General features: G+C 54.8%; 53 protein-coding genes. 26 read left to right on the top strand and 27 right to left on the bottom strand.

What is annotated here, in order from left to right; genetic code table 11:
* Positions 1 to 114 precede the first annotated feature (114 nt).
* Positions 115 to 633, bottom strand: a complete 519-nt coding sequence (gene mobB, locus ABLU96_RS12930; RefSeq protein ID WP_032751769.1) for a molybdopterin-guanine dinucleotide biosynthesis protein MobB — start codon at positions 631 to 633, stop codon at positions 115 to 117.
* The gene (gene mobA, locus ABLU96_RS12935; protein ID WP_049084533.1) at positions 630 to 1,211 is read right to left on the bottom strand and encodes a molybdenum cofactor guanylyltransferase MobA; all 582 of its coding nucleotides are present in this window, start codon (positions 1,209 to 1,211) and stop codon (positions 630 to 632) included. The genes mobB and mobA overlap by 4 nt, the downstream gene beginning before the upstream one ends.
* Before the next feature lie 71 nt (positions 1,212 to 1,282).
* Between mobA and ABLU96_RS12940 the strand changes: the two genes are divergently transcribed.
* The 3 genes from ABLU96_RS12940 to dsbA all read left to right on the top strand — a co-directional run bounded on the left by ABLU96_RS12940 (position 1,283) and on the right by dsbA (position 3,265).
* Entirely contained in the window at positions 1,283 to 1,552 is a 270-nt protein-coding gene (locus tag ABLU96_RS12940) for a YihD family protein (protein ID WP_004855810.1), read from the top strand.
* Between the two features lie 75 nt (positions 1,553 to 1,627).
* A complete protein-coding gene (locus ABLU96_RS12945) occupies positions 1,628 to 2,614 on the top strand; it encodes a serine/threonine protein kinase (protein ID WP_032719411.1) in 987 nt (328 codons plus the stop codon).
* A 27-nt stretch (positions 2,615 to 2,641) separates the two neighbouring features.
* Positions 2,642 to 3,265 (top strand): thiol:disulfide interchange protein DsbA, encoded by a 624-nt coding sequence (gene dsbA, locus ABLU96_RS12950; RefSeq protein ID WP_048263210.1) that lies wholly within the window; start codon positions 2,642 to 2,644, stop codon positions 3,263 to 3,265.
* A gap of 49 nt (positions 3,266 to 3,314) precedes the next feature.
* Here dsbA and ABLU96_RS12955 read toward each other — a convergent pair whose 3' ends face one another.
* Complete coding sequence (locus ABLU96_RS12955) at positions 3,315 to 4,214, bottom strand: acyltransferase (RefSeq protein ID WP_048263212.1); 900 nt, start codon at positions 4,212 to 4,214, stop codon at positions 3,315 to 3,317.
* Positions 4,215 to 4,610: 396 nt separating this feature from the next.
* Between ABLU96_RS12955 and polA the strand changes: the two genes are divergently transcribed.
* Complete coding sequence (polA, locus tag ABLU96_RS12960; RefSeq protein ID WP_048263214.1) at positions 4,611 to 7,400, top strand: DNA polymerase I; 2,790 nt, start codon at positions 4,611 to 4,613, stop codon at positions 7,398 to 7,400.
* A gap of 349 nt (positions 7,401 to 7,749) precedes the next feature.
* On the opposite strand, the gene yihA is transcribed toward polA, so the two are convergent.
* Positions 7,750 to 8,382 carry a ribosome biogenesis GTP-binding protein YihA/YsxC gene (gene yihA, locus ABLU96_RS12965; RefSeq protein WP_025106524.1) on the bottom strand — a complete coding sequence of 211 codons (633 nt, stop codon included), beginning with the start codon at positions 8,380 to 8,382 and terminating at the stop codon, positions 7,750 to 7,752.
* A gap of 583 nt (positions 8,383 to 8,965) precedes the next feature.
* On the opposite strand from yihA, the gene yihI reads away from it, so the two are divergent.
* Positions 8,966 to 9,472, top strand: coding sequence for a Der GTPase-activating protein YihI (gene yihI / locus ABLU96_RS12970; RefSeq protein WP_014227367.1), 507 nt, complete (start codon positions 8,966 to 8,968; stop codon positions 9,470 to 9,472).
* A 188-nt stretch (positions 9,473 to 9,660) separates the two neighbouring features.
* A complete protein-coding gene (hemN, locus tag ABLU96_RS12975) occupies positions 9,661 to 11,034 on the top strand; it encodes an oxygen-independent coproporphyrinogen III oxidase (RefSeq protein WP_064358695.1) in 1,374 nt (457 codons plus the stop codon).
* Between the two features lie 36 nt (positions 11,035 to 11,070).
* Here the strand turns inward: hemN and ABLU96_RS12980 are convergent, their stop codons facing one another.
* The 4 genes from ABLU96_RS12980 to glnA form a co-directional block, all read right to left on the bottom strand.
* Positions 11,071 to 11,181, bottom strand: coding sequence for a YshB family small membrane protein (locus tag ABLU96_RS12980; protein ID WP_004855828.1), 111 nt, complete (start codon positions 11,179 to 11,181; stop codon positions 11,071 to 11,073).
* A 111-nt stretch (positions 11,182 to 11,292) separates the two neighbouring features.
* Positions 11,293 to 12,702 carry a nitrogen regulation protein NR(I) gene (gene glnG / locus ABLU96_RS12985; protein WP_004107350.1) on the bottom strand — a complete coding sequence of 470 codons (1,410 nt, stop codon included), beginning with the start codon at positions 12,700 to 12,702 and terminating at the stop codon, positions 11,293 to 11,295.
* Positions 12,703 to 12,710: 8 nt separating this feature from the next.
* Positions 12,711 to 13,760: a nitrogen regulation protein NR(II) gene (gene glnL, locus ABLU96_RS12990; RefSeq protein WP_004127098.1), complete on the bottom strand. Its 1,050-nt coding sequence runs from the start codon at positions 13,758 to 13,760 to the stop codon at positions 12,711 to 12,713.
* Positions 13,761 to 13,948: 188 nt separating this feature from the next.
* Entirely contained in the window at positions 13,949 to 15,358 is a 1,410-nt protein-coding gene (gene glnA, locus ABLU96_RS12995) for a glutamate--ammonia ligase (protein ID WP_004127100.1), read from the bottom strand.
* A gap of 378 nt (positions 15,359 to 15,736) precedes the next feature.
* On the opposite strand from glnA, the gene typA reads away from it, so the two are divergent.
* The 5 genes from typA to fabY all read left to right on the top strand — a co-directional run bounded on the left by typA (position 15,737) and on the right by fabY (position 20,567).
* Positions 15,737 to 17,560, top strand: coding sequence for a ribosome-dependent GTPase TypA (typA, locus tag ABLU96_RS13000; RefSeq protein ID WP_004127103.1), 1,824 nt, complete (start codon positions 15,737 to 15,739; stop codon positions 17,558 to 17,560).
* 133 nt (positions 17,561 to 17,693) lie between these two features.
* Complete coding sequence (yihX, locus tag ABLU96_RS13005; protein WP_004127106.1) at positions 17,694 to 18,293, top strand: glucose-1-phosphatase; 600 nt, start codon at positions 17,694 to 17,696, stop codon at positions 18,291 to 18,293.
* Positions 18,287 to 19,147 (top strand): virulence factor BrkB family protein, encoded by an 861-nt coding sequence (locus ABLU96_RS13010; RefSeq protein WP_004127107.1) that lies wholly within the window; start codon positions 18,287 to 18,289, stop codon positions 19,145 to 19,147. The genes yihX and ABLU96_RS13010 overlap by 7 nt, the downstream gene beginning before the upstream one ends.
* Positions 19,144 to 19,581, top strand: a complete 438-nt coding sequence (gene dtd / locus ABLU96_RS13015) for a D-aminoacyl-tRNA deacylase (RefSeq protein WP_014227372.1) — start codon at positions 19,144 to 19,146, stop codon at positions 19,579 to 19,581. The genes ABLU96_RS13010 and dtd overlap by 4 nt, the downstream gene beginning before the upstream one ends.
* 44 nt (positions 19,582 to 19,625) lie before the next feature.
* Complete coding sequence (gene fabY / locus ABLU96_RS13020) at positions 19,626 to 20,567, top strand: fatty acid biosynthesis protein FabY (protein ID WP_009652900.1); 942 nt, start codon at positions 19,626 to 19,628, stop codon at positions 20,565 to 20,567.
* 17 nt (positions 20,568 to 20,584) lie between these two features.
* On the opposite strand, the gene ABLU96_RS13025 is transcribed toward fabY, so the two are convergent.
* The 5 genes from ABLU96_RS13025 to fdnG all read right to left on the bottom strand — a co-directional run bounded on the left by ABLU96_RS13025 (position 20,585) and on the right by fdnG (position 27,568).
* The gene (locus ABLU96_RS13025) at positions 20,585 to 21,502 is read right to left on the bottom strand and encodes an alpha/beta hydrolase (protein ID WP_064406171.1); all 918 of its coding nucleotides are present in this window, start codon (positions 21,500 to 21,502) and stop codon (positions 20,585 to 20,587) included.
* 196 nt (positions 21,503 to 21,698) lie between these two features.
* Entirely contained in the window at positions 21,699 to 22,628 is a 930-nt protein-coding gene (gene fdhE, locus ABLU96_RS13030) for a formate dehydrogenase accessory protein FdhE (protein ID WP_004132861.1), read from the bottom strand.
* Between the two features lie 342 nt (positions 22,629 to 22,970).
* Positions 22,971 to 23,606, bottom strand: coding sequence for a formate dehydrogenase cytochrome b556 subunit (fdoI, locus tag ABLU96_RS13035; RefSeq protein WP_004107380.1), 636 nt, complete (start codon positions 23,604 to 23,606; stop codon positions 22,971 to 22,973).
* Positions 23,603 to 24,505, bottom strand: a complete 903-nt coding sequence (gene fdxH / locus ABLU96_RS13040; RefSeq protein WP_014227375.1) for a formate dehydrogenase subunit beta — start codon at positions 24,503 to 24,505, stop codon at positions 23,603 to 23,605. The genes fdoI and fdxH overlap by 4 nt, the downstream gene beginning before the upstream one ends.
* 12 nt (positions 24,506 to 24,517) lie before the next feature.
* The gene (gene fdnG / locus ABLU96_RS13045) at positions 24,518 to 27,568 is read right to left on the bottom strand and encodes a formate dehydrogenase-N subunit alpha (RefSeq protein ID WP_014837000.1); all 3,051 of its coding nucleotides are present in this window, start codon (positions 27,566 to 27,568) and stop codon (positions 24,518 to 24,520) included.
* 156 nt (positions 27,569 to 27,724) lie between these two features.
* On the opposite strand from fdnG, the gene fdhD reads away from it, so the two are divergent.
* The 3 genes from fdhD to ABLU96_RS13060 all read left to right on the top strand — a co-directional run bounded on the left by fdhD (position 27,725) and on the right by ABLU96_RS13060 (position 30,559).
* Positions 27,725 to 28,561 (top strand): formate dehydrogenase accessory sulfurtransferase FdhD, encoded by an 837-nt coding sequence (gene fdhD / locus ABLU96_RS13050; RefSeq protein ID WP_025106528.1) that lies wholly within the window; start codon positions 27,725 to 27,727, stop codon positions 28,559 to 28,561.
* Positions 28,562 to 28,689: 128 nt separating this feature from the next.
* Positions 28,690 to 28,902: a YdgH/BhsA/McbA-like domain containing protein gene (locus ABLU96_RS13055; protein WP_004127125.1), complete on the top strand. Its 213-nt coding sequence runs from the start codon at positions 28,690 to 28,692 to the stop codon at positions 28,900 to 28,902.
* Between the two features lie 145 nt (positions 28,903 to 29,047).
* On the top strand, positions 29,048 to 30,559 hold the full coding sequence (locus ABLU96_RS13060) for a glycoside hydrolase 43 family protein (RefSeq protein WP_064406173.1): 1,512 nt from the start codon (positions 29,048 to 29,050) through the stop codon (positions 30,557 to 30,559).
* Between the two features lie 46 nt (positions 30,560 to 30,605).
* Here ABLU96_RS13060 and ABLU96_RS13065 read toward each other — a convergent pair whose 3' ends face one another.
* The 7 genes from ABLU96_RS13065 to ABLU96_RS13095 form a co-directional block, all read right to left on the bottom strand.
* A complete protein-coding gene (locus tag ABLU96_RS13065) occupies positions 30,606 to 31,304 on the bottom strand; it encodes an oligogalacturonate-specific porin KdgM family protein (protein ID WP_064406175.1) in 699 nt (232 codons plus the stop codon).
* 222 nt (positions 31,305 to 31,526) lie between these two features.
* On the bottom strand, positions 31,527 to 32,369 hold the full coding sequence (locus ABLU96_RS13070; RefSeq protein ID WP_014837003.1) for a PTS system mannose/fructose/sorbose family transporter subunit IID: 843 nt from the start codon (positions 32,367 to 32,369) through the stop codon (positions 31,527 to 31,529).
* The gene (locus ABLU96_RS13075) at positions 32,362 to 33,165 is read right to left on the bottom strand and encodes a PTS sugar transporter subunit IIC (protein ID WP_047722776.1); all 804 of its coding nucleotides are present in this window, start codon (positions 33,163 to 33,165) and stop codon (positions 32,362 to 32,364) included. Before ABLU96_RS13075 ends, ABLU96_RS13070 begins: the two co-directional genes overlap by 8 nt.
* A gap of 11 nt (positions 33,166 to 33,176) precedes the next feature.
* Positions 33,177 to 33,674: a PTS sugar transporter subunit IIB gene (locus tag ABLU96_RS13080; RefSeq protein ID WP_064406178.1), complete on the bottom strand. Its 498-nt coding sequence runs from the start codon at positions 33,672 to 33,674 to the stop codon at positions 33,177 to 33,179.
* A 13-nt stretch (positions 33,675 to 33,687) separates the two neighbouring features.
* Positions 33,688 to 34,866, bottom strand: coding sequence for a glycoside hydrolase family 88 protein (locus tag ABLU96_RS13085; RefSeq protein WP_064406181.1), 1,179 nt, complete (start codon positions 34,864 to 34,866; stop codon positions 33,688 to 33,690).
* A complete protein-coding gene (locus tag ABLU96_RS13090) occupies positions 34,863 to 35,345 on the bottom strand; it encodes a PTS fructose transporter subunit IIA (protein WP_014837007.1) in 483 nt (160 codons plus the stop codon). Before ABLU96_RS13090 ends, ABLU96_RS13085 begins: the two co-directional genes overlap by 4 nt.
* A gap of 172 nt (positions 35,346 to 35,517) precedes the next feature.
* Positions 35,518 to 38,121, bottom strand: coding sequence for a sigma 54-interacting transcriptional regulator (locus tag ABLU96_RS13095; RefSeq protein WP_064378070.1), 2,604 nt, complete (start codon positions 38,119 to 38,121; stop codon positions 35,518 to 35,520).
* A gap of 179 nt (positions 38,122 to 38,300) precedes the next feature.
* Between ABLU96_RS13095 and ABLU96_RS13100 the strand changes: the two genes are divergently transcribed.
* The 8 genes from ABLU96_RS13100 (at position 38,301) to ABLU96_RS13135 (ending at position 43,490) form a co-directional block, all read left to right on the top strand.
* Complete coding sequence (locus ABLU96_RS13100; RefSeq protein ID WP_064406183.1) at positions 38,301 to 38,546, top strand: hypothetical protein; 246 nt, start codon at positions 38,301 to 38,303, stop codon at positions 38,544 to 38,546.
* Positions 38,547 to 38,669: 123 nt separating this feature from the next.
* A complete protein-coding gene (locus tag ABLU96_RS13105; protein WP_064378068.1) occupies positions 38,670 to 39,650 on the top strand; it encodes a 6-phosphofructokinase in 981 nt (326 codons plus the stop codon).
* A gap of 11 nt (positions 39,651 to 39,661) precedes the next feature.
* A complete protein-coding gene (locus ABLU96_RS13110; RefSeq protein ID WP_004855885.1) occupies positions 39,662 to 39,976 on the top strand; it encodes a PTS sugar transporter subunit IIB in 315 nt (104 codons plus the stop codon).
* Positions 39,969 to 41,336 carry a PTS sugar transporter subunit IIC gene (locus tag ABLU96_RS13115; protein ID WP_004855887.1) on the top strand — a complete coding sequence of 456 codons (1,368 nt, stop codon included), beginning with the start codon at positions 39,969 to 39,971 and terminating at the stop codon, positions 41,334 to 41,336. Before ABLU96_RS13110 ends, ABLU96_RS13115 begins: the two co-directional genes overlap by 8 nt.
* The gene (locus ABLU96_RS13120; RefSeq protein ID WP_014227379.1) at positions 41,323 to 42,165 is read left to right on the top strand and encodes a class II fructose-bisphosphate aldolase; all 843 of its coding nucleotides are present in this window, start codon (positions 41,323 to 41,325) and stop codon (positions 42,163 to 42,165) included. The genes ABLU96_RS13115 and ABLU96_RS13120 overlap by 14 nt, the downstream gene beginning before the upstream one ends.
* A 57-nt stretch (positions 42,166 to 42,222) precedes the next feature.
* Positions 42,223 to 42,492 (top strand): hypothetical protein, encoded by a 270-nt coding sequence (locus ABLU96_RS13125; protein WP_014227380.1) that lies wholly within the window; start codon positions 42,223 to 42,225, stop codon positions 42,490 to 42,492.
* A 9-nt stretch (positions 42,493 to 42,501) separates the two neighbouring features.
* On the top strand, positions 42,502 to 42,939 hold the full coding sequence (locus ABLU96_RS13130; RefSeq protein WP_014227381.1) for a PTS sugar transporter subunit IIA: 438 nt from the start codon (positions 42,502 to 42,504) through the stop codon (positions 42,937 to 42,939).
* Positions 42,936 to 43,490, top strand: a complete 555-nt coding sequence (locus ABLU96_RS13135; protein WP_025106530.1) for an ATPase AAA — start codon at positions 42,936 to 42,938, stop codon at positions 43,488 to 43,490. Before ABLU96_RS13130 ends, ABLU96_RS13135 begins: the two co-directional genes overlap by 4 nt.
* Positions 43,491 to 43,580: 90 nt before the next feature.
* Here ABLU96_RS13135 and ABLU96_RS13140 read toward each other — a convergent pair whose 3' ends face one another.
* Together ABLU96_RS13140 and ABLU96_RS13145 are read right to left on the bottom strand one after the other, a co-directional pair.
* Entirely contained in the window at positions 43,581 to 43,904 is a 324-nt protein-coding gene (locus tag ABLU96_RS13140) for an AzlD domain-containing protein (RefSeq protein ID WP_009653628.1), read from the bottom strand.
* Entirely contained in the window at positions 43,904 to 44,563 is a 660-nt protein-coding gene (locus ABLU96_RS13145; RefSeq protein ID WP_009653646.1) for an AzlC family ABC transporter permease, read from the bottom strand. The genes ABLU96_RS13140 and ABLU96_RS13145 overlap by 1 nt, the downstream gene beginning before the upstream one ends.
* A gap of 100 nt (positions 44,564 to 44,663) precedes the next feature.
* On the opposite strand from ABLU96_RS13145, the gene ABLU96_RS13150 reads away from it, so the two are divergent.
* Positions 44,664 to 45,212 carry an XRE family transcriptional regulator gene (locus tag ABLU96_RS13150; RefSeq protein ID WP_004855902.1) on the top strand — a complete coding sequence of 183 codons (549 nt, stop codon included), beginning with the start codon at positions 44,664 to 44,666 and terminating at the stop codon, positions 45,210 to 45,212.
* 58 nt (positions 45,213 to 45,270) lie between these two features.
* Here ABLU96_RS13150 and ABLU96_RS13155 read toward each other — a convergent pair whose 3' ends face one another.
* From ABLU96_RS13155 to ABLU96_RS13175, 5 genes are read right to left on the bottom strand one after another with little or no spacing between them, the layout of a single operon-like run.
* A complete protein-coding gene (locus ABLU96_RS13155; RefSeq protein ID WP_032693306.1) occupies positions 45,271 to 46,188 on the bottom strand; it encodes a GNAT family N-acetyltransferase in 918 nt (305 codons plus the stop codon).
* Positions 46,185 to 47,519 (bottom strand): AMP-binding protein, encoded by a 1,335-nt coding sequence (locus ABLU96_RS13160; RefSeq protein ID WP_064406185.1) that lies wholly within the window; start codon positions 47,517 to 47,519, stop codon positions 46,185 to 46,187. Before ABLU96_RS13160 ends, ABLU96_RS13155 begins: the two co-directional genes overlap by 4 nt.
* Before the next feature lie 41 nt (positions 47,520 to 47,560).
* The gene (locus ABLU96_RS13165) at positions 47,561 to 49,969 is read right to left on the bottom strand and encodes an acyl-CoA reductase (protein WP_064406186.1); all 2,409 of its coding nucleotides are present in this window, start codon (positions 49,967 to 49,969) and stop codon (positions 47,561 to 47,563) included.
* 1 nt (position 49,970) lies between these two features.
* Entirely contained in the window at positions 49,971 to 51,098 is a 1,128-nt protein-coding gene (locus ABLU96_RS13170; RefSeq protein ID WP_014837014.1) for an acyl-protein synthase, read from the bottom strand.
* A 36-nt stretch (positions 51,099 to 51,134) separates the two neighbouring features.
* Complete coding sequence (locus tag ABLU96_RS13175) at positions 51,135 to 52,394, bottom strand: MFS transporter (protein WP_049079322.1); 1,260 nt, start codon at positions 52,392 to 52,394, stop codon at positions 51,135 to 51,137.
* Positions 52,395 to 52,928: 534 nt separating this feature from the next.
* Between ABLU96_RS13175 and ABLU96_RS13180 the strand changes: the two genes are divergently transcribed.
* From ABLU96_RS13180 to ABLU96_RS13190, 3 genes are all read left to right on the top strand, one after another.
* Positions 52,929 to 53,924 carry a substrate-binding domain-containing protein gene (locus ABLU96_RS13180; RefSeq protein WP_025106535.1) on the top strand — a complete coding sequence of 332 codons (996 nt, stop codon included), beginning with the start codon at positions 52,929 to 52,931 and terminating at the stop codon, positions 53,922 to 53,924.
* A gap of 114 nt (positions 53,925 to 54,038) precedes the next feature.
* Complete coding sequence (locus ABLU96_RS13185) at positions 54,039 to 56,162, top strand: alpha-galactosidase (RefSeq protein WP_064406189.1); 2,124 nt, start codon at positions 54,039 to 54,041, stop codon at positions 56,160 to 56,162.
* A gap of 41 nt (positions 56,163 to 56,203) precedes the next feature.
* Entirely contained in the window at positions 56,204 to 57,469 is a 1,266-nt protein-coding gene (locus ABLU96_RS13190; RefSeq protein ID WP_064406210.1) for an MFS transporter, read from the top strand.
* Positions 57,470 to 57,493 lie beyond the last annotated feature (24 nt).

Below are 57,493 nucleotides of genomic sequence, written 5' to 3' on the forward strand. Positions count from 1 at the left end.
GCATCAAACAAGTGAAGAGCCCATCCTGACGGATGGGCTTTTTGCGTTTTTGTCGCCTGAAACTATCAGCAGATGCCTTCAGAAGGCGCGATCATGGCTATATCTCTGCAATAACTATCGGTCCTCGTTAAACCCCGTTAACCACTGCATAATAAAAGCGGCTATTTGCGGGACATCATTTAAATCTAACAATGGAAGCGACGTCTCGACCGGCGTATCGCTGGCTATGGCAATCACATCATCGTCATAAGCTAATTCTTCAATACTATGTCCGCTGTTTTGCCGAAAAAGCAGGATTTTGGGCACAGCTTCATGCTTAAAACCCTCAACCAGGACTAAATCTAACGTTGATGCATCCATTCGGCTAACCAACCATTCCAGATCCAGCGGAGGCTCTTCGGGTGTTTCCGTCATTAATGCCCAACGCTGGGAGCTGGCGACAATCGTCTGAGCCGCTCCGGCTTTACGCAGTTCATAGCTGTCTTTACCGGGCTTATCCACGTCCATATCGTGATGAGTATGTTTAATTAGCCCTGGCCGTAAGCCTTCCGCGCGCAGTGCCGGAATCAGCGACTTCAGTAGGGTGGTTTTACCTGTACCGCTCCAGGCTGCGATGGCTAAAAGCGGGATCATGATGGCACCTGCATACGTTGCAAATCGTCGAGAGTATTGACGTTAATAAATGCTGATTTTACATCGCTAAAATCGACGCTATGACCGCCAATTTTGCGCAGAAATACCATTACCCGTCTTTCTCCTGCCGCCAGATACGTTTCCAGTTCGCCGATCGCCTCGCGATTCACCAGAGCAATGGCCGGATGGTCACGTTCACCATCGTGTACCCAAACGGCTGGAGAGGATTTTCTCTGCTGTGTTAAGCGCGTCGCCAGAAATGATGGGATAAATGGCGTATCACAGGGACAAAACAGAAACCACTCGCCCTCAACCTGATGCATTACGGAAAGCATGCCGGCCAACGGCCCGGGAAAGTCGTTCAGAGAGTCGGTAATAATCGGGTAGCCGCTGCTTCGCCAGCAATCAAGATTGCGGTTAGCGCTAATTACCAGCTTTGTAACCTGCGGCTGCAGCGCATCGGCGACATGACGCCACAGGGCTTTACCTTTCAGCAGCTGTAATCCTTTATCTATTCCTCCCATGCGCGAGCCTCTTCCTCCCGCCAGCACGACGCCGGTTATGACCTTGCCCTGCATATTAATATCGCCTCTTTCATTGTGGGATTGTCCCTGCTAACGTATTCCTATCAAGAGTAAGGAGCATTGCTATGAAATGTAAACGTCTGAATGAAGTCATTGAACTCCTCCAGCCAGCCTGGCAGAAAGAACCCGAGCTGAATTTAATGCAATTTTTGCAAAAACTGGCGAAAGAGGCCGGATACACCGGTGAGTTGAACGATCTCTCCGACGATATTCTGATTTATCATCTGAAGATGCGCGACTCGGCAAAAGAAGCCGTTATTCCCGGAATTCAGAAAGATTATGAAGAAGATTTTAAAACCGCGCTGCTACGCGCTCGCGGCGTGATTAAAGAGTAAAAGGTTGTAAGCGCTGCCGCGGAATCGGCAATGAGATGATATCCTGTATCATTCGTACGATTATCGGATGTCAGGATGCACGATAAGGCTTTCACTTTTCAGACGCTTCACCCGGATACCATCATTGATGGCTTATTTGATCTGGGAATGCGGGTGGACTCCGGTCTCACTCCGCTTAATAGCTATGAGAACCGGGTTTACCAGTTTCAGGACGAAGATCGTCGCCGCTATGTGGTGAAGTTCTATCGTCCTGAGCGCTGGTCCGCCCAGCAGATCCTCGAAGAACATCAGTTTTCCCTCCAGCTCGTGCAGGACGAAGTCCCTGTAGCGGCGCCGTTGTCGTTTAACAACAGTACCCTTCATCAGCATCAGGGATTCTTTTTCGCCGTATTCCCAAGCCTGGGTGGACGTCAGTTTGAGGCGGATAACCTCGATCAGATGGAATGGGTTGGGCGCTACCTTGGCCGTCTGCATCAAACTGGACGCAAACAGCGTTTTGTCGCGCGTCCGGAGATAGGGACGAATGAGTATCTTCTTGAGCCACGCCAGGTCTTTGAGCTTTCCCCGCTGATACCTGCAGGTCTGAAAGAGGCTTTTCTCAGCGCTACCGATAAGCTGATTGATGCGGTAATGGCGCAATGGCACGGACGCGCCAATATTTTACGGTTACACGGTGATTGCCATGCGGGAAACATCCTCTGGCGCGATGGGCCACTGTTTGTTGATTTAGATGATTCACGTAATGGACCTGCTATCCAGGATCTGTGGATGTTGTTGAACGGCGATAAAGCCGAACAACGGATGCAGCTTGAGATGATCATTGAAGCGTATGAAGAGTTCAGCGCTTTCAATACCGATGAAATTGCCCTCATCGAACCTTTACGTGCAATGCGGTTAGTTTATTATCTGGCGTGGTTATTAAGGCGCTGGGAAGATCCCGCTTTTCCTAAAAACTTCCCGTGGTTAACCGGGGAAGATTACTGGCGCGGGCAGACAACAACTTTTCTTGAGCAGGTAAAGGTTCTGCAGGAACCGCCTCTTCAGTTAACGCCAATGTATTAATGTGATATATCCAGGAGAGAATTAATCATGAAAAAAATTTGGCTGGCGCTGGCTGGTATGATTCTGGCTTTCAGTGCATCCGCTGCCCAGATCACCGACGGTAAGCAGTATATTACCCTCGATAAGCCCGTTGCCAGTGAGCCGCAGGTGCTCGAGTTTTTCTCGTTCTACTGCCCGCATTGCTATCAGTTTGAAGAAGTTCTTCATGTATCAGATAACGTGAAGAAAAAGCTGCCTGAAGGCGTCAAAATGACGAAATACCACGTTGAGTTCCTGGGACCGTTAGGAAAGGATCTGACTCAGGCGTGGGCCGTTGCGATGGCGCTGGGCGTGGAAGATAAAATCACCGTGCCGATGTTTGAAGCGGTACAGAAAAATCAGACCGTCCAGACCGTGGCCGATATCCGTAAGGTCTTCGTTGACGCCGGCGTTAAAGGTGAAGATTACGATGCAGCCTGGAACAGCTTCGTGGTGAAATCCCTGGTGGCTCAGCAAGAGAAAGCCGCCGCTGATTTCCAGCTGCAGGGCGTGCCGGCTATGTACGTTAACGGTAAATACCAGCTTAACCCGCAGGGTATGGATACCAGCAACATGGACGCATTTGTTGCCCAGTATGCCGATACCGTTAAGCAGCTCGTTGAGAAGAAATAAAAAATAAACGCCGGTTACTGACCGGCGTTTTTCTTTTCTGCGCCCACAATTATTTCTCCGCCTGCTGCATTATTTCCGTTAGCTGCCGATCTTTCTCTTCCCAAAGCCTGTTTAGCCAGCGCTGAAAGCGTCGCTTAAAGTTTTTGTCATTTACATAATCGCCGTGCAGCTCTTCCGTCACAGGTTCAAGACTGACTCTCACCACAATCCGCGTCAATCGGCCGCTCAGCATGTCATAAAACGGCTTTTGGTTGTTTTCCGGATAGCATAACGTGACGTTCAAAAGCTTATCAAACTGCGAGCCGAGCACGCTTAATGCCATGGCAATACCCGCAGCCTTTGGCGATAACAGATTCTGGTAAGGCGAACGGGTCTGCTGTTGCTTTTCTTCCGTGAAACGAGAGCCTTCGACAAAGTTAACAATCGTTGTTGGATGCGCGCGGAATTTCTCGCAGGAGCGGCGAGTGGTTTCAACATCTTTGCCCCGGCGTTCTGGATGACGGAGTAAATAACCTCGGGAATAGCGGCGCATAAAAGGCATATCCAGCGCCCAGCAGGCCAGCCCAATAAACGGCACCCAGGCGAGCTGTTGCTTGAGGAAATATTTATTCATCGGGATATGTTTGCGAAACAGCACGCAAAGCACCACGATATCTGCCCAGCTATGGTGGTTGCTGATGAGCAGATACCAGTTTTTCTTATTCAGGCCATCCAGGCCCTGTACATCCCATTTAAGCCAGGGATTCAGACGCAGCAGCAGGGCCAGCCCTTCACACCAGCAGTACATCATGAAATTGCAAAAAACGGATATCGAGCGCCAGACCGCAGGAATAGGCACAAGAAGTTTAATCAGCCCGGCGACGATGATTGGCACCGAGCAGATTATGGTGACTATGATAGTCAGGGCGATACTCAGCGGGAGCGTTATCGCGGCGAGTAATCTCGACATAGTTAATTTATTCAGAAAGTTAGGCTGACAAAGAACGCGTTTAAACGGCGCAAGAGGCTGATTTTACCAGAAAATAGCGTAAATAACGGGTCTTACCAGAACAGAAAAATTTTCGGATCTTATATCCACATGGAACATTGAGTCGTCATGGTGTTATTAAAGCAAATTATGCGTGTATAACTTAATGATAAATATGAAATAATTTGTTTATGGATGATTTAATTAACGATTGTTTGGCTGTCGTTATAAAAATATTCACAAAGTTATCCACAGGATAGCCCATAACGCGATCGAAAGGATCGCAGAATCTTTTCGACGAAATGCGGGAAAAATTCAGGATTTAATGCCCGTCTGTGGCATCCTTTACCGATAATCTGATAAACAGGCACGGAAATTATGGTTCAGATCCCAGAAAACCCTCTCATCCTCGTTGACGGCTCCTCTTACCTTTATCGGGCATATCACGCGTTCCCCCCGCTGACGAATAGCGCTGGTGAACCGACAGGCGCAATGTATGGCGTGCTGAATATGCTGCGAAGCCTGATCCTGCAGTATCAACCGACCCACGCTGTCGTCGTGTTTGATGCCAAGGGGAAGACTTTCCGTGATGAACTGTTTGAGCACTATAAATCTCATCGCCCGCCGATGCCGGACGATCTGCGTGCGCAGATCGAGCCGCTGCATGCCATGGTAAAAGCGATGGGCCTGCCGCTAATGGCTGTTCCTGGCGTAGAAGCCGATGATGTCATCGGTACCCTGGCGCGTGAAGCTGAAAAGGTCGGGCGTCCGGTACTGATTAGCACCGGCGATAAAGATATGGCCCAGCTGGTTACGCCGGGTATTACGCTGATTAACACCATGACCAACACTATCCTTGGCCCCGATGAAGTGGTGACGAAATACGGCGTACCACCGGAGCTGATCATCGATTTTCTGGCCCTGATGGGAGATTCATCGGACAATATTCCAGGCGTACCTGGCGTGGGAGAAAAGACAGCGCAGGCGTTACTGCAGGGGCTGGGTGGCCTTGATACGTTATACGCTGAGCCTGAAAAAATCGCTGGGCTGACCTTCCGCGGCGCAAAAACGATGGCCGCAAAGCTGGAACAGAATAAAGAGGTGGCGTACCTCTCTTATCAGCTGGCGACGATCAAAACGGACGTTGAGCTGGAGCTGGGCTGTGAAGATTTGCTGGTTGCGCAACCCGTCGCTGATGAACTGCTCACGCTGTTTAAAAAATATGAATTCAAACGCTGGATCACCGATGTAGAGTCCGGCAAGTGGATGCAGGCAAAAGGCGCTAAGCCTGCGGCAAAGGCGGTTGTAGCGGTGGCTGACGTGGCCGATGCGGAGGAGGAAACCGCGACGGCGCTCTCTTCTGAAAATTATGTCACGATCCTTGATGAAGAAACGTTGTTGACCTGGGTTGAGAGCCTGAAGAAAGCGCCGCTTTTTGCCTTTGATACCGAAACTGACAGCCTCGATAACGTATCCGCCAATATGGTCGGCTTATCCTTCGCCATTGAGCCTGGCGTTGCGGCCTATGTACCGGTTGCCCATGATTATCTGGATGCACCGGATCAGATCCCGCGCGACCGTGTCCTTGAGCTGCTGAAACCGCTACTGGAAGATGACAAGGTTCTGAAGGTTGGGCAAAACCTCAAATATGACCGCGGTATCCTGGCTAACTACGGCATTGAACTGCGCGGTATTGCCTTTGATACCATGCTGGAATCCTACATTCTTGACAGCGTGGCGGGCCGCCATGATATGGATAGCCTCTCCGATCGCTGGCTGAAGCACAAAACCATTACCTTTGAAGAGATTGCGGGTAAAGGTAAAAACCAGCTCACCTTCAATCAGATCGCGCTGGAAGAAGCGGGCCGCTACGCGGCGGAAGATGCCGATGTCACGCTGCAGCTGCACCTCAAAATGTGGCCTGAACTTCAGCAAAATGAAGGCCCGCTGAAGGTCTTTAAAAATATTGAAATGCCGCTGGTGCCGGTGCTATCCCGCGTAGAGCGTAACGGGGTGAAGATTGATCCGGCCGTGCTGCATGCGCATTCTCAGGAGATAGCCAAGCGCCTGATTGAACTGGAGAAGAAGGCGTATGATATCGCGGGTGAGGAGTTTAACCTCTCTTCGCCGAAGCAGCTGCAAACCATCCTGTTTGAAAAACAAGGTATTAAGCCGCTGAAGAAAACCCCGGGCGGCGCGCCGTCTACCTCGGAAGAGGTGCTGGAAGAGCTGGCGCTGGACTATCCGCTGCCGAAAGTCATCCTCGAGTATCGTGGTCTGGCAAAACTCAAATCCACCTATACCGATAAGCTGCCGCTGATGATCAGCCCGAAAACGGGCCGGGTTCACACCTCTTATCACCAGGCGGTTACGGCAACGGGACGTTTGTCGTCTACAGACCCGAACCTGCAGAACATTCCGGTGCGCAACGAAGAAGGGCGGCGTATCCGTCAGGCGTTTATTGCTCCGGAAGATTATCTCATTGTCTCTGCTGACTACTCGCAAATTGAACTGCGCATCATGGCGCATCTTTCCCGCGACAAGGGCCTGCTGACCGCGTTTGCGGAAGGGAAGGATATCCACCGCGCGACGGCGGCAGAGGTCTTTGGTTTGCCGCTGGAGAGCGTCAGCAGCGAACAGCGCCGCAGCGCGAAGGCGATCAACTTCGGCCTGATTTACGGCATGAGCGCATTCGGCCTTGCGCGCCAGCTCAATATTCCACGCAAAGAAGCGCAAAAGTATATGGATCTCTACTTTGAGCGCTATCCGGGCGTGCTGGAGTATATGGAGCGCACCCGCACCCAGGCCAAAGAGCAGGGGTATGTTGAAACGCTTGATGGCCGTCGTCTCTACCTGCCGGACATCAAATCCAGCAACGGCGCGCGCCGCGCCGGTGCCGAGCGTGCGGCGATCAATGCGCCGATGCAGGGAACCGCTGCCGACATTATTAAGCGCGCGATGATCGCCGTAGATAGCTGGTTATTAAGCGAAAAACCGCGCGTGCGGATGATTATGCAGGTACACGATGAACTGGTCTTTGAAGTGCATAAAGACGACCTTGAGGCGGTTGCGAAAAAGATCCACGAACTGATGGAAAGCAGCACGACGCTGGCGGTTCCGCTGCTGGTGGAAGTGGGTAGTGGAGAAAACTGGGATCAAGCGCACTAAGTATTCGGTAAGGAAGGTCATTTCTTGTAAGTGAGTAACATAACTTATCGCATTTTGTGATGATCATTTGAATTTGCTATGTAAAGAGTGAAAAAAAACTACAAAAAATGCTTTATCCGTAACCGAAAGAAGAGTAGAGTTAAAGACGTAGGGTACAGAGGTAAGATGTTCTATCTTTCAGACCTTTTACTTCACGTAATCGGATTTGGCTGAATATTTTAGCCGCCCCGGTCATTTATGACCGGGGCGTTTTTTATTGCGCGAAAGAAAATTTTTTGCGTATCGATGCTGATGAGGCGGGCTACCCGGATAGAGCCACACGCGCCGCTATCCGGAGAAGTTAGCGAGATTATTCGCCTTCTTCAGAGGCTTCCTGAGGAGGGATATCGTTATACCAGCTATCCAGCTTCTGCCGTAGTTTATCCACGCCCTGCTTCTTCAGGGAAGAAAACGCTTCGACCTGCACATCTCCGTTAAAGGCGGTGACCGCTTCACGAACCATGGCGATCTGCGCTTTTCGCGCGCCGCTGGCCAGCTTATCGGCTTTGGTTAGCAGCACCAGTACCGGGATATCGCTTTCCACCGCCCATTGGATCATCTGCTGATCGAGATCTTTAAGCGGATGACGAATATCCATCAACACAACCAGTCCTTTCAGACAGAGGCGTTTCTCCAGATATTCACCCAGCGCGCGCTGCCACTTGATTTTCATCTCTTCCGGAACCTGGGCATATCCATAGCCCGGCAGGTCGACCAGGCGCTTGCCTTCAGCGACTTCAAACAGGTTAATAAGCTGCGTACGGCCTGGCGTCTTCGAAGTACGCGCGAGGCTTTTCTGGTTAGTCAGCGTGTTCAGCGCGCTGGATTTCCCGGCGTTAGAGCGGCCAGCAAAGGCCACTTCAATACCGGTATCGGCAGGAAGATGGCGGATATCTGGCGCGCTAGTGACAAAATGCGTCAGTTGATAATTCCAGTTGGTCAAGACGGTCGTCTCCGTTAAATCAGGCTTTGACGGGGATTATACCTGAACAACAGAAAAAGGCTGTTTTTACCGCACCTCATCGCTGTAAGTTAAAACCACAGTCTTTGTGAGACATTGGCTATTGGTTATATGAGAAATTCATGAGAAAAGTCTGATTAAAAATAATACAAAGTTATATAAATCATTGCGTTAAAATGAAAGAAAATTCTGAAACTCGTTTTTTTTCTGTACAGTCGGTTGTAGGTTTCCCGCAAACCAGTAAAGTAGCGGTCAAGGGCGAGGATGCTAACAGGATTATGACTCAGGATGAGGAGTCAGGAAGCGCCAGGAGGCGAGGACTACGGATTGTCAGGATGACAAACGTCTGGAGACGTTTTAAAAGGAAATGGATGTAACAGGGATCGTTGGTAGCTAAAGGAAAGACAGGGTGTGTCGTTAGCTAACATGGAAAGTAGAAGCCCATTAAGGGTTGTCAGTGCGGAAAAAGGCGACAGAGTAATCTGTCGCCTTTTTTCTTTGCTTGCTTTCTGCTAGATTCCGCCTCAATTCTATACTGAAGAAAACGGCCTGAAGATTACACAACATGAAAAAACCGACATCCGTACCTCGCGGCAAAAAAAATCGCAAAACGCGTGAAGAATTGAACCAGGAAGCCCGCGAGCGCAAGCATCAGAAGAAGCATCGTGGCCACGCGGCAGGAAGTCGTGCGACCGGCGGCGACACCGCTTCAGCAGGTAAAAAACAAGGTCAGCAGCAAGATCCCCGAATTGGCAGTAAAAAACCAATCCCGCTGGGCGTAACTGAGAATGCTCCGGCGATTAAGCAGCATAAACCAAAGAGCGAGAAACCTATGCTTTCACCGCAGGCTGAGCTGGATTTGCTGGAGAACGATGAGCGCCTGGACGCGCTGCTGGAACGTCTGGAAGAGGGCGGTACCCTGAATGCTGAAGAGCAAGCCTGGGTTGACGCTAAGCTGGATCGTATTGATGAGCTGATGCAGCAGTTGGGCCTCTCATACGATGATGACGAAGATGAAGAAGAGGAAGAGCGCAAAGAAGATATGATGCGCCTGCTGAAGGGTGGAAACTAACGTTTGCACCCCATCGGATTCCCGGTCCTGCTTATAACCCTTCTGGTTATATGTTATCTGCTGTGGTTATTCGTTAAACTACGACGGTTGTCGCGGCGTCAGAAATGGCTGCGCAACCGGCTCATTACCCGAGGTGCGGTTGGGCCGGGGCGGCGTACCCGCCGACGGTACCATCGGAAGGAGTGAGCATGTCTGTGCAGTTAATCGACTGGGATCTGGCCCTGATCCAGAAATATAACTATTCCGGGCCGCGTTATACTTCGTATCCCACCGCGCTGGAGTTTTCTCCAGAATTTGGCGCCGCTGAATTTGATGCGGCGGTAGCCCGCTATCCGCAGCGTCCCCTCTCGCTGTACGTGCATATCCCGTTTTGCCATAAACTCTGCTATTTCTGCGGCTGCAACAAAATCGTCACCCGTCAGCAGCATAAGGCCGACCAGTATCTGGATGTGCTTGAGCAGGAGATTATTCATCGCGCGCCGCTTTTTGCTGGCCGCAAAGTTAATCAGCTGCACTGGGGCGGCGGTACGCCAACCTATTTAAACAAGGCGCAAATTAGTCGTCTGATGGGGCTGCTGCGTACCCATTTCAATTTTAACGCGGATGCAGAGATCTCCATTGAGGTTGATCCGCGCGAAATCGAACTCGATGTCCTGGATCATTTACGCCTCGAAGGCTTTAATCGCCTGAGTATGGGCGTGCAGGACTTCAACAAAGAAGTGCAGCGCCTGGTGAACCGCGAGCAGGATGAAGCGTTTATCTTCGCGCTACTCAACCACGCGCGCGATATCGGCTTTACCTCTACCAATATCGACCTGATTTACGGTCTGCCGAAGCAAACGCCGCAGAGCTTCGCGTATACGCTACAGAAAGTGGCGGAGCTCAACCCCGATCGTCTGAGCGTATTCAACTATGCGCATCTGCCAACGCTCTTTGCTGCGCAGCGCAAAATCAAAGACGCCGATCTGCCTTCTGCAGAACAGAAGCTGGACATTCTTCAGGAGACGATTGTTTCGCTGACGGCCGCGGGATATCAGTTTATCGGCATGGACCACTTTGCCCGTCCGGATGATGAGCTGGCGATAGCCCAGCGTGAAGGTATCCTGCATCGTAACTTCCAGGGGTATACCACCCAGGGAGACACCGATCTGCTGGGGATGGGCGTCTCGGCGATCAGCATGATTGGCGATTGCTATGCGCAGAACCAGAAAGAGCTGAAGCAGTATTATCAGCAGGTTGATGAAACCGGAACGGCGCTGTGGCGCGGTATTGCGTTGACGCGCGATGACTGCATTCGTCGCGACGTGATTAAGGCGCTAATTTGTCACTTCCGTCTCGACTTCGCTGCGGTAGAAGCGCAGTGGGATCTTACCTTCGATAGCTACTTTGCCGACGATATGAAATTGCTGGCACCGCTGGCCAAAGATGGGCTGGTGGAGGTGGATGAGAAGGGCATTCAGGTGACGCCGAAAGGCCGGCTGCTGATACGCAATATCTGCATGTGTTTTGATACGTATCTGCGCCAGAAAGCGCGGATGCAGCAGTTTTCCCGCGTGATATAAAGCATACCCCCACTCCAGGAAGGAGCGGGGGTATTATCAGCTAAACAGCCCAACCATCGCCGCGCACAGAACGGCAGCTACCGCCGTCTGCGGCGTATGACCCGCTGCAACACCGCTCGATATAATATTAATAAATGATTCAAGCATGATTTCTCCCCCGTCTTTCCGGGCAAGATCATACTCAACGCATGGCAACAGTAAAGTACAAAATAGCAGCAGTTTGCGCTGGATGACTATTTTTTACTCGCCGCCGCGCTGCTACTCCATTCCCAGCTCTTTTAGCTTACGCGTCAGGGTATTACGACCCCAGCCCAGCAGGCGAGCCGCCTCTTGTTTATGCCCCTGCGTGTGGCGTAACGCGGTGGTCAGCAGCGTGCGCTCCATCTCCGGCTGCGCTTCCGAGAGCAGGTTTTGATGACCGGAACGCAAAGCGCGATCGGCCCATTGCCCCAGCAGCGTGGCCCAGCTATCCGGCAGCATTTGCGTCGGGTTATCCGGTATCGCCGTTTCAAACAGCTCGCTGGGAAGATCCTGCGTCAGAACCTCCTGACCTGCGGCCATTACCGTCAGCCAGCGACAGGTGTTTTCCAGCTGACGTACGTTGCCCGGCCATGCCAGTCGGGTTAACGCCATCTCCGTCTCCGGATGCAGCTGTTTGGCCTCGACGCCCAGCTCACGGGCGGCGATTTGCAGGAAATGTCTCGCCAGTCGCGGGATATCTTCCCGACGCTCGCGCAGCGGCGGCAGATGGACGCGAATCACGTTCAGGCGGTGGAATAAATCCTCGCGGAATTTTCCTTCCTGGACGCGCAGCTCAAGGTTCTGGTGGGTGGCGGCAATAATGCGTACATCCACCTTCACCGGCGCATAGCCCCCCACGCGATAAAACTGGCCATCGGCCAGTACGCGCAGCAGACGTGTCTGTACGTCCAGCGGCATATCGCCGATCTCGTCGAGGAACAGCGTGCCGCCGTCTGCCTGCTCGAATCGCCCCTGGCGCACGGTATTGGCGCCGGTAAAGGCCCCTTTCTCGTGGCCAAACAGTTCTGACTCAATCAGATCTTTCGGAATGGCCGCCATATTTAGCGCGATAAACGGCGCCTTGGCGCGCGGGCTGTGGCGGTGGAGAGCGTGGGCAACCAGCTCTTTACCGGTACCGGACTCGCCGTTGATCAGTACGCTGATTGATGAACGCGACAGGCGGCCGATAATGCGGAAGACGTCCTGCATGGCCGGCGCTTCGCCGATGATATCGGCCGTTGGGCTATTAATCGGCGCATTACGCGGCTGCTGCTGTTCCTGGTAATGGCTAATGGCACGATCAACCAGCGCCACCGCTTCATCGATATCAAACGGTTTTGGCAGATAATCAAAGGCGCCCTGCTGATAGGCGCTGACCGCCGCGTCAAGATCCGAATGCGCCGTCATTATTATGACCGGGAGCATTGGATGGCGCTGTTTAATTTGCTTTAGCAGCGCCAGTCCGTCCATTCCCGGCATGCGGATATCAGACAGCAGCACATCCGGGGTTTTGGTCGTGAGGGCATCAAGCACCTCGTTGCCGCTTTCAAACGTCGTACAACTTAAGCCTGCCCCGGTGAGCGCGCGTTCAAGCACCCAACGGATGGAGCTATCGTCGTCAACGATCCATGCTATCCCTCGTTGCATAAACACCTCTACTTCCGAATAGGCAGGTACACCGAGAATTCGGTATGCCCTGGCCAACTGGTAAATTCAATTTTGCCGGAGTGCTGATCGATAAGGCTGCGGGCGATAGACAGCCCGAGCCCGGTGCCGCCTTCGCGCCCGCTCACCATCGGATAAAACAGCGTATCCTGTAAGTGAGACGGTATTCCCGGACCGTTATCTTCAACGTCGATACGCGCAGCGAGGCGGTAGCGCACGCCGTGCAGGGTTAACTGAAAGGCCGTACGGGTGCGCAGAGTGATTTCGCCGCCCTCCGGTCCCAGAGCCTGCAGCGCATTACGGACGATATTCAGCAGCACCTGTTCAATTTGGTCCGGGTCGTGCGGCAGTTCTGGCAGGCTGGGGTCATAGTCGCGAACCAGCTTGACGTTATCCGGCAGCTCCATCGACACAAGCTTTACCACCCGCTCAGCGACCTTGTGGATGCTTTCTGTTACGTGCATTCCGGGATGCTGTGGTCCCAGCAGACGGTCAACCAGATTTCTTAACCGATCGGCCTGTTCAATAATGACTTTGGTATATTCCATTAGCGCAGGATCGGGCAGCGCTTTGCTCAGCAGCTGTGCCGCGCCGCGCAGACCGCCCAGCGGATTTTTAATCTCGTGGGCCAGGCCACGCACTAAGTCGCGAGCGGCAATCTGCTGTGCGTGCTGTAGCTGCTCCTGGCTCAGACGGCGCTGATTATCCATCGGCGCCATTTCCAGCAGGATATAGCCTTCAGGCAGGCGTTGCGCCGTCAGGGAAAGGATGTGCGAGCGGCCATCAATGACCAGCGTCACTTCGTTATCGGTAAACCCTTGACCCGCAGCGAGGCTCTCCTGCATGAGGCCGATATTCAGCGAGAAATAGCTCAACAGCTCCGGCAGCGGCGTGCCGAATAATTTACGCGAACTTTGCGCCAGCAGCTGCTGCGCCGCCGGGTTCGCGTAATGCACCGCCAGGTCGTCATCGACCAGTAAGATACTGTTGATTAAAGAGTTAAGGATCTGCCCAGCATCGGGCAGTGTGCCTGTTGCCATTCGACAGTCTCCTGAAAATGAGTGCACTATTTTAGTGCAGTATAGCTTTTTATGTATAAAAAGCTCATGAGATCAGCGTGTTGGTGGAGAAAAAAGCCCATCCTGAGATGGGCTGAAAGTTTCCACGGCAACAAAACATCCTTGGTATCCCACGCCACAACACGGAATACCGCGGATTTACAGCAAAATTAGACGCTGTAGTACAGCTCGAACTCAACCGGGTGCGGAGTCATACGTACGCGGTCGTTTTCTTCAATACGCAGGGCGATGTAAGCATCGATAGCGTCGTTGGTGAATACGCCACCGGCGGTCAGGAATTCACGGTCTGCGTCCAGCGCGTTCAGTGCTTCTTCCAGAGAACCTGCAACCTGTGGGATCTCTTTCGCTTCTTCCGGCGGCAGATCGTACAGGTTTTTATCCATGGCTTCGCCCGGATGGATTTTGTTCTTGATACCGTCAAGGCCAGCCATCAGCAGCGCAGCGAAGCACAGGTACGGGTTAGCCGCCGGGTCCGGGAAGCGAACTTCGATACGGCGCGCTTTCGGAGAGGTGACAACCGGAATACGGATAGACGCGGAACGGTTACGGGCAGAGTAAGCCAGCATAACCGGCGCTTCGTAACCCGGGACCAGACGCTTGTAGGAGTTGGTGGTCGGGTTAGCCAGGGCATTAATCGCTTTAGCGTGTTTGATAACGCCGCCGATGTAGTACAGCGCTTGTTCAGACAGGCCTGCGTATTTGTCGCCAGAGAACAGGTTTACGCCGTTCTTGGAGAGGGACATGTGGCAGTGCATACCGGAACCGTTATCGCCAAACATCGGTTTTGGCATGAAGGTCGCGGTTTTGCCGAAACGGTGTGCGACGTTGTGCACAACGTATTTGTAAATCTGAATTTCGTCCGCTTTTTTGGTCATGGTGTTAAAGCGGGTAGCGATTTCGTTCTGACCCGCAGTCGCCACTTCGTGGTGGTGAGCTTCAACAACCAGGCCCATCTCTTCCATGATCATACACATGGTGGAGCGGATATCCTGAGAGGAGTCTACCGGCGGAACCGGGAAGTAACCGCCTTTCACGCCCGGACGGTGGCCTTTGTTGCCGCCTTCGTATTTGGTGGAGGAGTTCCATGCGCCTTCGATATCATCGATAGCAACGTGGGAACCGGAGATGGACGCACCAAAACGGATGTCGTCGAACAGGAAGAATTCTGGTTCTGGCCCGAACAGTACGGTGTCAGCCAGGCCGGTAGAGCGCAGATACTCTTCAGCGCGCTTAGCAATGGAGCGCGGGTCACGGTCATAGCCTTGCAGCGTGCCGGGTTCCAGGATGTCGCAGCGGATGATCAGCGTCGGTTCTTCATAGAACGGATCGATCAGCGCGGTAGTTGCATCCGGCATCAGGACCATGTCGGATTCGTTAATACCTTTCCAGCCGCCAATCGAGGAGCCATCAAACATTTTGCCTTCTTCGAAGAATTCGGCATTTACCTGATGAGAAGGAATAGTAACGTGCTGTTCTTTACCTTTGGTATCGGTGAAGCGCAGATCGACAAACTTCACTTCATGCTCGTTCAGCATCGTCAAAACGTGTTCAGCGGACATACTTAAACTCTCCCGGATTGGTCATTGTCGTCGTGGAAACGAAAACTTTTTAACTACGAAAAGTGGCGTTGTTGCCTTAAAAAATATAAAGCGAAATCTGTGCCAACTTTTAAATTGCCCCCAAAAGGCGTTATCATGCACATCATCGTGCAAAAGGGCTGCACCAAAATGAATGCATTGCACCAATATAGTGCATTTGTGTGAACATTGGGCACTTATTTGGTGCAATTGACCTTTAATAACCCTTTTAACGCTCCGTGAAAGCGATCACAAAGAATCTCTGCAATACTTGTTTGCGGAGGATGTTTGTGATCCTGTTTTGTACTGCGATTAATCCGTGTACAATAACGCGCTATTTCTAATGCCTGAGGCAAAGTTGTGATCGAAAATTTGCGTAATATCGCCATCATCGCGCACGTTGACCATGGTAAAACTACCCTGGTTGATAAGCTGCTACAGCAATCCGGTACGTTCGACGCGCGTGCCGAAACTCAAGAGCGAGTGATGGACTCCAACGATTTGGAGAAAGAGCGCGGGATTACCATCCTGGCTAAAAACACCGCTATCAAATGGAATGACTACCGTATCAACATCGTTGATACCCCAGGGCACGCCGACTTCGGTGGTGAAGTTGAACGTGTCATGTCCATGGTTGATTCCGTTCTGTTGGTCGTTGATGCAATGGATGGTCCGATGCCGCAAACGCGCTTCGTGACCAAAAAAGCCTTTGCTCATGGCCTGAAGCCAATTGTTGTTATCAACAAAGTTGACCGTCCGGGCGCGCGTCCTGACTGGGTTGTCGATCAGGTATTCGACCTGTTCGTTAACCTCGACGCTACCGACGAGCAGCTGGACTTCCCTATCGTTTACGCTTCTGCGCTGAACGGTATCGCGGGTCTGGATCACGAAGATATGGCTGAAGACATGACGCCGCTGTATCAAACCATCGTCGATCGCGTACCGGCGCCGAACGTTGACCTTGATGGCCCGCTGCAGATGCAAATCTCCCAGCTGGACTACAACAACTACGTTGGCGTCATCGGCATCGGCCGCATCAAGCGCGGTAAAGTGAAGCCGAACCAGCAGGTCACTATCATTGATAGCGAAGGCAAAACCCGTAACGGTAAAGTCGGTAAAGTTCTGACCCATCTGGGCCTTGAGCGTATCGAGAGCGACGTCGCAGAAGCTGGCGATATTATCGCGATCACCGGTCTGGGCGAACTGAACATCTCTGACACCATCTGCGATACGCAGAATGTTGAAGCGCTGCCGGCGCTGTCCGTTGATGAGCCGACCGTCTCTATGTTCTTCTGCGTTAACACCTCGCCGTTCTGTGGTAAAGAAGGTAAGTACGTTACCTCTCGTCAGATCCTTGACCGCCTGAACAAAGAGCTGGTACATAACGTCGCGCTGCGCGTTGAAGAAACGCCGGATGCAGACGCATTCCGCGTTTCTGGCCGTGGTGAACTGCACCTGTCCGTTCTTATCGAGAACATGCGTCGTGAAGGTTTCGAAATGGCGGTTTCCCGTCCGAAAGTTATCTTCCGCGAAATCGATGGCCGTAAGCAAGAGCCGTTCGAAAACGTCACGCTGGACGTTGAAGAGCAGCACCAGGGTTCTGTGATGCAGGCGCTGGGTGAGCGTAAAGGCGATCTGAAAAACATGAATCCAGATGGCAAAGGCCGCGTACGTCTCGACTACGTGATCCCAAGCCGTGGTCTGATCGGCTTCCGTTCAGAATTCATGACCATGACCTCCGGTACCGGTCTGCTGTACTCCACCTTCAGCCACTACGACGACGTTCGTGCGGGTGATGTGGGTCAGCGTCAGAACGGTGTTCTGATCTCCAACGGCCAGGGTAAAGCGGTTGCGTTCGCACTGTTCAGCCTGCAGGATCGCGGTAAGCTGTTCCTGGGCCACGGCGCAGAAGTTTACGAAGGCCAGATTATCGGTATTCACAGTCGTTCTAACGACCTGACGGTAAACTGCCTGACCGGTAAGAAACTGACCAACATGCGTGCGTCCGGTACTGACGAAGCAACGGTTCTGGTTCCGCCGGTTAAGATGACCCTGGAGCAGGCTCTGGAGTTCATCGATGACGACGAACTGGTAGAAGTCACCCCGACTTCTGTCCGTATCCGTAAACGTCACCTGACCGAGAACGACCGTAAACGCGCGATGCGCGGTGCGAAAGAAGATTAATTAACGCTTCTTTCTGCTATCTGAACCCTGCCTCAATGGCAGGGTTTCTTTTTTGTACAAAGCCCTGCCGCCCGTAGTCAAACTCCCCCTTTCCCGCTACAGTTAATTTTCCACGGTGCAAAAGGAGAGGACCATGCTCTATATCTTTGATTTAGGTAATGTGATTGTCGATATTGACTTCAACCGGGTGCTCGGGACGTGGAGTGATTTAACGCGCATTCCCCTTGCGACGCTGCAGCAGCATTTCACCATGGGCGAAGCGTTCCACCAGCATGAGCGCGGTGAAATCAGCGACGAAGATTTTGCGGCGGCGATGTGCCATGAAATGAACATGTCGCTAAGCTACGAGCAGTTCTCCCACGGCTGGCAGGCGGTTTTCGTTGCCCTGCGCCCGGAGGTTATCGCGATTATGCAAAAATTACGCGAGCAGGGGCATCGCGTTGTGGTTCTGTCCAACACGAACCGTTTGCATACGACTTTCTGGCCGGATGAGTACCCTGAGATACGCGCCGTTGCTGATCATATCTATCTTTCTCAAGAGATGGGGATGCGTAAACCGGAAGCGCGGATCTATCAGAGCGTCCTCGACGCTGAAGGTTTCGCCGCTGACGATACGGTCTTCTTCGATGATAACGCGGACAATATCGCCGGGGCTAACCAGCTGGGCATAACCAGTATTCTGGTGACCGGGAAGGAAACCATCCCCAACTACTTTGCTAAACAGCTATGCTAAAAACCGTTCATCAAAAAACAACGCGCCATCTGCGGCCGCTGGTCGCCTGGCTAAAGCTGTTATGGCGGCGTATTGATGAAGATAATATGACGACCCTGGCAGGCAATCTTGCCTACGTGTCGTTACTCTCCCTTGTGCCGCTGATTGCCGTCGTGTTCGCGCTGTTCGCGGCATTTCCGATGTTTTCTGATGTCAGTATTCAGATTCGCCACTTTATTTTCGCCAATTTCATTCCGGCAACCGGAGATGTCATTCAGGGCTATATTGAGCAGTTTGTCGCCAACTCCAGCCGGATGACCGCCGTGGGCGCTTTCGGCCTGATTGTGACATCGCTGCTGCTGATGTATTCGATTGATAGCGCGTTGAACACCATCTGGCGCAGTACCCGAACCCGGCCCAAAACCTACTCCTTTGCGGTTTATTGGATGATCCTTACCCTGGGGCCGCTGCTGGCGGGGGCCAGCCTGGCGATCAGCTCCTATCTCCTGTCGTTACGCTGGGCCAGCGACCTGAATAGCGTGATTGACGATGTGCTGCGTATTTTTCCGCTTATTTTATCCTGGGTGGCATTCTGGCTGCTTTACAGCATTGTGCCGACGGCCGAGGTGCGTAACCGCGATGCGATAATCGGTTCCCTGGTCGCGGCGCTGCTCTTTGAGGCGGGTAAGAAAGCTTTTGCTTTATATATCACCGCTTTCCCGTCATATCAGCTGATTTATGGCGTGCTTGCCGTGGTGCCTATTTTGTTTGTCTGGGTGTACTGGACGTGGTGTATCGTCTTGCTTGGCGCTGAAATTACTGTCACTCTCGGTGAATACCGCAAACTGAAAAAAGAAGAAACAGAACAATCATGATTGCATTAATTCAACGCGTATCCCGAGCTAGCGTTACCGTGGAGGGTGAAGTGACGGGCGAAATCGGCCCCGGGCTTCTGGTGCTGTTAGGCGTCGAGAGAGACGATGATGAGCAAAAGGCGAACCGCCTGTGCGAGCGCGTGCTGGGATACCGTATTTTTAGCGATGCTGAAGGCAAAATGAATCTGAACGTGCAGCAGGCTGGCGGCAGCGTGCTGGTGGTTTCGCAGTTTACGCTGGCAGCCGATACCGAACGCGGGATGCGTCCTGGTTTTTCGAAAGGGGCTGCACCGGATAAAGCGGAAGCGCTGTACGAGTATTTCGTTGAGCGCTGCCGCCAGCAGCAAATGAATACGCAGACCGGGAGATTTGCTGCCGATATGCAGGTTTCTCTGGTGAATGATGGTCCCGTGACCTTTTGGTTGCAGGTATGAGCCAGCTTCCGGGCAGGCTGCGGGTAACAAAAGAGAGTACAGCTATGTATCACCTTCGTGTACCGCAAACAGAAGAAGAGTTAGAGAGCTACTACCAGTTCCGCTGGGAGATGCTGCGTAAGCCGCTGCATCAGCCGAAAGGGTCCGAGCGCGATGCGTGGGATGCGATGGCGCACCATCAAATGGTGGTCGATGAAGAGGGCAATCTGGTTGCCGTCGGGCGGCTGTATGTGAATGCGGAAAACGAAGCTTCTATCCGTTTTATGGCCGTCCATCCGTCAGTACAGGATAAAGGGCTGGGAACCCTGATGGCGATGACGCTGGAGTCCGTCGCCCGTCAGGAAGGCGTTAAGCGCGTGACCTGTAGCGCCCGCGAAGATGCAGTGGAGTTCTTCGCTAAGCTCGGTTTTGTGAACCAGGGCGAAATCACGACGCCGACGACCACGCCGATCCGTCATTTTCTGATGATTAAGCCGATAGCCTCGCTGGACGATATTTTACATCGCGGCGACTGGTGCGCTCAGCTGCAGCAGGCCTGGTATCAGCACATCCCTCTCAGCGAGAAAATGGGCGTGCGCATTCAGCAGTATACCGGGCAAAAGTTTATCACCACCATGCCGGAAGCCGGTAACCAGAACCCGCACCATACGCTGTTCGCCGGCAGCCTGTTTTCTCAGGCAACGTTAACCGGCTGGGGGCTTATCTGGCTGATGCTGCGTGAGCGGCATCTTGGCGGCACAATTATTCTTGCCGATGCGCATATCCGCTACAGTCAGCCTATTAGCGGACGCCCCAGCGCCGTTGCCGATCTTGGCTCGTTAAGCGGCGATCTTGACCGGCTGGCGCGAGGCCGCAAAGCGCGCGTTCAGCTGCAGGTTGAGCTATTTGGCGACGAGCGGCTGGGCGCGGTTTTTGAGGGTATCTATATTGTTCTTCCCGCGAAACCGTTCGGCCCCTATGAAGAGGGCGGTAACGAAGAGGAGTAGTCTCCCTTTACGCTTAACTATCGGCCTGGTGTTTTAACCCGCCAGGCGATATCTCTCATCGCGCTGCCTGCCGCCGGGCTGATGCCGCCCAGCTGAAAGAAGCCGTGAATCACCCCGAGATAACGCTGACAGGTGCAGTCAACGCCCTGCTCAAGCAGGCGCTGGTAAAGCGCTTCGCCTTCATCACGCAGAGGGTCGTATTCCGCAGTCAGAATATGCACCGGCGGTAAGCCGTGAAAGTCTTTACGCCACAGCGGGCTGGCTTCCGGATGGTGGAGCGCCGTCGCGGAAAGGTACATTTCATAGCCGCTGAGCAGGGTATCTTCGGTGATGATGTAATCTTTACCGTTATCGATATAGCTCTTCATGCTGGCGGTGGCGTCCAGCATCGGGTAAATCAAAACCAGCTGCGCGGGTTGCCAGGCCTGTGCTGTTTTGAGCCGCAGGGCGGTCACTAATGCCAGGTGTCCCCCGGCGCTGTCGCCAGCCAGCGTAATACGGGAAGCGTCGATGCCTAACTGCTCCGCGCGGCGGTGAATAATCAGCGCGCCTCTCTCCGCATCGTCATGGGCGGTAGGGAAAGTATGCTCCGGCGCCAGCCGGTATTGCACGGCGATAACGCGGCAGCCGCTGTGGTATGCCAGCTGGCGGAGCTGATGGTCATGCGTGGCGAAACCGCCGCTGATAAAGCAGCCACCGTGGAAATAGATAATGGCAGGCAGTGCGCCGGAAGCGTTAAGGGGAGAGACAACGCGAAATGCCATGCCGTCGAGCTCGATATCTTCTACCTGAACGCGCTTTTCCTGTTCCCCAGCCAGTACCGTACTGGCGAGATAGCCGCGTCTCCGGTCATCAATATTCTGTTCGCGCGATGAGGGGCGGCCCGCATCGATAAATTCCCGCACCAGCTCTGCGATACCCTTTTCAAGCGCCATTTTTCATTCCCTTAAGCTGTTTGGATATACAGTGTTATAGCCTGATTGTGAGCAAAAGAAAACCGGGGATTTTCGTCGGGAAGTGATTCTGGAAAGCGGCTCGCAAAACCAAAGATTTTGCCGGCATACCGGGAGTGTTTACGCCATTATCAATGGTGAGCCGGGCAGCAGGCGCCGCCCGACATGATGCCTGCCGTTATTCCCCTTCGCCAGGGAACAGGAACGGGTTGATGGAGCTGCGGGCGAAGCCCTCTTGTTCCATCCGTGCGTCCAGTACCAGCGAGGCGAGGTCGTCGGCTACGGCCTCCACTTTTGGGTCTTTTTCCTGATAGAGAATCTTCAGGTAGGTACCGCAGTCGCCGCAGGTTTCGGCTTTAATCGCCGACTGCTCGTTATCCAGTGACCAGTAGTGCAAATCGCGCGTCTGTTCGCAGTTGCTGCACTTCACGCGCACCACGTGCCATTCGGTTTCGCACAGGTTGCAGTGCAGATAGCGCAGGCCCTGTGTGGTACCAATTTGCACCATGCTGGAGACCGGCATCGAGCCGCAAACCGGGCAGAACTGACGCTGTTCACCATATTCAGCGCGGGCCTTTCCGGGGATCAGGCTGGCCATCTGCGCCCAATAGAGCGAAAGCGCGGCCCAGATAAACGGCGCTTTATCGCTGCTGACAGAGGCAAAATCGGACGCAAACAGCGCGCTTGCCATCAGTTCCAGCTCCTGCTCGGAGGCTTTTTCCAGATTCTCGATGACCGCCAGCGCCGGGCCGCTCATCTCCGGCTTCAGTTCGGCAATCAGCGAATGCAGCAGCTTGTGCCAGTGCTTATCGCGCGGCAAAACGTGGATATCCAGCGGCGGTTTACCCTGGTCGTTCGCTTCTTTGATGCGCGCGGTGAGATCCATCTGCAGCGGATGGTCGTACAGCACCACTTCCTGCGCGTGGGCGATAAGCGCGGCAAAGCGCAGGTAATCACCCAGCGGATTATTTTCAGCCAGTTCGCGCAGACGTTCGGCGCGACGGTTATATAAATTTTTGAGCCGGGGAAACAACAACGGCGGGATCATATCCGTCGCGCGTTTCTCGCTCTTTTCCAGCTCATCTTGCGGGATGATACGAATGCTCATTCAGTCACTTCCTGGTTTCAGCAGATTCGGCGATGGTCACGTCCGCTCTGCGATTTGGCGGGCATCATGCGCCCGCTCTGGTGATGTTATTAATGATAACCGCAATCGGCATACGGGATATAGCCACGACATCGCAATGTGTGCGCTACGATACCTGATATCGATACCCCCGACTATGCACCGTTAGGATTAGCTGCCCTGCGCCATGGCTTGAGCGAAACGGGAAACGTGCCGCTCCCGCCTGCGGCGCACTCTGGCTAACGTTGTCAAAACAGCGCGTTATCCGCAAAAAAATGGCGTCGATATACGACGCCATTTCAGAGACGAACAACGCGCTCGGGCCTACGACTGGCGCTTATCCTGCTTTTCGCGGACTTCACGATACCAGCGCGGGTGATGTTTCTTCGCCCAGGTCTTCGTGACCCAGCCTTCCACCATCGCGGTAATGGTGCCCTTCACCCACAGCGCAGCGTAAATATGCACCATGATCACCACAATCAGCGCCACCGCAGAGAAGGAGTGCAGCATCAGCGCGAAGCGGATAACCGGGATGGAGAAGGCCGGCGCAAAGTACGGACGCCAGATGATCACGCCGCTCACCAGCAGCAGCACCAGGAAGATAATCGCCGCCCAGAACACGCATTTCTGGCCGAAGTTATAGCGCCCGGTGTCGCCCACCTCCTCGTTGACGACAATCTTGCGAATATTTTTCGCCCAGAAAATATCGTCCCGGTTGATCAGGTTGTGGTGCCAGTAGCGGAAGAACATGATGATGAACGAAGCAAACATAATCACGCCCACGAACGGGTGCAGAATACGCGCCAGCTGCGGGGTGCCCATGATTTGCATCAGCCAGTTGAAGGACGGGAAGAAAAAGCCCAGCCCGCTCACCGCCGCCAGCACGAAGCAGAAGGCGGTGACCCAGTGGTTGATTCGCTCCGGCGCGGTGTAGCGCACGATGGTGTCACGTCTTTTCATTTGCGCACCTCGTCTTTCTCTTCATCCAGATTGTCCTCTTCCTCTTCCGCGCGGTTCGGACCGACGCCGACGTAGTGGAAGATGCTGGCGGCGAAGGTGGCCGCAAAGCCGACCGCCGCGAGAGGCTTCCAGATCCCTTTCCAGAACTTAACCGTGGCGCTGATTTCCGGGTTCTCCGGCAGGCCGTGGTACAGATTCGGTTTGTCGGCGTGGTGCAGCACGTACATCACGTGCGTGCCGCCAACGCCTGCCGGATCGTACAGGCCCGCGTTGTCGTAACCGCGGGTTTTCAGCTCGGCGACGCGCTCGCCCGCCAGCGTTTTCATATCCTCTTTGGAGCCAAAGTGGATAGCGCCGGTCGGGCAGGTTTTCACGCACGCCGGCTCCTGGCCAACGTTAACGCGGTCCACGCACAGCGTACATTTGTAGACGCGGTTATCTTCCGGGTTCAGGCGCGGCACGTTGAACGGGCAGCCGGCGATGCAGTAGCCGCAGCCGATGCACTGCTCGGACTGGAAGTCGACGATGCCGTTGGCGTACTGAATGATTGCCCCTTCCGCCGGGCAGGCCTTCAGGCAGCCCGGGTCGGCGCAGTGCATACAGCCATCCTTACGGATGAGCCACTCCAGTTTGTCGTTCTGCTCCACTTCCGAGAAGCGCATCACGGTCCAGGATTTGGCGGTCAGGTCGGCGGGGTTATCGTACACCCCGACGTTGTGACCGACTTCATCCCGGATGTCGTTCCACTCGGAACAGGCCACCTGGCAGGCTTTACAGCCGATACAGGTGGTGACGTCGATAAGCTTCGCCACCTCTTCCTGATGGTCCCGCGCGCGGGGCGCGGGGGTGAAGCCGTTAGTCGCGGAACGACGGATAATGTCTTGCGATTGATAAGCCATAATTCGTCTCCGTTACGCCTTTTCCACGTTCACGAGGAAAGCCTTGAACTCCGGCGTCTGCGTGTTCGCATCACCGACAAACGGCGTCAGGGTATTGGCGATAAACCCTTTCTTCGCCACGCCTTCGTAGCCCCAGTGAATCGGAATACCGATAGTATCGATATCCTTACCGTCCGCTTTCAGCGTGCGAATACGCTTGGTCACCACCGCCTTGGCTTTGATATAGCCGCGGTTAGAGGAGACCTTCACGGTATCGCCATGGGCGATGCCGAGCTTGTTCGCCAGCTTCTCGCCGATCTCCACGAACTGTTCCGGCTGCGCGATAGCGTTAAGCAGCGCGTGCTTGGTCCAGTAGTGGAAGTGCTCGGTCAGGCGGTAAGTGGTACCGACGTAAGGGAATTTCTCCGCTTTGCCCATCTGCTCAAGGTCGCCTTTAAAGACGCGAGCAGCCGGGTTAGAGACCACGTTCGGGTGCAGCGGGTTGGTGCCCAGCGGCGTTTCAAACGGCTCGTAGTGTTCCGGGAACGGCCCTTCCGCCATTTTATCGATAGCGAACAGACGCCCCATCCCTTCCGGCTGCATGATAAACGGCCCGACATCGCTGTCCGGCGCCGCGGCGCTGTAGTCTGGAATATCCACGCCGCCCCACTTCGCGCCGTCCCATTTCAGGAGCTGGCGCTTCGGATCCCACGGTTTACCCTGCGGGTCCGCGGAGGCGCGGTTATACAGAATGCGGCGGTTAAGCGGCCACGCCCATGCCCAGCCCAGCGTATTGCCGAGGCCCGATGGATCGGCGTTATCGCGACGCGCCATCTGGTTGCCGTCAGGCGTCCAGCTACCGGCGAAGATCCAGCAGCCGCTGGAAGTCGTGCCGTCGTCACGCAGCTGCGCAAACGAGCTGAGCTGCTGGCCTTTCTTGACGATCACCGCCCCGGTTGCCGGGTCGGTAATGTCTGCCAGCGCCTTGCCGTTGCTCTCCATCGCTACTTCTTCCGACGCTGGTTCATGCGGCGTGGCGTAGTTCCACGTCATGTTCAGCACCGGTTCCGGCGCCGGCCCGCCCTGTTCGGCGTACATCTTGCGCAGGCGTAAGAAGATACCGGCGAGGATCTCACCGTCGGTGGTCGCAATCCCCGGGGCGTCCGCGCCTTTCCAGTGCCACTGCAGCCAGCGGCCGGAGTTAACGATAGAACCGTTCTCTTCGGCGAAGCAGGTGGACGGCAGGCGGAACACTTCGGTCTGGATTTTCGCCGGATCGACGTCGTTCGACTCCCCGTGGTTTTGCCAGAAGGTGGAGGTTTCGGTGTTGAGCGGGTCGATGGTCACCAGGAACTTAAGCTTCGACAGCGACGCGACAACCTTGTTTTTGTTCGGGAACGACGCTACCGGGTTGAAGCCCTGGCAGATATAGCCGTTCACTTTGCCCTGGTTCATCATCTCGAAATATTGCAGGACGTCGTAGCCCTTATCCCACTTCGGTAGCCAGTCAAAGCCCCAGCTGTTTTCCGCCGTGGCTTTATCGCCAAAGAAGGCCTTCATCATGGAGACGAAGAATTTCGGGTAATTACCCCAGTAGTTCACCTGGTCCTTCAACAGCGGTTTCGGCGTGTTGGCGGCGAGGTAGGTTTGCAGGTCAGTCTGTTTCTCGCTCGGCAGCGTCATATAGCCAGGCAGGCTCTGCGAAAGCAGTCCCAGGTCGGTAAGACCCTGAATATTGGAGTGGCCGCGCAGGGCGTTTACGCCGCCGCCCGCCATGCCCATATTGCCGAGCAGCAGCTGGATCATCGCCATGGTGCGGATGTTCTGCGCGCCGATGGAGTGCTGCGTCCAGCCCAGCGCGTACAGGAACGAGGCGGTTTTATCGTGCGCGCTGGTTTCCGCGATGTACTCGCAGACTTTGAGGAAGTCAGCTTTTGGCGTTCCGCAGATGTTTTCGACAACTTCTGGCGTATAGCGGGAAACGTGCTGCTTCAGCAGGTTCCAGACGCAGCGCGGATGCTGCAGCGTGGTATCGCGTTTGGCAAAGCCGTTTTCATCCAGCTCATAGTTCCAGGACGTTTTATCGTACTTGCGGGCTTCGGCGTCGTAGCCGCTGAACAGACCGTCTTCAAAGCTGTAATCCTCACGCACGATCAGGCTGGCGTTGGTGTAAGCCTCGGTATATTCACGGTTAATTTTTTCGTTGTTCAACAGGTACAGGATGACGCCTGACAGGAAGGTAATGTCAGTACCGGAACGAATTGGGGTATAGAAATCAGCTACCGCCGCGGTACGCGTAAAGCGCGGATCGATCACAATCAGCTTCGCGCCGTTGCGAATCTTGGCTTCCATCGCCCAGCGGAATCCAACCGGGTGAGCTTCAGCGGCGTTGCCGCCCATCACCACGACGAGATTGGCGTTCTTGATGTCGACCCAGTGGTTGGTCATCGCACCGCGACCAAATGTTGGAGCAAGACTTGCTACCGTTGGTCCGTGTCAGACGCGCGCCTGGTTGTCGACCGCGAGCATACCGAGCGCGCGGGTAAATTTCTGGGTTAAATAACCGGTTTCGTTACTGGAGGCGGAAGCGCACAGCATACCGGTGGTCAGCCAGCGGTTGACGGTGGTGCCTTCGCTATTCTGCGCGACAAAGTTGGCGTCGCGGTCCTCTTTCATCAGCTTAGCGATGCGATCGAACGCTTCATCCCAGCTGATTTTCTGCCATTTATCAGAGCCTGGCGCACGGTATTCCGGAAATTTCAGGCGACTTTCGGAATGGATAAAGTCCACCAGACCGGCCCCTTTAGGGCAGAGCGCGCCACGGTTGACCGGATGGTCCGGGTCACCTTCGATATGGAAGATAGACGCTTTGGCATTTTTTGCGCCGTCGCCGAGGCTGTACATTAACAGCCCGCAGCCAACGGAACAGTAAGTGCAGGTGTTACGGGTTTCGCGGGTGCGCAGCAGCTTGTACTGCCGTGTTTCCGCGAGTGCTAAACCGGGCGCAAAGCCCAGCGCCGCTGCCGTGGTTCCTGCCATACCGCCAGCGCAGATCTTAAAGAACTGCCTTCTGCTGACCTGCATGGTTCGCTCCTTGTTTCGACATTGTCACGTATAGTTATTTGCTTTGCGGTAAGGGCCGCAAAGGTTCAGAATTGGGGGTAATTTCCCTCGTTCCCGAAGGGATATAAACAGAATACCACATTGTGTGTATGCCTGTTCCAATACGGTTAAGACAAAGTGAACAAGAAGCCTCTTGAACAAATCGAAAATGTGACAGATATCACAGGTTATCGCCAGGTGTCGCTCTGGAAGCGCCAAAATTTGCAACATCCTCAGCCAGACGAGTTAGCTGAAGAGGTACCCGTTGCGCTGGTTTATAACGGCATCTCGCACGTGGTGATGATGGCGACGCCGAAAGACCTGGCGCAGTTCGCCGTCGGCTTTTCCTTATCCGAAGGGATTATCGAAAACCGGGGCGAGATTTATGGTATGGACGTCGTTCAGGCCTGTAACGGCCTGGAAGTGCAAATCGAACTCTCCAGCCGCCGCTTTATGGGGCTGAAAGAGCGCCGTCGCGCGCTGGCCGGACGCACCGGATGCGGCGTATGCGGCGTTGAGCAGCTCAACGATATCGGGAAGCCCGTGCAGCCGCTGCCCTTTACCCAGACGTTCGATCTGGCGAATCTCGATCGCGCGCTGGCTCACCTGCATGATTTTCAGCCGATAGGCCGCCTTACCGGCTGTACTCACGCCGCGGCCTGGGTAAGTCCTTCCGGCGAGCTCGCGGGCGGCCATGAAGACGTGGGTCGCCACGTGGCGCTGGACAAGCTCCTGGGACACCGCGCGGAATCAGAAGGCGCCTGGCAGAACGGCGCGGCGCTGGTCTCCAGCCGCGCCAGCTATGAAATGGTGCAGAAGGCGGCCATGTGCGGGGTGGAAATCCTCTTTGCGGTCTCTGCCGCGACCACGCTGGCGGTTGACGTCGCCGAGCGCTGCAACCTGACGCTGGTGGGATTCTGCAAGCCGGGCAGGGCGACCGTTTACACGCATCCGCAGCGGTTAATCGCGGGTTAAATTTAAGTCAGTTTTTTTGAATGATGACAACAAATCCTTCCGCTTTTTGTTTGGCGATGTGAGGGCTACTATTTATCACATCAAGGCACGGCGCCTTATTCAAACAACTAACGTAAAGGGTTTATATCATGAAAAGCATCAAAACTTTTGTCGCAGTTATCGCTCTGGCCGCTTCTTTTGGTTCTTTCGCTGCGGAAACCGTGACCGCGACCGCCGCAACGATGGACGGTGCGGAAGCGAAAATCGCCGCTCAGGCCCAGGCCGCTGGCGCTTCATCTTACAAAATTACCGAAGCGTTTACCGGTAACCGCGTGCACATGACTGCGGAACTGAATAAATAAGCGTAAAGCTACTGTCGAAAGAGCGCCCAGGGGGCGCTTTTTTTGTGTCTGAAGGTATGCTTATTTTATTGTTAATTAAGTCTTTTTATCCGGTGGTCCGCTTATTGCAACACGACGAACAGTCGACAATAAAAGGTCCCCCACTATGCCGCTGTTCTATCAAAACCCCGTGATTCATGCCGATTACGCCGATCCCGATGTCATTCGCACAGGCGATGATTTCTGGATGGTGGCTTCCAGTTTCCATCAATTGCCCGGCTTACCGCTTCTCCACTCTCGCGATCTCATCCACTGGCAAATCGTTAACCATATTGTTAAACGCCTGCCTTCGCCTGAATACGATAGCGTTCAGCCGGGAAAGGGGATTTGGGCGCCCTCCATTCGTTTCCATGGGGGCCTGTTCTGGGTTTTCTACAGTTTGCCCGACGAGGGTATTTTTGTTTCCCACGCCCGGGATCCGCGAGGCGAGTGGAGCGAACCCTATTGCCTGAACGCTTCCCCCGGCTGGATAGACCCTTGTCCGTTCTGGGACGATGATGGACGAGCCTGGCTGATTCACGCTTTCGCTTTCAGCCGCAGCGGGGTGAAAAACAAGCTGCAGATTTTTGAAATGGCGCCGGATGCATCCCGGCTGTTGGATAACGGCCGGATCGTTGTTGACGGAACGCCCTCGCATCCCACTCTGGAAGGCCCCAAATTATATAAGCGCAACGGCGAATACTGGATATTCGCTCCAGCCGGAGGCGTCAAGCGAGGCTGGCAAACGGTCATGCGCGCCCCGAGGCTATCTGGTCCATGGCAAAGTCGCGATGTTCTGCATCAGGGAGATTCACCGATAAATGGCCCTCATCAGGGGGCGTGGGTTGAACTGGAGAACGGTGAAAACTGGTTTTTCCACTTTCAGGATAAAGGCGTGTACGGCCGCATAGTGCATCTTCAGCCGCTGAGCTGGCGGGCTGACGGCTGGCCGCAAATTGGGCAACGCCTTGACGATCACGGTAAGGGGCAGCCCGTAAGCCTCCATCGCTTACCCGCGCTGCCTCTTGCTCCATGTTGTTTGCAGACCAGCGACGATTTCCCGTGCGGCCAGCCCGGCCTTCAATGGCAATGGCAGGCAAACCCCCAGCGCCGCTGGCTAATGCCGCATGCGCAAGGGCTACGCTTGCGCTGCGCGCCGACCGCTTCCGATATCAGCCTGTATCGTTTACCTCAATTGCTGCTACAAAAATTTCCCGCTGAACGTTTTCACGTGCAGACAGCGGTTCATCCGATGTTTTCTCAGGATGGCGATGAAGCGGGAGTCGCGATTTACGGCCAACGCTTTGCCGCACTGCGCGTGAGGTACTGCGCGCCGAATCTTCATCTATCGCTGTGCCACGGATGGATAGACGATCGCGGTGAAACGCATCAAGAAGCCATCGAACTTGAGGCGATCGCCTGTTGCAACGAGATTGCGCTGGGGTTCCGGGTGGACTACGACGGGATAGTCCGCTTTCGTTATCGGTTTACGCAGCGTGAATGGCAGCAGGTGACGCCGTCGTTTTCCGCCGGTGCGGGAAAATGGATCGGCGCGCGTATGGGCATTTACGCGCGTGGCGCGCATGAAAACGCCGGCGGCAGCGCCGTTTTCTCACCGTTTATCGTGCGTTTGCAGTAAGCCTGACGGCGATATGAGAAGGGCAGCTTCGCTGCCCTTGCGGGGTTTAATCGAAGTAATAGCGAATGCCGAGGCGGAATCTCACCTGATCGTCATGATTCTGATCCTGATCGAGCCAGGCCACTTCCGCATAGGGAAGCCAGTGTTTATCGACGCGGTAGCGCGCCATAATGCTTGGCTCCCAGTGGGTTTTCTGCCCGTTAGAGGCATTGAAGTCGTTTGTGTTGACGAAGAACTCCGGGTTGAACTGAAGCCACAGTTTCTCAGTCGCCTGGTAATTAAGGTACAGGTCGAACTGATGGCTGTCGTTGTAATCCATATAGCCGTTGTAATCGCGATCTTTATGGGTCATATGGTTATAGCGGTAGCGGCTGCTAAAACTTAAAGATTTACTGATTTTATAATCGAGGCTGATATAAGGCGCCAGCTTCGTTCCTTTACTATCAATATCGGTTAATCCGCCCGGCGTCAGCGTCCATTTTTCATTAAGCGGGATCGGATACCAGCCTTCAAACTCCTGAAAGGAGCTTTTCATTTGATTAAAATCTTGTCCGAGGTCGTACATGGCGGAGGCCAGAACACCGGCGCCATTATCAAATATATGACCCAGGCCTATTTTATACTGATTTTTCTCAGAAGCCGTAGTATGCGCGTAGCGATTATCAACCCAGGTTGCCGCGGCAAGCGTATTTAGCGTAAAACAGGACAGCGGGATGCCGATCAATAGCGTGCGTAATGTTTTCATTTTAATTCCTGTAGGATTTATTAAGTGCCATAATTTCTGAAGAGAAATAAAAGACACTTATTAAATAGCAATTGCTGTGCCAGAATATAAAATCCTTAAAATACATGATGTTGTTTTTTTGTGTTGGGCATTAATTCGACACTGACTTATTTTTTATTTGCGTCGATACATATCACGAGTAAGAGGACGGCTCCCTTTTATTAAAGGGAGCCAGGAGATGGGTTAAATTATGCCAATACCCGCAGCGGCAAAGCCGAAGACAATCAGCATAATTAACACCTTATTGGGGCTGACCTTTTTATTGAGCAGCTTCAGGCAGCCCAGAACTAAAAGCAGAGGAATTAACCCGACGCAAATTTTGTCGAGGATCTCCTGCAGTACAAAGGGCTGCCCGGCGATGGTGGTTTTAAAGGTGGTGGTAAACTTCACCATGCTGGCGCTCATCGCCCCCACCATCATTAATCCCATAATTGATGAGGCTTTGGTGATACAGCTCAGCAGCCCGGACTGCGTCGCTTCGGCGATATACTTCGAGCCTAAACGGTAGCCCATGACGCCGCCGTAATAGCGCAGCAGATAGCTGGGAATATTGTAAATCAGCAAGAACAGCAGCGGCCCCAGTGGATTACCCTGCGACGCCAGGCCAATGGCAATCCCGGTGGCGATAATACGCAGCACGCCGTAGAAGAAGGAATCACCGACCCCGGCAAATGGCCCCATTAAGGCCACTTTGATGCCGTTAATACTGGAGGTATCAAAGTTCGGGTTGGCGGCATTCTCTTTTTCCATCGACAGCGTCAGGCCCATAATAAAGGGCGCCAGATGCTGGTTGGTATTGAAGAACTGGCTGTTTCGCTTAAGCGACTCAAGATAACGGTGCGGGTCGTTGGCGTAGATTTTCTTCAGCATTGGCGCCAGCGCCCAGCCGTAGCTTAATCCCTCCATACGGGTGAAGTTCATCGACCCCAGCAGCGGAAACTGGCGGATAAAAAGCTGACGAAAAAGCTTTTTCTCGCTTTTATCATCGGCGTAAGCGCTAACGCTTTGTGTCTGGATATCAGTCATTGAAGAACCCATCCTTATCGTCAACTGAGGCGGACGCGGCCGCCGTTGCCGTTTGTTTATTCGCCTTAAGCTGATTGAATTCGTTAAAGCACAGATAGACCGCTACCGAGGCTGCAATAATCGCAATCCCCATAATCGGCAATTGCAGATAGGCCGCCATCGCGAAACCGATAAAGAAGAAGGCGGCGATGTTACGGTTCCACAGCGCCTTCAGCAGAATAGCGAACCCAAGCGCCGGAAGAATGCCGCCAACCGCCGTCATGCCGCGCATGACCGTACCCGGAATGCTCTCGACCAGACTGCGGATGACCTCGGTGCCGAAGAGCACGCCAAAAAAGGCGATCAGGGCGAAGGGGATGCCGTAAAAGAAGGTCATACCGAGCGTCAAACCCAGCGCCGCACGGTCACGCCCCTGTTCCAGTAGCGCATCGTATTTTTCAACCAGAGCGGTATAGACCAGCTTCAGCACCTGATAAACAAAGACCGCCAGCAGGCTGATAGGCAGCGCCAGCGCAACGGCCACCGGCGGCTCAGCGTGGGTTAGAATCGTAAAAGCGGTTGCCAGTACTGACCCCACCGCAAGGTCGGCAGGAACCGAGCCGCCGATGGTGATGGTGCCAAGGAAAATCAGCTCCAGCGTGGCGCCGATAATAATGCCCTGTTGCAGGTCTCCCAGCACCAACCCCACCAGCGCGCCGCAGATGAGCGGGCGTTCAATCAGCGGTTGACCCAGCGTATGGTCGGCGGTTTTCACCAGAAACATAATGACAGCAACAAGAATTGCGGAAGTTAACATAGCGACCTCGCTTAACTGGCGGCGTTATCCAGCATCTCAATCAGGTTTTTCACCGGATGAGATGGCAGGACCTGATATTCAACGGCAACGCCGCGGTCGGCGATAGCGTGGAAATCCGCCACATCTTCCGGCGTCACGTAGACGGTATCGTTAATGCGCTTTTTCGCCGCCAGGTTGTCGGTGATGCGCCCGAAGTTAGCGACGTTCAGCGTTTTTATCCCCGGCGCCTGTTCGACGAGCCGACGGGCGTCGGCGGCATTGTTAACGATCACCATAATTTTCATGGCTTCCGAACGCGGGTCGTTAAGCACATCGCCCGCGTCCTTCACCGCCATAATGGCGCACTTTGCGGTATCGGGAGCCGCCATGCGCAGCGACATTTTCTGCACTTCGTTATTCACGATCTGGTCATTGGCGACCAGGATGCGGTTCACGCCCAGATGCTTGGTCCAGACCACGGCAACCTGTCCGTGGATTAAACGATCGTCAATACGTACTAAAGAAATCATGGTGTAGCTCCAGTTAGCAAAAGTAGGGTGTCCAGACGCGGGAAAGGCGAACCAGGGCTTCGAAATAGAAGTAATCGCCCCAGAGGTTAGGTTCGTTAATGCCCATATTGCGGCCAAAGTTATAAACGCCTTCGCGCAGCAGGCCCTCCTGCGCGTGGGCAAAGTAGCGCTCGCGTAAATTGCGCATCATCAGTTCGATAGCGTTGCCGTAGGCCGGACGCAGCGGGTCGGTGAGCGGTAATAGCTTCAGCAGTTCCGCCAGACCGCAGGCCGCGATCGCCGCCGCAGAGGTATCCCGGTACTGGTTATCTTCGGCGGTAAAAATCAGATCCCAGTAGCAGACAAAATCTTCCGGTAAGCGGTTAAGAAAATAGTGCGCCAGGCGGCGGGAGAGCTCGGGCTGCCAGGCATCGCCGGTGTGGGCGTATCCCAGCGCGAAACCATAAATTCCCCACGCCTGGCCGCGCGCCCAGCAGGAGCTGTCGCTGAATCCCTGGTGCGTATCGCCGCGCAGCGGCTGGCCGCTATGAACATCCATATAAAATGTATGGAAAGTAGAGGCGTCTTCACGCACCAGATAGCGTGCCGCCTGCGCCAGATGACGGCTGGCGGCCTCACGCCACCGTTGATTTCCGGTTTCGTTGGCGGCCCAAAATAGCAGCGGAACATTGAGATTGCAGTCGATGATCATCCGCCCCTGGCGCGCCGGGTCGTTTAAATCTCCCCAGGCCTGAATGACGCCCGCCGTGGCGTTAAAGCGGCGATAGAGCAGCTCGGCCGCGCGCAGGGCGAGTTCGCGTGCGCGCAGGTTGCCGGTGAGCTTCCAGGCGTTAACGCAGGAGAGGAGATAGAGAAAGCCCAGGTCGTGGGTATCCACTTTAATCTGCTTATCGAGACGTTCTTCAAAGCTATCGAGCAGGCTTTCCGCCACCGCCCGATATTTATCATCGCCGGTGACCTCCCAGGCGAGCCACAGCATGCCGGTCCAGAATCCCTCGGTCCAGTCGACTTTCTCTACGCTTTCATAGCGGCCCCGTGTCGCATTGGCGGCGGGAAAAGTTGCCGTAAAGCGCGGCAGCATGGCGTCGAGCTGCGTCAGCACTTCGCCGATTGCCGCGTTAAGCCAGGTATGATTTAACCTCGGCTGCGGCGAGAGATAGCGCGCATCAAGCGCTTCGAGTGCGATAGTCACGGGTTTCCCTCTTCGGCAAAAAAATCATCAATATTGTCCTGCGTTTTGTGCTGCGCAGCCTGGCGCGCCGCGATGATTTCCGGCAGCTGATTCATGTACTGCATCGCCCCGCTGGCGGCGGCGACGGCATCCTGAAGCCGCTGCGCGGTTTCGACGTGTTCCGACATGCAAAACTCCATCAGCATAATCAGGCTGGCGCCGCTGATGACGTGTGCGTGGGGATATTTGACCATCATCTGTACGGCGGTATTGTTGACGCTCCCGCCGGGCATATCGGTAAACAGCACCAGCTCATTGCCGCGACCGGCCGCCTGCCGGGCGATAGCGTCAAAGCGGATGGCCAGTTCAGCCGTTGACTCAATTTCACCGCAGTAGGCGCAGACGGGCGTGACGCCATGGTCGTCGCCAATCAGCAGATTTAATGCCGACACTATCCCTTCTGCGTAGCGGCCATGGGTTGCGATGTACATCTCTCGCATTGCATATTCCTTCATCTTTTCAGGTATCTGAAAAAGAAATAGCAATCAGCGTGCCATATTTTTATTTATATGTTTTTAAAGGATAAAAACGGTTTTTTGGACGCTTTTTGCAGTGTTGAATGGGCAATTTATTCAGTGTCGACAGGTTTGCCAGCCGACGCTGGCACGGGGGTTAATGGTCGGGGTCAAAGGCGATCCACGGCTCCATGATTTCATAAATCATCAGCACTTCGGTAAGCGGCAAGGTGATATTGTATTTGCGGTTCAGGGCCTGGAAAAAGGTGTCGTGGACGGCGACAAACGCCTGCTGCGCCAGCGTCAGCTCCGCCTCTTCCCGGTGGCGCACGCCGTTGTTGACCATTACCCGCTCGATCATCAAGGCGATATGCATAAACAGATTGATGCGCAGATAGCTTTCAAAATGGATTTTGTAGAAGGCTTCATACTGCTTAATGACCGCTTCGACTTCATCAATAATCACCACCGGATTGAGGAAGTTAAGGCGACTGGCGACGCCTTCGACGGTAAACAGCTTGACCACTTCATCAATCATGGGCTCCAGGCCGCCTTCCATCAGCAGCCCGTTGAAGTAGTCGCGTTTTAACACCCGCGTCTTTTCTTTAATCAGCTGCTCTACGCTAAGTAGCGGAATATACCCGGCTTCCAGATCGGTGGTGGTAATGATCAACCGCGTGCCGTTCAGTGCCGGGTCGGCGTGGGCGATTTTCCACTTCAGGTCGTCATACTCCATCGTAATAATGTCGATCTCCTCCTGTGCCAGGAAGCGCTGAACGATATCCTTCAGCTTGCGGGAGATCCCTTCGCCGGAGATACAGGAGATAATGATTTTATTGCCCGGCAACACGCCCGCGTAGTAGCGCGTTTCCACCTCATACGCGCCTTTGGCGCTCTCAATAATCGCCTCCATTGACAGCTTATCCTGAATTTTGGCCGCAATATCCAGCGCCATGGCTGTACTGACGTTGTTGATAACCAACAGTTCGCCGTGCAGGTGGAGTTTAATCTCTTCGTAGATCTCTTTTAGCGACCCCATATCCACCAGAATAATCAGCCCCGCGCCTTGTTTAAGGCGGGAAACGTGGGCAATCAGCAGGTCGATGATCTCTCTGGTGGACGTCGCGTTCGCCATGTCGAAGGCTTTAAAGTAGTAGCCGCCGGTCAGCTGATTGGCGATCCCGGCGATGCTCGACGCCGTGGCGCGACCGTGGGACACGATAATGCCCTGAATCGGATCGTCTTCGCCGGCGAGGGTGTGAAAAGCGCAGCTTAGCAGCGGCTGAAGCAGGGGGAGCGGCTGCCGGGTGACATGTTTGCTCAGCAAAGCGAGGCACTCTTCGGCCAGCAGCCGTGCCTTAGCGGAAACATAATCGGAAATGGTTTGCAGTTCGCCTGGGTCGAGCGCCTCCTCCGGAGCATGCAGCGCATAGCTCAGGCAGAGCCAGACCGCCTTGCGGATCTCCGGGTGACAGGAGACGCCGGTCAGGCTCTCCAGCTCCTCCAGCGCGTGAACGGTGTTCTGCCAGATATAGCCGCTGTACAGCGACTCGGCGGAGACCGCGCCGCTGACGGTAGTCAGCAGCTGTTCTACTTTGCGATTCAGCAACAGCACGTTACCGCTGTGGCAAAAGTCGCGAAAAATCACCTCATCGCGCATCGCTTTGGGCAGCAGCTGGCTGACATTCAGCGTATCTTCATGCGCGCTGGCGGCAATACGGATTATTTCGCCGCCGGACGCGGGGCCGCGTAGCGTGATGACGTCAGCCTCACGATTCTCGCTCCAGGCGCTGGCGCACATCACTTTAATCTGATTTTTTAACTCGCCAATATTGCCGCGCACCGGGGAGGTGACCAACTGATGCATCAGCTGATTATCGAGATGGATATCCCGACGCAGGCTGCGAGCTTCCTGCTGCAAAAAGTGGCTGACCTGAGCGACGCGCTCGGTCAGCGGGCGCGAAATATAGTTGGGCAGCGTGACGCGCACCGGGATGCGGCGACGGAAGGTGTTAAGCAGGACGGTATCGATATTTTCCGTGGTGGCGAAGATAAAGCGCAGCGACGCCGGATGGCGCGTACGGTTATCGCCAAGACGGTAGAAATACCCTTTATCCATAAACAGAAACAGCTTTTCCTGGTTCTCTGCCGAGAGACGATGCACTTCATCGAGAAACAGAAATCCGCCATCGGCGTCATCAAAGGCGCCGCGTTTCTCGCGGTCAGCGCCGGTGAAAGCGCCGCGGGTATAGCCGAAAAGGGTTGCCGAAAGCAGCTCCGGATTGTTGGCGTAATCGGCGCAGTTAAGCTCAACGAAGGGTTTGTCCGCTGCGATAACCCCGCGCTCGAGAGCGTACTGATAAATCAGCATCGCCAGATGGCTTTTGCCGACGCCGCTCTCCCCGGAGAGCAGGACAGGCAAACCGTCACCGGGATAGTCCACCGCCGAGCGGCACAGCGCGACGGCGTCGGCCAGGCTCCCGTGCGCGCCAATCAGCGGCTGAAAGGCGTCGTGCTTTTTCGACACTATGCGAGATGGCTGAGTCTTTTCCCCACCGTTTTGCTGCACATAGAAGCGCACCGGACGGGTGTTTTCTTTACGCAGGTAACCGTCATCGCACAGCCTGTTGAGGTAATGGCTGATAACGCTGCGGTTAACCTGCATAAAGTCCGCACAGTCCTGAGCCGTGAATCCTGCGGGCTTCCGTGCGTAGTGGGTGACTATTTTCTGGAATAATTTTTCTTTTGCCGACAGCGCCATTCTTCAATGCCCCGGATAGAGTAGAAAATAGCGTCGATTTAATTTCGACACTAGACACTACTGCTTTTATTAGACACTGAGTACTTTCTACGGCATTAGATAAAAATGAAACCATGTTTTGATTAGAATGTGATGGAGATCGCCACAGATTTTATAGGATGTAAAAGCAGGCGACGCTCTTGCGAACGCCAGAAGAGCGCTATTGCCCGAACCGCGTGATACGCGAGCCGTGGACCTTCCTGACGCAAAAAAATGCGCTATTTATCACATTTCTGTCTTTTCATCATCGCTGGGTTTATGGGAGAAAACAGGCAGCCCACCCGCGCAATTATCGCTTCAAGCAACTTAATGATCTTAAAGAAAATAAAAAGATAATTGTTAAGGCGATCTCATTTTATAAAAGAGATATGCATCACAAAAAATGAGGAAATAAACCCACTGTCAATATTAGGCTCGGAGGAATTTATCAGCATATTGTGATCTCTATTGCAAATAACGGTCTTGAACTCAGGGAAAAATGTGGGCAAGCAAAGCAACGGAGACAGGCAATGAAAGTTGGCATGGTTATTAGCGGCGGCGATGTTTCTGGAATTAATAATTTTATATTCCAGATAGCCAGACTGGCGAGTGCCGATATCACCCTTTTTAATGGCGGAATACCCGGACTGCTGGATAAAAATCATCACGAAGTCGCCTGGCGCGATCTGGTTGATTTCTCCATTGCCTCTATTCCGATCATCACCTCCGGGCGAACCAGCCGCAGGCTGCTGCGCAGTGAATATGAAACCATAGCTAAAAAAATTAAATCACTGCGCATTGATGTGCTGATTATGGCCGGCGGCGACGGCAGCCTGCAGTTTCTCAATACGCTGAGCGAATTTGATATTAACTGCTTTGGCGTCGGGATGACTATCGATAATGATGTGTACGGCAGCGATTATACCATTGGTTTTTCCACCGCCTGCGAGCAGATTATTAAGGAAGTTTCCCGGTTAAGAAATACCGGAAGAGCATTACCGGGCCGCGTCTTTATGGTCGAAATATTAGGAGGCTATTGTGGAGAGTTAACGCTGCAATCCGCGATTAAATCGAATGCTGATATCGCCCTGATTCCGGAATCGCAGATGCCGTTAGAAACGCTGGCCGAGCGGGTGAAGCATAAGCTGACACAGCAGAACAGCGTGGTGATCCTGTGCTCTGAAGGCTACACCAGGGAGTATTCTCCCGGCTTTCAGGGGGCCATTGATACCATGATTAAGCAGCTTGAACCGCAAATTGGCGTGCGTATTCGTAAAACCATCGTAGGCTACGGTTTGCGCAATGGCGATCCGACCTGCGAAGAAATTTACCAGGGCACGATTATGGCCAGTGAAGTGGTTCGCTGTATTCAGTCAGGGATGAAAAATAAAGCCATCATAATTAATTCAAGCAACAAACCTATTCCGATTGATTTAGTTAGTATGAAAAAACGTCTGGTCGACACTGAAGGACATCATTATAAACTTGCCAAACAACTCAATATTATTTGAGGAGACCCTACATGCTGAAAATTCTATGCGTATGTGGCTGCGGCCTCGGTTCAAGCTTTGCCATTGAAATGACGGCGAAGGCAGTTTTAAAGAAGCTGGAGATTCCCGCACAGATTGAACATACCACTATTTCCGAAGCCGGGGCGTTTAAATCAGATATGATTCTGACGCAAAAAACCTTCGCCGATATATTAACGGCGGATGCCAGTGCGGAAGAAATTAAACGCGTGGTGGTACTGCATAAGCTCACCGATAAAGATGAAATTGAAGCTAAGATCGTCGCATTCTTAAAAGAGCGTAACCTGAAGGTAGCGGACTATGAATAGCTTTGTAGAGTTTATCGTTAAAGATTTACTCGGCCAGGCTTCAATATTAATTGCATTTATTGCGATGCTGGGCCTGATTCTGCAAAAAAAATCAGCGGGCAAAACGGCGGAGGGGACGTTTAAAACGCTGCTCGGTTTCTTAATTATGATGGCCGGCATCAACATTATTGTCGCCACGCTAACGTTCCTTAACGATATCTTCACGCAGGGATTCGGCATGAAAGGCTACATTACCGATGTCGCCGCCATCGCCGGATTAGCCAACCGTGAATTAGGTTCCGAAGTCGCGCTGACCCTGATGGTGATTTTTGCCGTCAACATCATTATCGCCCGCCTGACGCCGCTGAAATATATCTTTCTGACCGGCCAGGCGCTGTTGTGGATGGCAACCATCGGCGCGGTGATTGGCTATAAAGCCGGGCTGACCGGACTGCCGTTGATTTTAACCGGCGGTATTTTCGGCGGCGTGATGGCGGTACTGATGCCCGCCCTGGCGCAGCCGGTCGTCAGGCGCATCACCGGTTCCGATGACGTGGCGCTGGGGCATTTCTGCACTATCGGCTATCTGGTGCAGGCGGCGGTGGCTAAAGTGGTGGGTAAAGGTTCCCGCTCAACGGAAGATCTTGAATTACCGGATAACTTTAAGTTCCTCCAGGACACCTATCTCGCGATGGCGGTGGTGATGGTGCCGATGTACCTCATTCCCGCGATTGCGGCGGGCCCGGAATATATCGCTCAGTTCTCCAACGGCATTAACTACCTGATGTACGCCTTTATGCAGTCCATTCAGTTTGTGGCGGGGGTATTCGTTCTCTACAGCGGCGTGCGCCTGTTGCTCAACGAGCTGGTGCCGGCATTTCGCGGAATTGCGATGCGCATTGTCCCGGACGCTAAGCCTGCGCTCGATTGCCCGGTGCTGTTCCCGTATGCGCCCAATGCGGTGATCGTCGGCTTCCTGGCGACGACCGTCGGCTCCATCATCGGCATGCTGGTGTTCCCGATGTTTGGCCTGGCGATGATCCTGCCCGGTCTGTTAACCAACTTTTTTGCCGGCGGTACGGCGGGCGTCTTCGGTAACGCGCTGGGCGGCCGCCGCGGGGCGATGATTGGCGGCGTCATTCACGGCCTGTTTATCACCTTCCTGCCCGCCATTTTGGTACCGATGCTGGAAAGCTACGGTTTTACCGGCGTCACCTTCAGCGATTCGGACGTTATTAGTTCCGGTCTGGTATTAGGCCACGCCTTCCAGAACAACTGGCTCTTTGTCGCCTTGTTCATTGTTTTTGTTGCCGCACTGGCATGGTTCGTAAACGGTAAATCAGCGAAGCCGAAAGGGGAAAATGTTCATGAGTCTGTATAACTTCAACGCTATTCTGAAAATTGCGCAGGAAAGAGATTTTAAAGCCATTGGCTCATTTAATTTGCACTGTATTGAAATGCTGCCCGCCTTTTTTAAAGCGGCGCAACAAAGCGATAGCCCATTAATGATTCAAATCTCTACCGGGACGGCGGAATATCTCGGCTATCGTTTACTGGTGGATGCGGTTCGTTCATTAGCGGAAAGTGAAAACGTGCCGACCTGCCTGCACCTGGATCACTGCTCTGATATCAGCGCCATTGAAACGGCCATGGATGCCGGATTTTCATCGGTGATGTACGACGGCTCCCATCTGGATCTGGAAGAGAATATTGGCAATACCCGCATCGTGGTGGAAATGGCGCGCCCGCGGAATATCACGGTAGAAGGCGAGCTGGGGGCGATCGGCGGATCGGAAGATGGCAAAGCCGTGGCCGCGGAGGATATCTGCTTCACCACGGTGGAGGACGCCAAACGCTTTGTGGAGGAGACGCAGGTGGATATGCTGGCGGTCTCCGTGGGCACGGTGCACGGCCTGTATACCGGTAAGGCGCAAATTCAGCACCAGCGGCTGAAAGAGATTAGCGCCGCGACCGGCGTGCCGTTAGTGCTGCACGGCGGCACCGGCGTCAGCGATGAAGATATGCGCCTGGCAGTCACTGAAGGTATCAACAAGGTGAACGTCGGCACTGAAATGAATGTGCAGTGGGTCGATCAATGTAAAAGCACGTTTGAAAAAGGCAAAGTGAACGACAGCGTGCGCAAATTTTTAATTCCGGCGAATAACGCGGTCACCCATGTATTAATGGAAAAAATCGCTCTGTTTAAATAAACGCATATTTTTAAACCGTATTCCGTTGCCCTGCTGTCCGTCGGGGAGGAGCTCGCTATGTTTGAATCTTTGAAAACGCTGTGGAAAAAAGAGAATCAACCCCCGCAGGATTATGACGAACAGTCTCGCCAGCTGGCGGGGGAAATTGCCAGGCTGGAAGGCGAGTTACGGGGCAATCCGGCTAATGGCGAAGTGCAGAAAGCATTAATGCTGATATATAACCGGGCGCTGTCGGTCTATGCCAAAAGTCATACGCATCGCGAGGAAATCGATGCGCTTTTTATGCGCATTGATGAGTTACGTAACATTATTCGCCATAATATATAGGAAGTGATAATGACGATAAAAGAACTGCTGATTGAGGCCGATGCGATTCAGGTCGGCGTCACGGAGTCCGACTGGCAGAAGGTGATCCAGCTGGCGGCCAGCCCGCTGGTTGCAAAAGGCTATATCTCGGCAGATTACGGCCAGGCGGTGATCGATAATACCCTGCATCATGGCGCCTATTACGTGTTTGATGAAGGTGTCGCCATCCCTCACGCCAGGCCGGAATGTGGCGTCAAACGCAACTGCTTCAGCCTTGTGGTGTTGAATAAGCCGATTCAATTTGCCGATAGCGAGAAGGCGGATATCGTCATTATGTTCGGCGCGCAGGACAGCAATGCTCATATTGAAGAGGGGATTCGGGCGATTGTCGCTCTGCTTGATAATAACGAGACCATGGCGAAGCTGCGGGCCGCCAGCAGCAGAGAGGAGGTCGTCGCGTTGTTATGAACAGACATCTCACACCCGGCTGCAAAACGGTGATTTTAATTAACGGTATTCCCGCATCGGGTAAAAGCACCGTCACCCGGCAGCTATCGGCAGCGTTTAATCTGCCGCAGCTGACCATCGACGGTATTAAAGAGCCGTTTATGGCGTGCTTTACCGGGATCGACCGGACCTTCAACCGGCAGCTGGGCTGCGCCGCGTATGAAGTCATCTGGTCGATCGTCGGCCAGTCGCCGGCAGGCTGTATCTGGCTTATTGACGCCTGGTTTGGCTTTCAACCGCGCGACACGCTACAGCAGCTGCTGCAACACGCGGGCGTTGAGAAAGTGCTGGAGGTCTGGAACCACATCTCGCCTGAGCTTGCGGTGTCGCGCTATGCCAGCCGGTTGCAGGATCGTAAGCCGGGGCACCCGGGCGAGGAGTATCTTCCGGAACTGGCGCAGCTGGCGCAGCAGGCGGAACCGATGCGGCTGGGGCCGGTGTTCACCGTGGATCAGCACAAGCCGCTGGATATGGCGTCCGCTACCCGTTGGATCGAAGCACAAATAGCGTAAGCCCTTAAGGGCAGCTGCCCGGCGGCGCTTTGCTGGCACGGCCTATAAAAATTGCATAACAACATGATGTTTCGCGTTTCGTAGGTCGGATCAGGCGACGCCCGCCATCCGCAGCAGCGCCGTCGCCACGGCGGCGGCGATAATTACCACGATCAGCGGCATCTTACGCCAGGCAAGGAACACCGCCAGGCCCACGCCCAGCACCCGCGCCATCCCGGCAAAATGTTCGCCTTCGTAAAAGGTGGTCGCCAGCGCCACGGAAAAGAGCAGCACCGTCGCCGCATCGGAAAGCAGCGCCTGGGCGCGCTCGGAAAACGCCAGCCGGCTGCCGAGCTTCGCCCCGCCTAAACGCATTAAGTAGGTGCCCAGCGAAAGAATCGCAATACCGGCGATAAATAGCGTCATATTGCCCATTATTTTTTCCTCGTCAGCAGGCCAAACAGCGACAGCAAAACCGGCAGGCCAACCGGTGCGAAAGGAACGGCGGCCAGCGACAGGGCCGCTCCGCTGCAGGCGCGGATCAGCGTGGTGCGGTTTTTAAAGGCCGGCACCACCAGCGCCAGCAGAATCGCCGGGAATACCGCATCGAGGCCAATGGTTTCCGGGGCCGGGAGCAGTTTGCCGACCCCCGCGCCCAGGAGCGCGCCCAACGGCCAGATCAGCGCCACGCCCAGGCCGCACAGCCAGTAGGCGGCCCGCCGCTGCTCGGGGGTTTTCTGCGACAGACCAAACACCACGCTTTCATCGTTCATAATATGGCAGCCGAGGAAGCTGGCGGCGCGCTGGCCGACCAGGTCGCGAACCGTCACGCCGAAGGGAATATGCCGCGCGTTGACCAGCAAACCGGCCGCCGCTGCCGCCAGCGGGTTGCCGCCGCTGGCGACAATGCCGATAAACATAAACTCTGAGGCCCCCGCCAGGACGCAAACCGAAAGCACAAAGGGGACCCAAATCGGGAAGCCGTAGGCGACGGCCAGCGAGCCGTAGGACATCCCGACGATGCCTACCGCGAGGCAGACTAAAACAATTGCTCTGAGGGTGTCGCCTTTAAGCGTAGCGAAGTGTTGTTTCATACTCTTTAGCCATATCGAACGAATTTCCATTATAATGAACGTAACAGAATCGCATTTCAAGACGAACGAAACGTTCGTTATAAAAAACAAGGAGGGCTGTATGACTCAGCCAATTAGCCTGATTGCCAAAAGCCTGGTGCGGGAACGCGCGCGCACCGGTCTTTCCCTTGCCGAAGTTGCGCGACGGGCGGGAATCGCCAAATCAACGTTATCGCAGCTGGAGTCCGGCAACGGTAACCCGAGCCTGGAAACCCTCTGGGCGCTGTGCGTGGCCCTCGATATCCCCTTTGCCCGGCTGCTGGAGCCGCAGGTGAATACCACCCAGGTGATCCGCCGCGGCGAGGGAACGAAAGTGATCGCCGAGCAGGCAAACTATCAGGCGATTTTACTGGCCGCCTGCCCGCCGGGCGCGCGGCGCGATATTTATCTCCTGCTGACCCAGCCGGGCGCGGACCGCATTTCCCACCCTCATCCGCCGGGTTCGGTGGAGCATATTATTGTCACCCAGGGGCGCGCGCGGGTCGGCCTGACGGAAGCGCCGGAAGAGCTGGGGGAGGGAGATTACATCTGCTATCCCGCCGATCGGGAGCACGTTTTCCAGGCGCTGGAGCCGGATACCCAGGCGCTGCTGGTCGCCGAGCAGAACTAGTCAGGCCCGACACTGGGCCTTGGGTGTGCCAAAAACAGGCGTCAGATAAAAGGGATTGTCAGGCGCGCGCGTTATGATTGATATCGCCATCGGCCGTTTTCTGCAGGGCAATAGCGATAGGGCAGGAGAGGTCGAGCTGCCGGGGATGATAGCCGCGCTGCAGCAGCCAGAACCACTCTCCTCCGGCCGCTGGCTCCAGCCCCATATCGGTAAAACCTGCTCGCCGCAGCCTGGGTCGTAGCGACATCAGCGCGCCATCCACGCGCGCCCGGATATAAATCAGTTTACGGGCCGGCAGTCGGGAAATCTCGTCGACCATCTGTTGCGTTGATATATTCATCGTGACGTCCACCCGATCATCACAAAGGGCAATTTCAACGGGGGCTGCACAAGTTTCCCTGGCGGGCGGGATCTGCGCCGCGCCAAATTTTTCCTTTAGCAAGTTTATCCAACCATCATCACGGCTATCATCCGCGGTGAGCGGGACGGGGCGTGGCTGCAAGGGTAATACGCCGAGGATAATGCTTTCACGCAGGCCGGATTGAAAGGGGGAGGGGACGTAATCTCTGAGCAACCCCGTTGAGTAAAAGCCCAGCCTCTGCGCCAGGCGCTGCGAGTGTGGATGGCTGGATACCATTTTGATGGTTAGCGTGCCCAGGCCAAGCCTGCTTGCGGCAAGACGCAAATATTCCCCCAGTTGGGTGGCTACGCCCCGGTTTCTGAAGGCGGGGTGCACCGCGAACATGGCCAGTTCGGCCGTCTGCTTATCCGCGTGGTGCCGCCATAAGGCGGCATGCCCGATGATGATGCCATTCTGTTCGGCTATCGCGCTGTGCCATTCGTCCCGGGCGTTGCGCCAGCCAATCAGGCTGGGCATATAGATATCAGGATAGACATAGCGATCGCCATAAACCGTACGAAATAAGGCGCTGATGCCTTCGCCGTCTTGTCGCTGGAACGCTCTGATTTCAATCATTTCACCGCCTCCTGCGCGAGGTAGGCGCGTTTGTCGATCACCCGCTGCAGCTTACCTGTTCGGGTATTGCGGATAAGTTCCGCCTGGCTGCACCAGTGAACCTGAACGCACAGCTGGCCGGCAGCCTGTAGTTCTGCGAGAGCGTGATCCCTGGCGAGTAATTGACCGCAGAGCCTGTCGGCCTGCTGCCGGGTACCGGAATAGGCGATACGTAAGCTCAAACGATCCCGGTTATCGGCGTGCTCCAGCATCAGCTGCCACTGCTGATGCCCCATCTCTTCCGTAATAAGGGACGCTATTTCATCAGGAAACAGCGAGGCGTAACCTACCCGCAAGCGGTGCCCGAGGCTACTGCGTCCCTGCAAAATAAACTTGCGATGTTTGCTTCCCGGAGGTTCACGCCAGGCGGCCAGATCGCCTACCGGATAGCGAATCAGCGGCATCAGCGTGCGCGTGAGGCTGGTGACCACCAGCATTCCGGAACGATTGATTTCGTCGATCGGCTCGCCCGTCGCTTCATCAATAATTTCCACGATAGTTTCGGGTTCAAAGACCCGATGCTCGTCCGCCAGGCAATCCGGCGTGCTGAGTCCGATAAGCCCGGCGTCCACGCAGGCGCAGCCGATAGAAGCAATACGGGCGTTGGGAAAGGCGGATTTCAGCAGCTGTAGCTGTTCAGTAAAAAGACTCTCGCTGCCGTAAAGGATGGTCTCGATACCGGGCAGACGGCGGTTTTTTCCAGCGAGCTCTGCCGCATATTGCAGCAGCATCGCCGGGACGCCCACCAGTACGTTGATATCGTGCTGGACGATCTGTTCGGTGAGGGTGTGCGGTTCAAGCGATCCGGTGAAAGGGTACTCGCATACCGGTATCGACATGTGCGAAAGCGCGCCGTGGATAAATAAGAAGCTCGCGTACAAATCACCGGCGAAAAATAAATTTGCCACGCGCGCGCCTGGCTTGAGCTGGCTGGAGAGGCTGCGGCCAAAACTGGTGACGAACGCACGCCACTCCTGGCGGGAAAAAACCGACAGCTTGCCGCCGCCGGTGGTGCCGCCGGTCTTAAAGACAATACCGTCCTCCACCGGCCCGGTGAGGACGGGCCAGTTTTTCAGGCCTTGGCTCCCCTCCCAGTAGCGTTCGGGATTAATAAGCGGCAGGTCCTTCAACTGCCAGCCGCGGGTGGCGAGATGGCGATAGTGTTCGGCATAGAAAGGCGAGCGGCAGCGAACCCTCTCGACAAGCTGTTCGAGACCCGGTGGGCTTACGGCTACTTCTTCCGTTTGGGTGGATTGCGGATCAAAGTGACCCATCATCTTTGCTGTTGTCATATTCAAATATCCTTATTGTGAACCGATCGGCGGGAGTGCGCTCAACGGCGTTTATCAATGACCAGCGGCGTCTTGCCGCTTTGCGGATGCCGTTCAAATTCGCTGAACGGGCGGCTGGTCACGGCTAACTCCAGCAAATGGGTGTCCAATGCCATTTTGAGCTCAGGGTCGGTGCAGACCCGCTGTTTGACAGTATCAATATTGCCGTCGGTGAAGATGTTGATGCATTCGAGCCCGCTGCGCGGGTTATGTTGAAGAATCAATTGAACAGGGGCATCGGCGAGCGTTGCCAGCCGCTGGGGTTGAATAAACATCGTGCCGATACGCACCAGGCTGCCGTGGCGGCCTAAAAGTTCAAAGCGGGGGCTGGGGGCGCCGCAGGGGCATTCGCCCGGCAGCCAACGGCCCATATCGCCGATGTCATAACGAATCACCTTCTGACCTTCGCGGGCCGTCGAGGTAAAGAGCAGGCGGCCGGCATCGCCGGGCGCGACGGGCCGATCGTCGAGCGGGTCGACAATCTCCAGCCATTGAATATCCGTCATCAGGTGAAACACGCCATCCGGGCAATGCGTACAGGCATGTCCCAGCGGCCCGGCATCAACCGAACCATACAGCGCCGAGCGAATGGTTTTCACCCCGAAACCGTGAATATAGTCACGCTGGGCGACGCCCATATGTTCGCCGCCCAGCAGCAGTTTCTGAATACCGCCGTAGTCGCGCAGAATGGCCTCTTCTCGCGTAAAGAGCTGATACAGCGTGCTTGGCATACCAATGAGCGTGGTAACGCCCTGATTCACAATGGTTCGGGCGATCTCGTGATAGTCATCATCATGGGGGCCGCCCATGGGAAGATGGGTCACTTCAAGCATTTCCAGTAGGGTGAAAAAGCTGAGTAAACCACCGTAGAGATTGCCCGCGTACATCAGATTGAGCACTTTGTCGTGGGCGGGATCTAGCCCGGCGGCGAACATGCCTGCGGCGGCGGCCTGCATCTGGCGGCGATAGTCGCGATAGGTAAACCCGGCGAGTTTAGGCACGCCGCTGCTGCCGCCGCTGCGAAAGAAAAGCTGGGCGCTGGGCCGCATTGCGTGCTGTAAGAATGCCGTTTTATCCATAATCGGCTGCTGCGCCGTCAGCATCGGCGGCGGCGGGTTCGGATCGAGCGTGGCCTGCTGCGGCAGGACATCGGCATCCAGCGTCACGGTGACGCGGCGAGCCAGCTGACTTAAGGCGTAAACGCCGTCATGCGGTTCGCCGTGATAGCCGTCATGCATTTTACCGACGGGGGTAATTCGATTGACGCCGGCTGCCAGCAGCAGTTGGCTGAGGGGGATTCTGTCCCGATCGGCGACAACCAGCCCGCAGGTTTGCAGGTGGGTTCGCCAGGGGCGCAGCGTTTGCATCACTTTATTTTGCGGTAGCGGCCGCAGCAGGACGGTTCGGAACAGCGGTGAAGGCGTTATGGCCGAGGTGTGTTGCTGAATGATGCGCCAGCCATCTCCTGCCAGCAGAGCGTTGTCAGCCCCGGCAAATACGGTGTCCAGCTGCGCGAAGGCGACGGCGCGGGTGATATCCGCCGCCGCCTTTTCATCGGGCATTAACGGTTGCCACCGTGCGTGACGGCGCCGCATGGCCTCCGCCAGTCTTTCGCCAATATCCTGCAATACCGCCGAAGCATCGCTATCAACAAAAACGATTTGCGGGCTGGAACAGGCCTGCTGGTCAAAACAGCAAACGTCATCCGCCAGCGCGAGAAGGCTTTCTTCATTAACGGCATCCGGTTGTAGCCAGGCAAAGCTGATTTTATGTCCCCATGGGATCCAGCGACACCCGCCAGGGAGCTGTTGACGAATCGCCTCGAGGGCGGTATCGCCACCCCAGGCCGATATACCATCGGCGTGGGTAAGCAGCAGGGAAAGGCGCGTGGTTTCGACGGGAACCACGGCGACGAAGTTAGCCAGCTGGTCCGTTAAATCGCAGTGGATAAACGCCCGTAGCAGATCGATTGTCATTCCTTGTTCGCTGGCGCTCGGGCGCAGCCAGTTAATATTCCCGACCAGCAGGCTCTCTATTATTGCGAAGAAGGGAAGCAGTTCCGCATTGGCTGGGGTGACATGCACCACGACGCCCAAAGGACGCCAGCCTTCAAACTGCGGTTCACGGTAGTTAATGCGGCGCACGGAAAAGGGGGTATCGCCTAGCTCATGCTCGAGTTTTTGGCGCAGCGCGTCCGGTTGGCAAAACTTTCTGACCTCTTCCCGATAAGCCGGGCCCAGTTGAGGAAGGAAAGCGTGGTCTTTTAGCTGTTCGATAAAACGCCCGGCGCAGGCAAGCACGGTTTCCGGACGCGGCGGTTGGCTCAGCGCGCTATCCAGCCCGCTCGTCAACATGGCGATGGCCTCTTCTGGCGTGAGCGAGGGATAGTTTTTTCCCTGAATGAGATACATATTAATTTCCCTTAATCAGTTCTGACGCCGCCAGTGCGCAGCTACGTGCTTTGCTATGGCTGGCCCGGCCCAGCAGCTCAAACCAATCGGTTGTCACACCGCATCCGCACTCTTCGGCGCGGTGCAATTGTGCAAGATCGCTCATGACCACGCTGTGCGCAGGGCAGGAGGTGATATAAGGCGACACAAACTGTATAAAACCGCGCTGCCCATAATCTTTCACCGCCAGAGAGGCGGTATCGCGGATCCAGGCGCGGGAATAAACGGGAATATGGAAATGGTGATGCGCGCATTCAATGTAGGGCACGCAGTGCTCCACGGAACCATAGCCGTCGCGGCATCGGCTATCGGGGATCCCGAGCTGTTGGGTCAGCCGCGCATAGAACGCGGATTTAGGGATTTCACGGTCGGCATGCGTTTTCCAGCCGCCGCCGAAAAAGGCCAGCGATTGATGATGAAGCTGGAGCGGCGGTAGCTGCATTTCTCGCATCCGTTCCAGTATAAACCACATAAATGCCGGGAAACCGAGGATTCGTACCGGTAACCCCTCTTCAGCAAACTCCTGTAAAGCGCGAATCACGCCGAAAGGGTCGAACTCATGCCCGCTCCCGGTGTGACGCAGCGCGTAAACGGCGCGTTTGACCGGCGCGTATTTACACAAGAACTGGTCGGTAAAAGAGGTGCCAAGCGTGATGATATCGGCGGGTTCGTAGCTGAGGAGCAGGTAGTTGCAGGGCGCATCGGGCGTTTCCCAGCCATAATGGCGGAAAATGCGATCGACCATTCCCTGGGCGGCTCCGATACTGCGCGCATCATAGCGCATTCGACTTTTCTGCCCGCTGGTACCGGAAGAGGTGAGTTCAAGCGCATCCTCACCGGAGCGGCCGATCGGCAGATTCTGTTTGAAATAGTCGGCAAAGATCGGCGGCAGCTGCGACCACGAGTCTATATTGGCCGCATCTGCCGGAATATTGTGGCGGGCCAGCCACTGGCGGTAGCCCGGCGTATTCATAACATGAAATGCAACGATTTCACGCATGGCTTCATCAAAGAGCCGTTGTGAATCGCTATCTTCATGATAAGGGCTGTCGAGTGCGCAGAGGGCATCGACGCAGGATAAAGTGTCCATTTTATTCATCCTTAATAAAAAGTCGTCCGTGGGTGATTAATGGCCTGAAGCTGTTATTTTCGTTTTACTCCTCTTCTGCCTGGTGAATATATTAACGATAATGAATAATGCTGCCAGCATCGGAATAGTGGCCGCGATAATATATGCGCTGAGGCTGTCGCCGGCACCCAATCCGGCCATTAGCGCCCCCCCGAGGCTAAAAATAGCGACGGAAATCATGCCTATCATTGCCGATACTGAACCTTTTCCATGCTCGCTGGAAAATAGCGTGAGGCGATACAGCGTGGCGTTGCAAATGCCCAGGCCAAAAGCATAAATAGCCATGCCAATAATCAGCGCAATAATATTTTGCCATATTAGCGTCATGACCAGCGCCAGCATTATGCCGATAAATATGGGAGAGAGTGAAAAGTATAATAACTGCTCCGGCTTAAATTTTTCAGCGGTAAAGTTAAGGACGATATTCCCCCCAATCAACGCCGCAAAAACAGGTAATTGCCATAGCGCGTACTCCAGCATACTCATTTGCAGATGATGCACCAGCAGCAGCGGGGAGAGCGCGATCCACGCCATCAGCGGCAGCCCGACGAGGCCAAGCGCAACGCTGCCGGATATACAGCGTGGGTTCGTAAGCAAATCGCCATAAGCGCGCGCAAGGGTTTTTACCTCGAGCGGCTGACATTCAATTTTACTGCCATCCTCGCGTACAACGCCGATCGTCTCCGGCATCCAGCGTAGCAAACCGAACCAGGTGAGCGTCGCCATCAACGCGATAGCAATAAAAAGCGTGCGCCATGACAGGTATGCAAGCACAATGCTACCGACCAAAGGGCCAAACAGCGGCGACAGCAGCGCGATATTGGCAAACAGGGCAATTAAGCGGATCGCATCCGATTCGTTGAATGCTTCCTGCAGGGCCGGATAGCTCACTACCACCACAAACCCCAAACCTATTCCCTGAATAAACCGCAGGAGAGTAAAAACCTGGATATTGTCTACCCATGGCGTGGCCAGGCAAGAAACAGAAAAAAGCGCACAGCCGATGAGTAATAAAGGCCTGCGGCCAAATCTATCCGACGCCGGTCCAATAAGCCACTGAAAGCTGACGCCGCCAAGTAAATAGGCATTAAGTGACCACGGTACGTAATGCGGTTGAGCATTTAAATCTTTAATAACCGTTAGCATTCCCGGCATTACTACATCGCTGGCGACATAAGTTAACAGCTCGAATGTTGAAAGAAATAAACAAAAAAATAAAGCGTGCCGTGAAGAAACAGGCAGTAGTGAGTTATACATAAAACCCTGTTATTAACATATTCCATTATTTTGCTTTTATATCACTCCCTCTTTTTAAAAACTTTTATCAAGTGATTCTTAGTTGATAAATATCAATGAACAGACCGTGTTCATGTTTGTTTTAACTGCGAATTATAATTCCGATACATACTTCATATTTTAATTAAAAATAAATCGAATGATTTATGGGGATTAAATGTGCGTTTTCCAGACGCTGCGTTATTTTTCCAGGGTTGAGCGATCAAGTCATTCATCTATCAACCATATGATTTGTATAGGGTAAACCTGTCGGATTCAAATATATTCAGCTTGGTGAATCACAGCGTATCTTCGTCTCTTTCTTATGAGGAAGGGGGCGTTTAATTTACCGCCACATTGAATAAACGGTCTTGCTGCCTCTCATTTCTTTGTGACGTATCATCAGGCGCCGAGGGCCGCGGTGTTCAGGTATTGCCGCGCGGCGTCGCTCTTGCTGGACGCCATGCCCGTATTGCGGGACACTAGCCGCATTCTCCCGCGAAGACAGGGATACTTATGTCGCTGAAAGCCATTGCTAAAGAACTTGGGATCTCGGTAACGACCGTCAGCCGTGCGCTAAACGGCTATGATGACGTGTCGCAGGAGACGCGCGCCCGCGTGGAGGCCGAAGCCCAGCGCCGTGGATATCGGCCAAATACCTTCGCCCGCCGCCTGAAAATGGGCAAAATTGACGCCGTTGGCCTCGTTTTTCCCGTGCGCCCCGCGCCGTTGAATAACAACGTCTTTCTTGAAATGGTGGGAGAAATCAGTCACGAGCTGGCGCGCTATGAGATTGATTTACTGCTGATTGCCGACGATGAACAGGCCGATAAGCACGGCTATATGCGTATGGTGCAGAGTCGTCGCGTCGATGCGCTGATCGTAGCCCATACCCTGGACGACGACCCGCGCCTGATTCAGCTGCTCTCTTCCGGCTTTCCTTTTCTCGCCCTGGGGCGCAGCCGCCTGCCGCAGCCCTACGCCTGGTTTGATTTCGATAACCAGGCGGGAACGTACCGCGCCACCCGTCATCTGATTCGCCAGGGGCATCAGCGCATCGCGCTGCTGAGCGAAAATAACAATCAGGCGTTTATTACCCAGCGCCGCAACGGTTACCTGCAGGCGCTGCGCGAAGCGGGCCTGGCGGAAACCTGGCTGCGCAGCGTGCCGCCCACCCGCCGCGGCGGGTTTCAGGCAACGATGGAGCTGCTGCGCTTGCCTGAACCGCCAACGGCGATTGTCACCGATTGCAACACCCACGGCGACGGCGCGGCGATGGCCCTGGCTCAGCTCGGACGCCTCACCGGCGCCGATCGCGTCTCGCTGGTGGTTTACGACGGCTTGCCGCAGGACAGCATCATCGAAACCCCGGTGGGCGCGGTGGTTCAGTCCACCCGGCAGGGCGTGGGCCGCCAGATAGCCACCATGGTCCGCCGCTTAATCGCCGGCGAGGATCTCGCCTCTCTCCAGGTGCTCTGGCAGCCTGAATTTATTCCCGGCGAAACCGCCTGATTCTCCTCCCGTCAGATTAATTTCCTGAACTCGATCACGGATCCGAAACGTTTTGGTTGGCACCCGAAACGTTTCGGATCAACAGTAAGGCATTCCTTGTTGTGGAGATGTCTCATGTCTGATTCGATTTTACGCCTGCAAAGCGCAGCGGCCGATGTGGTGATAAAAACTCGTCCGTTCGCCGAAATTATCTACTGGGGGCCACATTTAAGCCACTTTTCGCCGCAGGATGCGGCCAGCATCGCCCGCGCGGTGGCCAATGGCCGCCTCGACGTCGATTCCCCGGTAACCTTAATGGCCGAACTGGGCCACGGTCTGTTTGGCGCGCCGGGCATTGAAGGCCACCGCCAGGGGCTGGACGCCTCACCGATATTTACCACGACCGAGGTGGTGCAGGATGGGCAGAATTTAACCCTTCTCAGCGAAGACGCGCAGGCGGGCCTGCGGCTGTGCAGTGAAATTCAGCTTGATAGCAGCGGCGTGCTCAGCGTTCGTCATGGTTTAACCAACCTGCGCCCGCAGCCGTGGCAGGTGGACCGCCTGGCGGTCACGCTGCCGGTCGCCGAGCGCGCCCGCGAAGTCATGGCCTTTCATGGCCGCTGGATCCGCGAATTCCAGCCCCATCGTCTGACCCTTGAACACGACAGCTTTGTGCTGGAAAACCGTCGTGGACGCACTTCTCACGAACATTTTCCAGCGCTGATTACCGGCAGTCGCGCTTTTAGCGAGATGCAGGGCGAAGTGTGGGGTGTGCATTTGGGCTGGAGCGGTAACCACCGCCTGCGGGCGGAAGTGAAAACCGACGGTCGCCGCTACCTGCAGGCGGAAGCGCTCTATCTGGCGGGAGAAATGGCGCTGGCGGAAGGGGAAACGCTGTGGACGCCGAACCTCTACGCCAGCTATTCGGCGCAGGGGCTGAACGGCATGAGCCAGCAGTTCCACCGCTATCTGCGCGAACAGATTATTCGCTTCCCGGACAACAAGCCGCGCCCGGTGCATCTCAATACCTGGGAAGGGATCTATTTCGACCACGACCCGCAGTACATCATGCGCATGGCGGATGAGGCGGCGGAGCTGGGCGTGGAGCGCTTTATCATTGATGACGGCTGGTTTAAAGGGCGCAACGACGATTGGGCGGCGCTCGGCGACTGGTATCTTGATGAGGAAAAATACCCTGACGGTCTGACCCCGGTTATCGACCACGTGAAGTCGCTGGGGATGGAGTTCGGCATCTGGGTTGAGCCAGAGATGATTAACCCGAACTCCGATTTATACCGCGCCCATCCCGACTGGCTGCTGGCGCTGCCGGGCTATACGCCGATCCCCGGGCGTCATCAGTTTGTCCTGAACCTGAATATCCCTGAAGCCTTTGATTATCTGCTGGAACGGATGAGCTGGCTGCTGGGCGAACACGCGGTGGACTATGTGAAGTGGGATATGAATCGCGAGCTGGTGCAGCCTGCCCATAACGGCAAAGCCGCCGCCGATGCGCAAACTCGCCAGTTCTATCGCCTGCTGGATACGCTGGTGGCCCGCTTCCCGCATATTGAATTTGAATCCTGCTCCTCCGGCGGCGGGCGTATCGATTATGAAGTGCTGAAGCGCAGCCATCGTTTCTGGGCTTCCGACAATAACGATGCCCTTGAGCGCAACACCATCCAGCGCGGCATGAGCTACTTCTTCCCGCCGGAAGTGATGGGCGCGCACATCGGCAACCGCCGCTGCCACGCCACCTTCCGCCAGCACAGCATTGCGTTTCGTGGCCTGACGGCGCTGTTCGGTCATATGGGGCTTGAGCTGGACCCGGTGACCGCCGATGAGCAGGAGCGCGCGGGCTATCGCAAATACGCGGCGCTGCATAAGCAGTGGCGCGATGTCATTCATCACGGCGTGCAGTGGCGTATCGATATGCCGGACGCTACAACCCTTGCGCACGGCGTGGTGAGCGAGGATCGGCATCGGGCGATTTTCCTCGTCAGCCAGCTGGCGATGCCGGACTACACCCTGATGGCGCCGCTGCGCGTGGCGGGGCTGGACGCGGGCGCCCGTTACGAGGTGACGCTGCTCGACCATCCCGATATTCAGATTACGGGAGAGGGCGGCCATACCATGCGTAAGCTGCCGGAATGGATGACGACGCCGCAGACCGTCAGCGGTGAGTGGTTGCAACAGGCGGGGCTGGCGCTGCCAGTCCTCGATCCGGAAAGCGCCATTTTGATTGGCCTGCAACGCGTGTAATGACGACGGGCCGCGCGTCGGCCCTTTTTGAGGAATACACCATGAACCCGACCGTCTGTACCCATAAAAACAACCCCAATTTCTGGATTTTCGGGCTGTTCTTCTTTCTCTACTTTTTCATCATGGCCACCTGTTTTCCGTTTTTGCCGATCTGGCTATCGGACGTCATCGGCCTGAATAAAACCGAGACCGGCATTGTTTTCTCCAGCCTGTCGCTGTTTGCCATCTGTTTTCAGCCGATACTGGGCGTGATCTCCGATAAGCTGGGGCTGAAAAAGCATCTGATGTGGATCGTGACGTTGCTGCTGGTGCTGATCGCGCCCTTTTTCCTTTACGTTTTTGCGCCGCTGCTGAAAACCAATATCTGGCTCGGGGCGCTGAGCGGCGGGGCCTACATCGGCTTTGTGTTCTCCGCCGGCGCCGGGGCGATGGAAGCCTATATCGAACGCGTGAGCCGCAATAGCAGGTTTGAGTACGGCAAAGCGCGGACTTTTGGCTGCCTCGGCTGGGCGCTGTGCGCCACCACGGCGGGGATGCTGTTCAGCGTTAACCCCGAGTGGGTGTTCTGGATGGGGTCGGCCGCCGCGCTGGTACTGGTCGTGCTGGTGGCCATCGCGAAACCGCAGGCCAGCCAGACCGCACAGGTGATGGACTCGCTGGGCGCTAACCGCTCATCGGTGGATTTAAAAACCGCCGTACGCATGTTCCGTCAGCGCAAAATGTGGATGTTTATTCTCTACGTCATCGGCGTTGCCTGCGTCTATGACGTTTTCGATCAGCAGTTCGCCACCTTCTTTAAATCCTTCTTTGCCACCCCGGAATCGGGCACCCGCGCCTTTGGTTTTGCGACCACTGCCGGGGAAATATGCAACGCGATTATTATGTTCAGCTCGCCGTGGATTATTAACCGCATCGGCGCGAAGAATACCCTGCTGATTGCCGGCATGGTGATGGCGGCAAGGATGATCGGATCATCGTTCGCCACGACGGCCGCTGAAGTGGTGGCGCTGAAAATGCTCCATGCGCTGGAAGTCCCGTTCCTGCTGGTAGGCGCTTTTAAATATATTACCGGCGTGTTTGACGTCCGCCTGTCGGCGACGATTTACCTGGTTGGCTTCCAGTTTTCCAAACAGGTGGCGGCGATCTTTCTCTCCGCTTTTGCCGGGAATATGTATGACCGTATCGGTTTCCAGGATACCTATATGATCCTTGGCGGCATTGCGCTGAGCGTCACGTTAATCTCCGCCTTTACCTTATCGGGTAAGGCAACGTCGGAAAAGATGAGCGATAGCGCGATGACGGTTTAGAAAATAGTTCGATAATTCACAAGG

This window comes from Klebsiella sp. CN_Kp106, assembly GCF_040064575.1.
Classification (GTDB): Bacteria; Pseudomonadota; Gammaproteobacteria; order Enterobacterales; family Enterobacteriaceae; genus Klebsiella; species Klebsiella michiganensis.

Coding starts and splice junctions, on each gene's coding strand:
- mobB (WP_032751769.1), bottom strand. CDS start 633: ATGATCCCGCTTTTAGCCATCGCAGCCTGGAGCGGTACAGGTAAAACC.
- mobA (WP_049084533.1), bottom strand. CDS start 1,211: ATGCAGGGCAAGGTCATAACCGGCGTCGTGCTGGCGGGAGGAAGAGGC.
- ABLU96_RS12940 (WP_004855810.1), top strand. CDS start 1,283: ATGAAATGTAAACGTCTGAATGAAGTCATTGAACTCCTCCAGCCAGCC.
- ABLU96_RS12945 (WP_032719411.1), top strand. CDS start 1,628: ATGCACGATAAGGCTTTCACTTTTCAGACGCTTCACCCGGATACCATC.
- dsbA (WP_048263210.1), top strand. CDS start 2,642: ATGAAAAAAATTTGGCTGGCGCTGGCTGGTATGATTCTGGCTTTCAGT.
- ABLU96_RS12955 (WP_048263212.1), bottom strand. CDS start 4,214: ATGTCGAGATTACTCGCCGCGATAACGCTCCCGCTGAGTATCGCCCTG.
- polA (WP_048263214.1), top strand. CDS start 4,611: ATGGTTCAGATCCCAGAAAACCCTCTCATCCTCGTTGACGGCTCCTCT.
- yihI (WP_014227367.1), top strand. CDS start 8,966: ATGAAAAAACCGACATCCGTACCTCGCGGCAAAAAAAATCGCAAAACG.
- hemN (WP_064358695.1), top strand. CDS start 9,661: ATGTCTGTGCAGTTAATCGACTGGGATCTGGCCCTGATCCAGAAATAT.
- ABLU96_RS12980 (WP_004855828.1), bottom strand. CDS start 11,181: ATGCTTGAATCATTTATTAATATTATATCGAGCGGTGTTGCAGCGGGT.
- glnG (WP_004107350.1), bottom strand. CDS start 12,702: ATGCAACGAGGGATAGCATGGATCGTTGACGACGATAGCTCCATCCGT.
- glnL (WP_004127098.1), bottom strand. CDS start 13,760: ATGGCAACAGGCACACTGCCCGATGCTGGGCAGATCCTTAACTCTTTA.
- glnA (WP_004127100.1), bottom strand. CDS start 15,358: ATGTCCGCTGAACACGTTTTGACGATGCTGAACGAGCATGAAGTGAAG.
- yihX (WP_004127106.1), top strand. CDS start 17,694: ATGCTCTATATCTTTGATTTAGGTAATGTGATTGTCGATATTGACTTC.
- ABLU96_RS13010 (WP_004127107.1), top strand. CDS start 18,287: ATGCTAAAAACCGTTCATCAAAAAACAACGCGCCATCTGCGGCCGCTG.
- dtd (WP_014227372.1), top strand. CDS start 19,144: ATGATTGCATTAATTCAACGCGTATCCCGAGCTAGCGTTACCGTGGAG.
- fabY (WP_009652900.1), top strand. CDS start 19,626: ATGTATCACCTTCGTGTACCGCAAACAGAAGAAGAGTTAGAGAGCTAC.
- ABLU96_RS13025 (WP_064406171.1), bottom strand. CDS start 21,502: ATGGCGCTTGAAAAGGGTATCGCAGAGCTGGTGCGGGAATTTATCGAT.
- fdhE (WP_004132861.1), bottom strand. CDS start 22,628: ATGAGCATTCGTATCATCCCGCAAGATGAGCTGGAAAAGAGCGAGAAA.
- fdoI (WP_004107380.1), bottom strand. CDS start 23,606: ATGAAAAGACGTGACACCATCGTGCGCTACACCGCGCCGGAGCGAATC.
- fdxH (WP_014227375.1), bottom strand. CDS start 24,505: ATGGCTTATCAATCGCAAGACATTATCCGTCGTTCCGCGACTAACGGC.
- ABLU96_RS13055 (WP_004127125.1), top strand. CDS start 28,690: ATGAAAAGCATCAAAACTTTTGTCGCAGTTATCGCTCTGGCCGCTTCT.
- ABLU96_RS13060 (WP_064406173.1), top strand. CDS start 29,048: ATGCCGCTGTTCTATCAAAACCCCGTGATTCATGCCGATTACGCCGAT.
- ABLU96_RS13065 (WP_064406175.1), bottom strand. CDS start 31,304: ATGAAAACATTACGCACGCTATTGATCGGCATCCCGCTGTCCTGTTTT.
- ABLU96_RS13070 (WP_014837003.1), bottom strand. CDS start 32,369: ATGACTGATATCCAGACACAAAGCGTTAGCGCTTACGCCGATGATAAA.
- ABLU96_RS13075 (WP_047722776.1), bottom strand. CDS start 33,165: ATGTTAACTTCCGCAATTCTTGTTGCTGTCATTATGTTTCTGGTGAAA.
- ABLU96_RS13080 (WP_064406178.1), bottom strand. CDS start 33,674: ATGATTTCTTTAGTACGTATTGACGATCGTTTAATCCACGGACAGGTT.
- ABLU96_RS13090 (WP_014837007.1), bottom strand. CDS start 35,345: ATGCGAGAGATGTACATCGCAACCCATGGCCGCTACGCAGAAGGGATA.
- ABLU96_RS13095 (WP_064378070.1), bottom strand. CDS start 38,121: ATGGCGCTGTCGGCAAAAGAAAAATTATTCCAGAAAATAGTCACCCAC.
- ABLU96_RS13105 (WP_064378068.1), top strand. CDS start 38,670: ATGAAAGTTGGCATGGTTATTAGCGGCGGCGATGTTTCTGGAATTAAT.
- ABLU96_RS13110 (WP_004855885.1), top strand. CDS start 39,662: ATGCTGAAAATTCTATGCGTATGTGGCTGCGGCCTCGGTTCAAGCTTT.
- ABLU96_RS13115 (WP_004855887.1), top strand. CDS start 39,969: ATGAATAGCTTTGTAGAGTTTATCGTTAAAGATTTACTCGGCCAGGCT.
- ABLU96_RS13120 (WP_014227379.1), top strand. CDS start 41,323: ATGAGTCTGTATAACTTCAACGCTATTCTGAAAATTGCGCAGGAAAGA.
- ABLU96_RS13125 (WP_014227380.1), top strand. CDS start 42,223: ATGTTTGAATCTTTGAAAACGCTGTGGAAAAAAGAGAATCAACCCCCG.
- ABLU96_RS13130 (WP_014227381.1), top strand. CDS start 42,502: ATGACGATAAAAGAACTGCTGATTGAGGCCGATGCGATTCAGGTCGGC.
- ABLU96_RS13135 (WP_025106530.1), top strand. CDS start 42,936: ATGAACAGACATCTCACACCCGGCTGCAAAACGGTGATTTTAATTAAC.
- ABLU96_RS13140 (WP_009653628.1), bottom strand. CDS start 43,904: ATGGGCAATATGACGCTATTTATCGCCGGTATTGCGATTCTTTCGCTG.
- ABLU96_RS13145 (WP_009653646.1), bottom strand. CDS start 44,563: ATGAAACAACACTTCGCTACGCTTAAAGGCGACACCCTCAGAGCAATT.
- ABLU96_RS13150 (WP_004855902.1), top strand. CDS start 44,664: ATGACTCAGCCAATTAGCCTGATTGCCAAAAGCCTGGTGCGGGAACGC.
- ABLU96_RS13155 (WP_032693306.1), bottom strand. CDS start 46,188: ATGATTGAAATCAGAGCGTTCCAGCGACAAGACGGCGAAGGCATCAGC.
- ABLU96_RS13160 (WP_064406185.1), bottom strand. CDS start 47,519: ATGACAACAGCAAAGATGATGGGTCACTTTGATCCGCAATCCACCCAA.
- ABLU96_RS13165 (WP_064406186.1), bottom strand. CDS start 49,969: ATGTATCTCATTCAGGGAAAAAACTATCCCTCGCTCACGCCAGAAGAG.
- ABLU96_RS13170 (WP_014837014.1), bottom strand. CDS start 51,098: ATGGACACTTTATCCTGCGTCGATGCCCTCTGCGCACTCGACAGCCCT.
- ABLU96_RS13175 (WP_049079322.1), bottom strand. CDS start 52,394: ATGTATAACTCACTACTGCCTGTTTCTTCACGGCACGCTTTATTTTTT.
- ABLU96_RS13180 (WP_025106535.1), top strand. CDS start 52,929: ATGTCGCTGAAAGCCATTGCTAAAGAACTTGGGATCTCGGTAACGACC.
- ABLU96_RS13185 (WP_064406189.1), top strand. CDS start 54,039: ATGTCTGATTCGATTTTACGCCTGCAAAGCGCAGCGGCCGATGTGGTG.
- ABLU96_RS13190 (WP_064406210.1), top strand. CDS start 56,204: ATGAACCCGACCGTCTGTACCCATAAAAACAACCCCAATTTCTGGATT.